The following is a 56,144-nucleotide window of genomic DNA, read 5'->3' as shown; positions in this document are numbered from 1 at the left end:
TGAATAGACATTTGAATATTTCATAGGAGGCCACGGTGAAGATCGAACTCGTCACTCTGCGACAGATCGAGCGCGAGAAGGAAATTCCCTTCGGCGAGCTGGTCGAGATCATCGAACAGGCAATCCAGCAGGCATACCTGCGTCACGCTGAGAACCAGAAGCTCCCCGTACCGGACGAGCGCGACGTTCGCGTCATCCTCGACCGCAAGAGCGGCGAGATCTCGGTGAAGGTTCCCGAGCTCGACGCCGACGGCAACGTCATCGGTGAAGCTTTCGTGACCGCAGACGAATTTGGCCGCGTCGCTTCGAGCGCGGCAAAGCAGGTCATTAACCAGCGACTGCGCGACCTTTCTGACGATGCAGTGCTCGGTCAGTTCAAGGACAAGGAAGGCCAGATCCTTTCGGGCGTCATTCAGCAGGGCCCCAACCCCCGCATGATCCACGTTGACCTTGGCGACGTCGAGGCAATCATCCCTCCCGAAGAGCAGATTGCAGGCGAAGAGTACACGCACGGTTCGCGTATCCGCGTCTACGTGACCGCAGTCGCAAAGGGCCAGAAGGGCCCGCAGGTTACCGTATCGCGTACCCACCCGGGTCTCGTTCGTCGCCTCTTCGAGCGCGAGGTTCCCGAGATCGGTGAGGGTCTTGTGGAGATCGTTTCGCTCGCACGCGAGGCAGGCCACCGTTCGAAGGTTGCTGTCCGCGCAAAGCAGGCAGGCATCAACGCAAAGGGCACCTGCATCGGCGAAATGGGCAGCCGCGTACGCGCTGTCATGAGCGAGCTTGGCGAAGAGAAGATCGACATCGTCGACTACTCGCCTGAGCTTCCCCGCTTCGTTGCAAACGCACTTTCGCCCGCAAAGGTGACCGACGTGTTCATGCTCAACGAGTCGCTCAAGCAAGTCCGTGCACTCGTGCCCGACTTCCAGCTCTCGCTGGCAATCGGCAAGGAGGGTCAGAACGCCCGCCTCGCTGCAAAGCTCACCGGCGCGAAGATCGACATCCAGCCGGATTCGATCATGAACGACTAAAACCACGCCCCTTTTCGGAACCGCCACGCGTAAGCGCGAAGTCCCGAAAAATAGCGGGTTCAAGGGCTGGCCTGGGATTCAACGTCCCAGACCAGCCCTAGCCCCCGAGCCTGAATGCACGCACTACGGAAGCTGGTAAGATGGACGCGGTTCGAACATGCGTCGGATGTCGTGCTCGTGCGGAGCGCGGCGAACTTCTGCGGGTGGCAGTACACGACAATCAGCTCATCGTTGATGATCGTGCGGTGCTTCCCGGTCGCGGATCATGGGTACACCCCACCGCGAAGTGTTTGAGCCAGGCAGTGCAGCGTCGTGCTTTTGCACGTGCGCTGAAAGTGTCTGGGCAACTGGACACAACACCCCTAGAGAACAGGCTGAAAACGCTGATGGATAAGTAATGAACGGCTCACGATGAGGCCCGTCCGTTAATAATGGTTCTCGCCTGTCTGGCGTGAACCCAGACAGGAGAAAAGTGGCAAACCCACGCGTAAGCGAGATCGCCAAGAAGCTCGGCATCGAAAGCAAGACTGCTGTTGATGTTCTGAACAACGTACTGAATGAATACGTTAAGAGCCCGTCTTCGACGATCATGCCCCCCACCGAACGTAAGCTCAGTGCGTACGTCGACGAGCACCCCGAGCTCGTAAAGGCACCTTCGGCAGACGCTGCCGATGAGAAGCCCGCTGCCCCCAAGGGTGCAGCAAAGCCCGGCGCTCCCAAGCCCGGCCCCAAGCCTGCAGCGAAGCCCGCTGCAGCGAAGCCTGCTGCCGAAAAGGCAGAGAAGGCTGAGAAGCCTGCCGCTAAGGCAGCAGCGCCCAAGGCGGCTCCGAAGGCTGCGGGTCCCAAGCCTGCAGCTGACAAGCCCGCTCCCAAGGCTGCTGCTCCCAAGGCGCCTTCGGCAAAGCCCGGCGCACCTGCGCCCAAGGCTCCCGAAGCAAAGGCTGCTGCTGGCAAGCCCGCAGCAGCAAAGGCTGGCGCACCGAAGCCCGGTGCTCCGAAGCCCGCAGCTCCCAAGCCCGCTGGCCCCCGTCCGGGTAACAACCCGTTCGCGTCGAGCCAGGGCATGGGCATCCCGCGTCCTCCCCGTCCCGGTAACAACGCCTTCTCGGGCAACCAGGGTGGCGGCGCACGTGGTGGCAACCGTCCCAACCCGGGCAACATCCCCCGTCCCGCTCAGCGCCCCCAGGGTGGCGCTGGTGGTGGCCAGGGTCGTCCCGGCGGTCCCGGTCGTCCCGGTGGCGCAGGTCGTCCCGGTGGTGGCGGCGGATTCAACCGTCCCGGTGGTGGCACCGGCGGCGCTCCCGGTGCAGGTGGCGGCTTCGCTGGCCCCCGTCCCGGTGGTGGATTCGCAGGTCGCGGCCGTGGTGGCCGTGGCGCTGGCACCGCAGGTGCATTCGGTCGTGGCGGCTCCAAGAGCAAGGCACGTAAGTCGAAGCGGGCAAAGCGCGCAGAATTCGAGATGCGTCAGGCGCCGTCGATTGGCGGCGTTCAGGTACCTCGCGGCGACGGAACCACTCCGATCCGCCTGCGTCGTGGCGCTTCGCTCTCGGACTTCGCAGACAAGATCAACACCAGTGCTTCGAACCTGGTGACGATTCTCTTCCACCTCGGTGAGATGGCTACGGCAACGGAGTCGCTCGACGAGGCAACGTTCGAGATCCTTGGCGACGAGCTGGGCTACAAGATCCAGGTCGTTTCGCCCGAGGACGAGGATCGCGAGATCCTCGAAGGCTTCGATATCGATATCGATGCCGAGCTCGAAGAAGAGGGCGATGACGTCCTCGAGAAGCGTCCCCCGGTTATCACCGTCATGGGCCACGTCGATCACGGTAAGACCCGTCTGCTTGACGCGATCCGCCGTGCAGACGTTGGTGGCGGCGAGGCTGGCGGTATTACCCAGCACATCGGTGCATACCAGGTTCGTACCACGCACGACGGCAACGACCGTGCACTTACCTTCATCGATACCCCGGGTCACGAGGCGTTCACCGCTATGCGTGCCCGTGGTGCTCAGGTCACCGACGTTGCAATCCTCGTGGTTGCAGCAGACGACGGCATCATGCCCCAGACCATCGAGGCGCTCAACCACGCGCAGTCGGCAGGCGTTCCCATCGTGGTCGCTGTCAACAAGATCGATAAGGAAAGCGCGAAGCCTGACCAGGTTCGCCAGCAGCTCACCGAGTTCGGTCTCGTTCCTGAGGAATGGGGCGGCAACGCAATGTTCGTTGACGTTTCGGCGCGCAACAACATCGGCATCAACGAGCTCCTCGACGCTGTGCTGCTCACCGCAGACGCAGGTCTCGACCTCCGTGCAAACCCGAACAAGGCAGCACGTGGCGTCGCGATCGAGGCGAAGCTCGACAAGGGTCGCGGTGCAGTTGCTACCGTTCTGATCCAGTCCGGTACGCTCCGCGTCGGCGATGCAATCGTTGCGGGTACCGCATACGGTCGCGTTCGTGCGATGGCAGACGAGAACGGCGATGCTGTTATCGAAGCAACCCCGTCGCGTCCCGTCCAGGTGCAGGGTCTCTCGAGCGTTCCCCGCGCAGGCGACAACTTCATCGTTACCGCTGAAGACCGCACCGCACGTCAGATCGCTGAGAAGCGTGAAGCTGCAGAGCGCAACGCAATGCTCGCTAAGGCACGTAAGCGCCTCAGCCTCGAGGACTTCACCAAGGCACTCGAGGACGGCAAGGTTGACTCGCTCAACCTCATCATCAAGGGTGACGTTTCGGGTGCTGTTGAGGCACTTGAAGAGTCGCTCATGAAGATCGAGGTCGACGATTCGGTTCAGCTCCGTATCCTCCACCGCGGTGTGGGTGCGATCACCGAGTCGGACATCGACCTCGCAACGATCGACAACGCAATTGTCATCGGCTTCAACGTTCGTCCCGACGTCAAGGCACGCGAGCGTGCACAGCGCGAAGGCATCGACGTTCGCTTCTACAACGTCATCTACAACGCGCTTGATGACATCGAAGCGTCGCTCACTGGCATGCTCAAGCCTGAGTACGAAGAGGTCCAGTCGGGTGTTGCTGAGATCCGCGAGGTCTTCCGTTCCTCGAAGTTCGGCAACATCGCAGGTGTTATCGTTCGCAGCGGTGTCATCACCCGTAACGCGAAGGCACGCGTCATCCGCGAGGGTGTCGTAGTCGCAGATGGTCTCGCTATCGAGTCGCTGCGTCGCTTCAAGGACGACGTCACCGAGGTGAAGGTTGACTTCGAGTGCGGTATCGGACTCGGCAAGTTCAACGACATCCAGGAAGGCGATGAGATCGAGACCACTGAGATGGTTGAGAAGCCACGCGCCTAACTCGCGCGAGCTCCCGGTGAGGGGCGCGGATCATCACTGGTCCAACCCCCGCAACCGGCTCGATTGATACAGCAGAGGGCTTGGTCCGGCATTTCGCCGGGCCAAGCCCTTTGCTGTTGGTATTTGGTGGTGGCACCGGTACGTCGCCTCGAGGTTCCCAACCCGGCCGGGTGATCAACCGCACCGGGAATACGCCAGGGAACGAGTGCACAGCGCCAGGGGGGCGGCACTTGGCACTGTTTCGCTGATCCGCCGAACCCAACAGCACGGACGAGAAACAGCAAGAGGGGCTGGCCGCAGAACCAACAGGTTCCGTAGCCAGCCCCTCAGTGCTGCGCGAAAAGACTACTTCGTGGAAACGAAGCGGCGGCCCTCAGGCTTCGACGGCAGGATCGTGAGCACGAGGTAACCGATGCTTGCAATCCAGCCGACGTAGTTCAGGAACGGAATCATCGAAGCGATGTTCAGCAGCCACAGCGTGCCAGGCATGTTTGCGTCGTGGAGACGGCGCCAGCCGATAGCGATGCTCGGGATGAGAGTTGCGAGACCCACGATGCCCATGAGGATGCCACCGAGTACTGCGAGCACGATCGTGCCGCTGCCGGCAGCCACTGCAGCACCGCTGTTCATCTCAGCGCCAAATGCCGCAGCCGCGACACCCATGAAGCCGATGAAGAACAGAATGCCTGGGATCAGGCCGATGAGGAACAGGAAGAGCTGTGCGTACCAGTACTCGCTGCGCGATGCGCGACCACTGAAGTTTGCGTAGTTCTTGAAGAAGCGGCGCACAGCATCGCCGAAGGAAGCGCCGTAGAGCGGACGAGTGAGATCGTCTGCGCTGATAGCGCCATCGAAGGGTTCGCCGGGGCCGGGGATGGGAAGCTGACCGGGCGCTGCGTACTGCGGCGCAGCGAAGGGCTGCTGCGGCTGCTGCGGAGCGCCGTAGGGCTGCTGCGGCGCACCGTACTGCGGCGGCACGGGTGCTTCGGGAGGCGCGGGAGCAGCGGGCGGCACAGGTGCTGCGGGCGGCACTGCGCCAGCAGGCGGAACCTGCTGGTTGTTTGGCTGCTCGTTGGGATCGACCGGGGGATCGGGGAAGCTCATTGGTTCTGTCACTTTCGGTAGCTGGGGCTGCCCATGGGAAGCCCATGTAATTTCAGGGTATGACATCAGTGAGGATGTGGCGAGGAAAAAGGCGTATCGTCGCCATTTTGGGACCTGGAATGAGTGACGACCTAGGAGTGCCAAGAGCCAAGTCTTGCAAGATCATCTAAAGTGGTGAGTATGAGTAATCCACGTGCCGGAAAAGTTGCCGAGCGCATTCACCAGATCATTGCGCGTCGTCTGGAGAAGGGCCTGCGCGATCCGCGCCTCGGCTTTGTGACCATCACTGATGTCCGCGTCACGGGTGATCTGCAGCACGCGAGCATTTTCTACACCGTGTTCGGTGATGATTCGGCTCAGGCCGACACCGCTGCTGCGCTGAAGGCTGCCACGGGCATGCTGCGCAAGGAAGTTGGCAAGCAGCTGGGTACGCGCCTGACCCCGTCGCTCGAGTTTATTCACGATGAGCTTCCCGACACCGCGCAGCACATGAACGAGCTGCTCGCTGAGGCCAAGCGTCGCGACGAGGCAGCTGCCGCACTTGCGCAGGGTGCTTCGTACGCTGGCGACGCTGATCCCTACGAGAAGCCCCGCGATGCTGACGACGACGCTGAGGGTGGCTTCGATGAGGACGCCTTCTTCGCAGCATCTGACGACGATGATGAAGACGACGAGGACGACGCACGCTAGGCACCTGGCTCGCGAGGCTCGCCCTCACCCTCTGATGCGCTCCGACCGTTCTGGCCGGGGCGCATCAGTGTTTTCTGCGTTCACGGGCGCGGATCAGCCGCAGCGCCTAAGGCAACCGCACGGAGCCTTCGTGCTCGACGATGAGGCCATCTGCGATGAGGGAATCGTAGGCGCGCACGGCCTGCTCCGCGCCCGTCTGAGCACCGCCAACACCTGCACGAACACCAGCACCGGCCGCCACCGCGTCCTCCCGCGAGACGGGTCCGGTTGCGGCACGCATCGCGGCCATGATGAGCCCGCGCACCTGTCGATCGCTGCCTGCGAACTTGGCCTGCTTGGGGCGTTTTGTCGGGGCGTTGTCGGGGAATCCCGATCCGCGCCACTCACAGAATTCTGCGATCGGGCAGGTCAGGCAGGCGGGCTTGCGGGCGGTGCAGACGACGGCACCCAGCTCCATGGCGGCCGCGTTGAACACGGCTGCCTCGGCGGGATCGGCCGGAAGGAGCGCGGCCATGTCGTCGAGGTCCCGTGCGGCGGGCATGCCTGCGGCCGCGCGGCCATGCACCGCGCGTGCAATGACGCGCCGAGTGTTCGTGTCGACGACGGGCTCGGGTGATCCGAATGCGAATGCCGCGACTGCGCGGGCGGTGTACGGGCCGATGCCGGTGAGCGACAGCAAGACCTCTACGTCGCTCGGCACCTCGTCACCGTGTTCTGCGGCGATCTGGCAGGCAGCCTGGTGCAGCCAGAGTGCGCGGCGCGGGTAGCCGAGGCGCTTCCACGCGCGCACCGCTTCACCCGGCGCATCCGCGGCGAGGTCAGAGGGATTTGGCCACCGCGCCATCCACTCTTCCCAGTGGGGGATCACGCGATCGACCTGCGTCTGCTGCGACATGAACTCTGAGACGAGGATTCCCCATGCCGACGTTTCTGGGTCGCGCCACGGGAGGTCGCGGGCGTTCGCCCTGAACCAGTCGTTCAACACCGCTGAAATTTCGTTCGCAACCATCGCTCCCAGTGTAATGATCATGAACGCACACACCGCCGGAGAAAGCCCCGGCCACAGCGGGGTAGGCTATTCGGGTGAGTATTGCAGCGGAATATCCCCAGGGCGGCATCCTGCTGGTTGACAAAGCCGGGGAATGGACAAGCCACGATGTCGTCGCCAAGTCGCGTCGCGCGCTCGGCACCCGCAAGGTCGGCCACGCTGGCACCCTTGACCCGATGGCGACCGGCCTCCTCGTGCTTGGCTTCGGCCCCGCGACCCGCCTGCTGACTCACCTCGTCGGCCTCGACAAGACGTATGAGACCACGATCCGCCTGGGAGCGAACACCGTCACCGACGATCGCGAGGGCGAAGTTCTAGACATCTCAGATGCAGACGCAGTGCGCGCGGTTGCAGCTGACAGTGCGCGGATCGCGACTGGCATCACCGCCCTCACGGGCGCCATCGAGCAGGCCCCGAGCGCCGTCAGCGCCATTAAGGTCGATGGCGTGCGAGCATACGACCGTGTGCGAGCTGGCGAGCAGGTTGAGCTGAAGAAGCGCCCGGTGACGATCCACCGATTTACTGCTGGCGACCCGCAGCTCACGGAGGCAGCCGTTGGCCCGGTCGTATCCGGTGACGACGTGACGAGCGATATCGCGACCGAAACCGCGGTCGCACATACGGTCATCGACATCGATGCGGTCGTGGACTGCTCCTCCGGCACCTACATTCGTGCGCTCGCGCGTGATCTCGGTGCAGATCTCGGTATTGGCGGTCACCTTACGGCGCTCCGTCGCACGGCAGTTGGCCCGTTCCGGGTTACAGACGCGAACCCGCTCGCCGAACTTGCTGCGGGCCGCATCGGCAAGATCCTCGGTCCGGCAGAGGTCGCAGCGACCCTGTTCCCGACCATTGAGCTTGATGCGCAGCAGACGCTTGACCTCGGCAATGGCAAGCGCGTGGAGCTCGGCACGACCGATCACGACGCGCCACTCGTCGCCGCGATCGGTCCTGCGATTATCCCTGCCGCAGGCCCCACTGATCCCGCTGGTGCCCCGCGCCTCGTTGGCCTCATCGAGATCAAGCGCGGTCGCGCTCGCGTCATCACTAACTTCCCGGTTCCCGAAGGAAACGCAGCATGATTCTCTGGTTCACGGTCGTCACGATCGCCGTTTCGCTCATCGCCGCGGTGGTGTGTGCGCTTTACGCTGCAAAGAAGTCGGGTCCGAACGACTACACGCTGGGTGCGATGCTCCTGGTCGCCGTGCTGTTGCTCGCCCAAATCGTCATTTCGATTGTTGCGCCAATGACGGGAAACCACGCACTTGGCGATCCGCTTGAGTTCTGGATGTACCTCATTGTCGCGTTCATCATGCCGATCGGCGCCGGATTCTGGGCGCTCATCGACCGCACCCGCTGGGCAAACCTGGTGCTTGCGGTGATCGGCCTCGCTGTCGCTGTGATGACCTACCGCATGTGGGTCATCTGGGCGCTCGGCGCCTAACCAGCCACGCGCACTCAGCTTTACGCGCGCACCTCAGCTAGACTGCTGGGGTGTCAAACGTCGATCAGGTAACCACCGAATCTGGTGAAGCAGCAAAGTCCACGGAGCGCCTAGGCGGCCTGGGAAAAGTCCTTATCGCGGCCTACATTGTGCTCGCGCTTGCTGCGACGTTCCGTTCGGTCTACCAGATCATTTCGAAGTTCGATGAGGCACCCGTTGCCTACTCGCTGTCAGCACTGTCTGGCGTGGTCTACATCGTTGCGGCGATCGCACTGATGAAGCGTCACGGAGTCTGGCGCAAGATCGCCTGGGGAGCGCTCTCATTTGAGCTCGCAGGCGTCGTTATCGTTGGCGTGCTGAGCTACGCGGTGCCGCAGTACTTCGCGCACGCGTCGGTCTGGTCGCACTTTGGCTCGGGCTACGTGTGGATCCCGGTCGTGCTTCCCGTGCTCGGCCTCATTTGGCTCTGGCGTACGCGCCCAAGCGCAAAGGCGTAACTTATGCTTACGGTTTCATCGGCAGATCAGGTCCAGCCGGCCATGGTGAGCCACGGCTCTGTGGTCGCCGTTGGCAAGTTTGACGGCATTCACCTGGGCCACCGCAGCATTCTCGCGCGTATGCGTGCGGTTGCTGAGGCTGAGGGGCTGACCTCGGCGGTGCTCACCTTCGCGGATCATCCCATGCGGTTCTTGAATCCCGAGGCGTGCCCCGTCGCGCTCACGAGCCCGAACCAGCGACTCGAGCTGCTCGCGGAGATCGGTGTTGAGATCTGCGTCATGGTCGATTTCAACGCTGAGTTTGCTGCGATCCCGGCGGATCAATTCATCTCAGACGTGCTCGTTCGTGAACTCAATGCGAAGCACATCATCCTTGGCGCAGACTTCCGCTTCGGCCACCGCGGCCAGGGCGATGCAGCTATGCTCGTTGCCGCAAGTGAGCAGTACGGTTTCACGGTCGAGGTGGTCGATGGCGTGGCTTGCCCCGGCGTAGGCAACGTGTCATCGTCGATGATTCGTGAGGCGCTGCAGGTCGGCGACATGCGGGCCGCTGCTGAGATGCTCGGTCGCACCTACGCGATCCGCGCCACTGTCGTGCACGGTGATGCGCGCGGTCGTGAGATCGGGTTCCCCACGGCAAACCTCGGCGGCGAGGTCGAGGGCAAGGTGCCAGCAGACGGCGTTTACGCTGGCTGGGTGGTGCTTGACGGTCAGCGGCACGAGGCCGCAATCTCGGTGGGAAACAACCCGACGTTCACGCCGAATGCAGAGTCCCGTGTTGAGGCGTTCATTCTCGATTTCACCGGCGATCTGTATGGCAAGCCGATCGAGGTGCAGTTCTTGCAGCGCTTGCGCGGCATGGAGAAGTACGACTCGCTCGACGCGCTCCTTGAACAGATGGCAGAAGACGTCGCGCAGACGCGTAGGGTGCTAGAATCTGCGTAGACCGAGGTTTCGGTCGCTCAGGTGTTGCGCCTCCGTGTTATTCACGTTGCTAGGCGCGCAACAGCACACCCCGCCGATCAGGAGATCCATTGGCAAGCAACGCTGGTACGCGCAAGTCTGCTTCGAAGAATTCGTCGCGCTCGAATGGCCGTCGCAAGCACACGCATAACGAGGGCATCATCCCGCTGCTCGCTCGTGCGGTGCGCGAGGTAGAAGCTTCGGCGCAGCGTGGCAAGGCCACTCCGCAGAACCGTGCGAAGTTCCAAGCGATTGCGCTCCTCATGCGTGAAGAGCGTGCCCGTGTGAAGTCTGACGAGCAGGTCAGTGCTGCAGAGCGTGCAGAGACGCTCAAGCGTCTGGACGGCGTCGCATCGATTCTCGCGAAGACCGCCGCACGCGATACGAGCCTCATTACCTTGCTCGAGCCGGCAGCGAACGTACCTGAGGCGACCCGCGCGCTGAAGCGAAAGATGCTCGTCCAGGCAGGCATCGACGTTCCTGAGGAAGCTCCCGCGCCGGTCGAGACCGCGGTCGCAAAGGTCGTTCCCGCAGAGCTTGCCGAACGCCAGGTTGAGCCCGCTGGCATCGAAGCCCGCATGCTGTCGAATCCGTTCCTCGCACCCGGCCTGGACGCCCAGCGTGGCCCGACCCCCGTCGTTCGCCTGGCGAACTGGGAGCTGCTGAGCCCGCTGCTGAAGTCGTTTGAACAGGGTGGCCAGGGTGCAGCGTGCATGGCGCTGCCCGATCCGCCCGTCCCCGATCGCCTCGCGCCACAGGGTCGCGAGCTGATGAAGCACCAGGCGAAGTTCCTCGCGAGTGTGCGTGACGGCCACCGCAGCTTCCTGCTCGCAGATGAGCCAGGCCTTGGCAAAACCGCGCAGTCGGTGCTTGCGGCATCGGTCGCAGACGCCTATCCGCTGCTCGTTGTTGTCCCAAACGTCGTGAAGATGAACTGGGCACGTGAGGTTGAGCGCTGGACGCCGCAGCGCAGTGTCACCGTCATCCACGGTGATGGCCGCGATATGGACGCGTTCGCAGACGTGTTTGTCGTGAACTACGACATTCTTGACCGTCACCTCAGCTGGATTTCACGCTTCGGCTTCAAGGGCATGGTCGTCGATGAGGCGCACATGATCAAGAACGTGCAGTCGCAGCGGTCAAAGGCGGTGCTCTCGATTGCAGAGAGCATTCGTGAGCGCACTCCCGGTGTGCAGCCGCTGACAATCGCGTTGAGTGGTACCCCGCTCATCAATGAGGTCGATGACTTCCGCGCGATCTGGCGCTTCCTCGGCTGGACCGACGCTGAAAAGCCCGGCCCCGAGCTCATGGCCAAGCTGGAGAACAACGGCTGGACCCCGGCCGATCCTGCGTTCTACCCTGCGGCGCGCGAGAGCGTGGTCTCGATGGGTATCGTGCGTCGTCGCAAGATTGACGTTGCAGCCGATCTTCCCGCGAAGCGCGTGGTCGACCTTCCCGTTGAGCTTGATGACGATCTCGGTCGCGGCATTCGTGATGCCGAGACGAAGCTCGCTCGCAAGCTGCTCGATCGCTTCACCACCATCAAGGGCGGCAAGCTCGGCGCGAAGCTGTCCGACGAAGCGATCATCCGCATGGTCTGCATGCAGGAGCTCGAAGAGGCGAACGCTTCGGCAGACGGCCTCAACGTCTTCTCGATGGTTCGCACGATTGGCGAGGCCAAGGCGTCGCTCGCTGTCGACTACACCGCGCAGCTCGCGCGCTCGGTCGGCAAGGTCGTATTCTTTGCGAAGCATATTCACGTGATGGACCGCGCAGAGGCGCAGTTGGCCGAGATGGGTCTCAAGACGGTGTCGATTCGTGGCGATCAGACCGCGACGTTCCGCCAGGAGCAGATCGACGCGTTCAACAAGGATCCCGAGGTTGCGGTCGCAGTCTGCTCGCTCACCGCGGCAGGTGTTGGCGTCAACCTGCAGGCATCGTCGAACGTTGTGCTCGCAGAGCTCAGCTGGACCGACGCCGAGCAGACTCAGGCGATCGACCGCGTGCACCGCATTGGCCAGGTCGAGCCGGTGACCGCTTGGCGCATTATCGCGGCGCAGACCATTGATGCGCGGATCGCCGAACTCATCGACGGCAAGGCCGGTCTCGCGGCGCGTGCACTCGACGGAGCTCCTGCGCAGGAGGAGAACGCTGACCCGGTTCAGCTGCTCGCGCTCATCAGCGTGCTCGAGCGCGCGATCGCGGAGGCGTAACCCGCACCGTCTTCGGGGGAGACACTCCCTATCGAGGCTGTGGAATCGCTAGGCTGGCGCCATGCGAATTGGTGTCTTGTGCTCGGGCGGCGACAGCCCCGGAATGAACGCTGCGATCCGCGGAGCCGTCTTGCGCGGCACCGAGGTACACGGCTGTGAGATGGTCGGCTTTATCGACGGCTGGCGCGGCTTCCACGAGAACGAGCTCGTCACGCTCGACCGCGCCGCGGTGCGTGGGCTTTCACCGCGCGGTGGCGTGTTTATTGGCACGAGTCGCTGGTCACCGTTCCCGTCGAAGGACGGCACCGAGGAAGAATTCGCGGATCTGCGCAGCAAGATGGCTGAATATGACCTCGACGGCATGATTCTCATCGGTGGCGACGGCACCCAGCGCGTAGCTGGACTGCTCGACCGTGTCGGATTCAATGTGATCGGCCTGCCGAAGACGATTGACAACGATCTCGCAGGGACGGACTACACCTTCGGGTTCGACACCGCAGTTGGCATTGCCACTGAAGCAATCGACCGGCTGCGGACGACGGGCGAATCACACAACCGCTGCATGGTGCTTGAAGTGATGGGCCGGGACGCGGGCTGGATCGCGCTGCACGCGGGCATCGCAGGCGGCGCTCACGTCATGCTCATCCCAGAGCAGCCGGAGACACTCGACCAGGTGTGCGCGTGGGTGAAGCACGTCACTGATCGCGACCGCTCTGCGCTCGTGGTCGTTGCCGAGGGCTTCGACTTTGCGGGTGAGCAGCCTGCTGAACTGCGAGGTGGCGCGCACGGCATTGGCGATCATCTCGCTCAGCGCATCGAGGAATGCACCGGCATCGAGACACGTGCGACCGTGCTTGGTCACCTGCAGCGGGGCGGATCGCCTTCGGCCTTTGACCGCGTACTGGCAACCCGCACAGGAATTGCCGGTGCGGACGCGATCGCCGAGGGGGAGTGGGGCAACCTCATGGCCCTGCGCGGCGACGAGATCGTCGCGGTGCCCATCATGGAGATTGCCGGCAAGCTCAAGCGGGTACCCGAGGCGCGGTACGCGGCCGTGCGCGCAAACTTCGGGTAGTCCGGATATGCGTGTGGGGCGGATCCGAGCTGTCGGATCCGCCCCACACGTGGAGGCGTCGCGAGACGCCGAGAAAACTAGGCGCCGAGGCGTGCCTGGACGTCCTGCAACGAGGGGTTCGTTGCGGTCGTTCCGTCGGGGAAGACAACGGTCGGCACAACAGCGTTGCCACCATTGACCGACTTCACGAGTTCTTCCGTGCCTTCGGTGTTTTCAATATCGACGATCTCGTAGGGGATGCCGGTCTTGTCAAGCATGGTCTTCAGACGCTTGCAGTAGCTGCACCAGCTCGTCGAGAACATCGTGATTGCGCCGCTTTCTGGGGTGAAATCGGCAATTTCAGCTGCACTCATGGCGTGCTCCTTTCAGGGCGTTTCAAGCCAATTCTCAGTTTATGATTCTCTGCCTGTGAACGCTTGGATTTTTTGGATCTTCGGACGTGCGCGCTCAGCTTGACCTCTGGTTACTGAGGTGGAAACATTAAGTGACGAGCGTATGACGGGATGGCTACATCGGCTGGCTTTCGCGCGCGTCGACATTTCGCATTACATGCAAACGAAAAGAGACCGGTGGAACTCACGATCGTCGTCTTGCTAGTCATCGTGCTAGCGCTTTTCTTCGACTTCACGAACGGCTTCCATGACACCGCAAACGCGATGGCTACGCCCATCGCAACCGGTGCACTGAAGCCGAAGACCGCAGTCGCTTTGGCTGCAATCTTGAATCTTGTCGGCGCGTTCCTCTCAACTGAGGTCGCAAAGACAATTTCAAACGGTCTCATCAATGAGGGCGATGGTGGCGTACTTATTACGCCAGAAATGATCTTTGCGGGCCTCATTGGCGCCGTTGTCTGGAACCTAGTGACCTGGCTCTACGGCCTGCCCTCGAGCTCGTCACACGCACTCTTCGGTGGTCTCATTGGTGCCGCAGTTGTCGGCGCCGGTTTTGGCGCGATTAACGGTGGCGGTCTCGTTTCGAAGATCCTGCTGCCCGCGCTTGCTGCACCGCTCACCGCTGGCATCGTGGCATTCGCCGCGACTAAGACTGCGTATGCAATTACCCGTCGTCACGACGGTAAGAAGGACGGCCGCGGCCGCTTCCGTTACGCACAGATCGTGTCGTCGTCGCTGATTGCACTTGCGCACGGCACGAACGACGCGCAGAAGACCATGGGCGTGATTACCCTCACGCTCGTTGCCGCGAACATGCAGGATCCCGACACTGGCCCCCATCTCTGGGTCATCATCGCGTGTGCACTCGCGATTGCAATTGGTACCTACTCCGGTGGCTGGCGAATCATCCGCACGATGGGCTCGGGCCTCACCGATGTCAAGCCCGCGCAGGGCTTCGCCGCTGAGGTTTCGACCGCTGCAACGATTCTCGCTTCGAGCCACCTCGGCTTCGCACTCTCGACGACTCAGGTTGCTTCGGGCTCGGTCATCGGCTCCGGCCTCGGCCGCCGTGGTTCGACCGTGCGTTGGCGTACCGTCGGCCGCATTGCTTCCGGCTGGCTCTTCACCCTCCCCGCAGCCGGCCTCGTCGGCGCGCTTGCGGCGGTCATCGCTCACCTCGGCATGGTTGGCATCATCATCGACGCGGTCGTTGGCGCGCTCGTGATCGGATTCATCTTCTTCCGCTCGCGCCGCAATGCGGTTACGGCTTCGAACGCAATTGCAGACGTCGCTGAGGCAGGCCACGCGGTCCGTATTCGTAAGAGCAAGGTCAAGCGTGTTCGCACCAAGACCGGCACCCTCCCGCCCCTCACTCCCGTTGCACAGAGCGCCGTGCGTTCTGACAAGGCTGCGCGTGAAGCAGAAAAGGCAGCACGTGCTGCAGAAAAGCAGCAGAAGAAGGACGGCGACAAATGACCATCGACTGGATCGCATTCGTTCAGGTCTTCGGAGCAGCGCTCTTCGCGTCGGTCTTCGTAGTTGCCCTGTACTCGCTCGGTATCCGCTTCCTCGCAACACCGAAGCCTGCGCCGCGTCTTGCTGACGGCTCGAAGGCGCCCAACGGTCCTTCGCGCGATGCTGAAGACGATGACCTTGAAGAAGACGGCCGCCCCGGTTGGGCAACCGCAGGCGCATACGTATGCTTCGCGCTCTCGGCTGTGGTCGTGCTTGTGGGCATCTACCTGATTGTCCCTGCGCTGCACGGCTAATCACAGGAATTTTGGGGCGGATCGGCGAAAGCCGGTCCGCCCCTTTTCGTTTGGCCGATCCGCGCCCGATTGCTGTGAATTACATGCGCCACATGGAGTAGCACGTCAGTAGACTGACCAGTGTGGAAGAACAACGTGGTGGATCCTCGGGTGAACCGGTGGACGAGCGCAACGCAACATACGAGCTACCGCTCGGTATTCGCGTTGCCGCGGCTTGGTCATGGCGACTGATTATTATCGCCCTGGCCTCTGCAGCTCTGCTCTGGGGCATCGTGCAGGTACGCATTATTGTCGTGCCCGTCCTGATCGCAATTCTGCTGACGGCGCTGTTGATGCCGATCGTGAGCTGGTTTGAACGACGCGGACTGCCGCGTTGGTCGGGTGTGCTCTCTTCGCTCATCCTGCTGTTTGCGACGCTGTGGGTGTTGATTACCCTCATCGTCTCGCAGTTGCGGAATGGGCTCGACGACCTCGTAACCCGATCTGAACAGGTCTGGCAAGAGTCTTTGCTCTGGATTTCGCACAACAGCTGGGGACTCCCGGTTGATGAGATGAAGAACTGGTTGCAAGATCTCCTGTCTAGCCTGTCGCAGTACCAGGGTGAGATCTGGAGCGGCGCCATGGGCGTCGCAGTCTCAGCTGGCCAGGTCATCACCGGTGCATTGCTCACATTCTTCACGCTCATTTTCTTGCTGATCGACGGCCGTCGAATCTGGATCTGGGTGATTGGCTTCCTGCCTGCCAAGGCGCATTCGCCCGTCGATGCGGCTGGCCGCGCTGGCTGGCTGTCGGTCGGTCAGTACGTCCGCGTACAGATCTTCGTAGCATTCGTTGACGCGTTTGGCATCGGCGTTGGCGCTGCGATCCTTGGAGTGCCGCTGCCAATTCCGATTGCGATTCTTGTGTTCCTTGGCTCGTTCATTCCGTTCCTCGGTGCAATTACGACCGGTATGCTTGCCGCGTTCATCGCGCTCGTCTACAACGGTCCGATTAACGCGCTGCTGATGCTCGGCGTCGTTATCCTCGTTAACCAGATCGAGGGCCACGTGCTGCAGCCGCTCGTCATGGGTAACGCAGTTCGAGTTCACCCGCTCGGTGTTGTCCTCGCGGTGTCGGCCGGTGCGCTTCTTGCGGGTATTCCCGGCGCGCTGTTCGCGGTTCCGCTCGCAGCTTCTGCGAACGCTATTGTGAACACACTCGTGCAGAAGAAGTGGGACCCAAACATAGACCCGGCAGCGGAGTTTCATCGAAGAGACCACGTGAAGCACGAAGCTAAATCCCGGGCGAAATACATTGCGCGTCTGACGCGTGGAGGAGGAAACGCATGACCTGGCAGAACGGCACCCCCGAGCTCGCCGACTTCGAACGGACGCTCGGTGTGGTGCACCAGGTAACCCGCAAGACGCCGCTCGAATCATCGCGCTACCTCGCCGACATTCTCGAGGTGCCGAATGTGTTCCTCAAGTGTGAAAACCTGCAGCGCACCGGCGCATACAAGCTTCGCGGTGCGTACAACCGGCTGTCACAGCTGACGGCAGAAGAGCGTGCACGCGGCGTCGTCGCCGCGTCGGCTGGTAACCATGCGCAGGGCGTGGCGTATGCGGCGCGCGAGCTCGGCATCAAGGCGACCATTTTCATGCCGCTTGGTGTTGCACTGCCGAAGCTGCAGGCAACCCGTGGCTACGGCGCAAACGTTGAGCTTGTCGGCCAGACCTTTGACGCGACCAATGCGGCAGCGCAGGCGTTCGTCAAGGAGCAGGGTGCGATCTTCATCCCGCCGTTCGATGACCCCGCTGTCGTCGAGGGCCAGGGCACGATTGCACTCGAGATGCTCGAGGTCGAGCCCGACATCGAGAACTTTGTCGTGCCGATCGGTGGCGGTGGCCTCATCGCGGGCATTGCAGTCGCTGCAAAGAAGTGGGCTGCCGAGCACGGCCGCACGATCCGGGTCATTGGTGTGCAGGCTGAAAACGCTGCGCCCTACCCGGTTTCGCTCGAGGCAGGCGAACCCGTGACGATCCAGACACGTCCCACCATCGCTGACGGCATCGCTGTCGCGCGCCCTGGCACGCTGAACTTTGATCTGATCCGCGACTTCGTTGATGAAGTGGTGACCGTGAGCGATGATGACATCGCACGCGCCATTGTCATGCTCATCGAGCGCACCAAGCTCGTGGTTGAACCCGCGGGTGCGGCTGGCGTTGCTGCGATGCTCGCAGGCAAGATCAAGGTTGCAGGCAAGACTGCGACCATCCTCTCGGGTGGCAACATTGATCCGCTGCTGCTGCAGCGTGTGATCGGTCACGGCCTGGCTGCGTCGAAGCGTTACCTCAAGCTCCGCATCCTGCTCCCTGATGTACCTGGCCAGCTCGTGCGCACCGCGTCGATCGTGGCTGAGCACAACGCAAACGTTGTCGAGGTGCTGCACACTCGTCACGCGACCGAGCTCCCCATCAGTGAGGTTGAGCTCGAGCTGCACATTGAGACCCGTGGCTCAGAGCACGGCGTCGAGGTAGTTGAGGCGCTTCGCGCCGAAGGCTACGAGGTGCGTGTAGGCGAGCGTTACTAGCTGACAAACTCGCCCGCACGGCGAGCTAGCGCCCTCCCCACAACTTTGTGGGGAGGGCGCTAGTGTTTCCTCAGACAAGCTCATTTCGGTGTGTGAAGGATCACAAGTCGTGCGTGACAGCTTTCGACGTGCTCTGTTCCCCTCTAAAGTGATGGGTCAAGGGGGCACAACAGAGAGGTGTACTTCCGGTGGAAATTCTGGTTGTCGAAGATGACGAACGGGTGTCTGACGCGCTGAGCGCCTTCATCGGGAAGGCTGGCTACAGCACGGTGCAAGCTGCAGACGGTGCGTCTGCGATTGACGCAGTTTCGCCAGAAACAGCAGCGGTGATCCTTGATCTGGGGCTGCCCGATATCGACGGCCTTGATGTATGTCGGCGGATCCGCGCATTCTCCGGCGTCCCCATCATCATCGCGACCGCACGAAGCCAGGTTGAGGAACGCATCCGAGGGTTGCATGCTGGTGCGGATGATTTCGTAGTGAAGCCGTACGACGTGCGTGAGCTCGTTGCGCGCATCGAAGCGGTGACACGACGGTCTCGTATGGTGCCGGTCGCGGGTGAACTCGGCTTGGTGATCGACGTGCACGACGTCTATATCGACATCACCAACAGGCTCGCCACGGTGGCTGCGGTATCGGTTGAACTCACGCCGAAAGAGTTTGAGATATTGGAGGTTCTCGCGCGGTATCCGGGGGTTGCGGTTCCGAGAGATCGCATCATCCGGGAGGTGTGGGGCACCGACTGGACGGGGTTCAACCGATCGCTTGAGGTGCACGTCGGGGCGATCCGCCGCAAACTCGACCGCGAATCACTCATCGATACCGTGCGGGGGCTTGGGTATCGGCTTGCGGTGAGTTGATCAATGCGAAAGCGATTTGTTGTCGCCTTTCTCACGCCGCTGATCGTCGTGTTGATGGCCCTCGGTGGCGCATACGGGTGGAGCCTTGCCCGCACGGCAGAACAACAGCTTTCCAACCAGCAGCTTGGCGATGCGCACTACTTTCTGTCCGTAGCTCGGCAGGCGCTCGCAGACCAGAACCCAGCTGCGCTCGAAGCAGATATGCGGCGGTACGGTGACCTGTACGACGCCGAGATTACGGTGTTCGATCAGGCTGGCGAAGCCTGGGCAACGACGACTGAACGCCGTGCGGAGATTTCCGCCGAGTTGCAGGCCGCCGTCGGCCTCGCGCTGTCTGGCAGACGCGGTGAGGTCGCCGTCGGCCCGCTGCCCTGGTCCCGTCAACCGGCGACGATTGTAGAACCCATCGTGAACGATGGGTTCGTGGTCGGCGCCATCTCCATAGGGGCAAGCGTGGATCAGACGAACCGCGGTATTTGGGGGCAGTGGCTGCTGCTTGGGGCTATTTCGCTCGTGACTGTCGGTCTCGCAACCCTGGTCATTTTTCAGCTTTCTCGGTGGGTGCTTGCTCCGTTGCGGCGAGTGGACGAGGCGATGCAGGCCTTTGCCAGGGGCGAGACGGAGGCCCGTATCGCGGACACCACAGGGCCGCCGGAACTCCAGTCGCAAATCAAGCTCTTTAACACGATGGCTGCCGAGATCGACCAGGTGGTCACCCGGCAGCAGGAGTTCGTGTTGAACGCATCGCACGAGCTACGAAATCCGCTCGGTGCGCTCCTGATGCGGGTGGAAGTCTTGGCCACGGGTCTCGGTGGAGAATGGGCATCCGACATCGAAAATACCCGTGAAGACGGCAAACGAATGACACAAATCTTGGACACGCTGCTGCGGCTGGCCCGCACTGCGCAGTCTGAACCAACGTGCTTGCTGGTCGATCTCGGCGAGCTCGCCCACAGCCGCGCCCATGCCTGGCGCGCTGTCGCAAGCCAGCGGCTCATCAAAGTCTCGGCGTTTGCAGAGCCTGGGCTCATGCTTATTGCCGACCGTACGGTGATCGAAAGCGCGCTCGACGCAGTGCTCGACAATGCGGTGAAGTTCTCGCCGCGCGGCGGTCGCATCGACGTGCGGGCAGAACGTACCGATGATGGGGCGCGGATCAGCGTCCGCGATTCCGGCCCCGGGCTCGAACCCGCTGACCTTGAGCGGGCAAAGACCCGCTTCTGGCGGAACACCCGTGATCAGAACATCGCTGGCTCAGGACTCGGCCTGTCAATCGCGAATCAGCTGCTGGAAAGCGCGAGCGGCACGCTGTGTTTGAGCTCGCCGGAGGGCGGAGGGTTGCACGTGGAACTGCGGTTCACTTCGGAAGGTGACGGCGAATGATCACACACTGGGTACGCAGACTGACCACGGCCGCGGTGCTGTGCGTGGGGCTATTGTTGTTCACCGCGTGCGCCGCTCCGCATGCCCCCGGCGTCATTGCTGGCGGCAATCCCGGCGGTGTCTACCACGCGTATGGCACGGCGTTGGCGAACGAGCTCTCGGCGCGCACCGATCGTGAGATGACGCTGGTTGAGACTGATGGCTCGGTCGACAACCTGCAGCGCATCGGTCGGGGAGAGGCACTCCTTGGTTTCGCGCAGGGGGATACCGTTGCAGATGCGTTGGCTGGCGAGGGTGATTTTGCTGAGCCGCTCGAACTCGCCGCGGTCGCGCGGCTGTATGACGAGTACGTGCACATCGTGGTGGCCAAAGACTCGAGTTTTGTGACGCTCGCCGACCTCGCAGATGCTCGTATTTCCCTCGGTTCACCTGGCTCAGGCGTGCAGGTGATCGCGCATCGCATCCTCGAAGCCGCCGGCATGAGCGAGCGTGACATCGGAGCCGAGGCCGAGACAGAGGCCGACACCGACATCGACACCGACACCGCACCGCGCTGGGTCACCCTGGGCACGCAGCCCGCTGCGGAGGCACTGCGAGCCGGCGAGATCGATGCGTTCTTCTGGGTCGGCGCTATTCCGACCCCGGGTGTCGCTGACCTCGCAGCCGAGTTTCCGATCCGCATTTTGCCAGTGACGCCCGAGATTCTTGACCAGTTGAACGCGGATCACGCAGACGTCTACGGGCTATCTGAGCTCCCACGAGGCACCTACGGAATCGAAGATCAGACACGCACCATGACGATTCCGAACTACCTGGTTACGGCGGCTGATGCAGACCGCGGCGAGATTCGAGAGGTGACTGAGACCCTGTTCGCGGAACGGGCTGCGATCGCGCGCAAGGCACCCGTCGCAGCACTGCTCGATACCCGTGAGGCTATCTTCACCGACCCCATGCCGTTGCACCCGGGAGCCGCAGACTACTTCAGATCGCAGCGCCGTTAACCTCTGCGAACCCGTCAAATTGATCATCAATCTCACCCCTCAGCGAGCCAACCTCAAGTAATGCTCAAGGCCTTCCTCAAGATCAGCTCAAAGCACTGAATCGGAGGAGTAACCACCCCTAACGTGAGGGTCTGACCGGTTCAACGAAGAAGCGATCGACCCCCTGAGAGCGCGAGACCCAGAGTGTCTCGCGGTGCCTCTGCGTTGAACCGTCGAATGACCAACGTCTCCAGCGTGACCCGCTGCGGACGAACGAATCCAACGGTGGAGGCAAGATGAGCGCGGAAGAACCGCTTGTCGTCGTAGTAAACGTGCAGAAGCACTATGGCGAGTTTCAGGCACTGACTGATGTGAACTTGTCGGTGCACGCCGGCGAGGTTGTCGTGATCGTTGGGCCGTCTGGCTCCGGCAAGTCGACCCTGTGCCGCACGATTAATCGGCTGGAGACGATCACGAGCGGATCGATCCGCATCGACGGCACAGAACTCCCGGCAGAGGGGCGTGGGCTTGCCCAGCTGCGCGCCGATGTTGGCATGGTGTTTCAGTCGTTCAACCTGTTCGCCCACCTCACGATTCTGGAGAATGTGACGCTGGGGCCGATCCGCGTCCGAGGCATGAAGCAAGCAGACGCCGAGCGCGAGGCGATGGAACTCCTTGCCCGCGTTGGCGTTGATAAGCAGGCGGCGAAGCTCCCTGCACAGCTCTCCGGCGGGCAGCAGCAGCGCGTGGCAATTGCTCGAGCGCTTGCGATGCAGCCAAAGGTCATGCTCTTCGATGAGCCGACGTCTGCGCTTGATCCGGAGATGATCACCGAGGTGCTCGATGTCATGGTGCAGCTCGCGCAGCAGGGCATGACGATGATCGTGGTCACACACGAGATGGGCTTCGCGCGCAAGGCAGCCGATCGCGTGGTGTTCATGGCAGACGGCCGCATTATCGAGCAGGCGACGCCAGACGAGTTCTTCCTGAACCCGCAGAGCGACCGAGCCAAAGACTTTCTCTCCAAACTCATCACCCACTAAGCCCCGTGTGCTGGCCACCCCACGGCCTGCGCACACCACGAAAGGAAGACACCATGCGACGTACACGTCTCATTGCAGGGCTCGGCATTGTCGCCGCGCTCGCGCTCACCGGCTGCGCAAGCGGCAGCCCGACCGATGGTGCGAAGGAGCCAGCGACCGACGGCTCGAGCACCAGCAGTACACCGTGGGAGGTCGCGACTGACGTGTCACTCACGGGCAGTCCGACCTATGACGCGATGGTCAAGCGCGGTGGCGTCATTGTCGGCGTGAAGGAAGATCAGCCTGGTCTCGGCTACCTCGACGTGACTACGCAGGAGCGCACGGGATTTGACGTCGATACTGCGCGTTGGATCGCTGCGTCGCTCGGTTTCGACGAGGACCAGATCGAGTTCAAAGCGATCGCCTCGGTGAACCGTGAGCAGTCGATCAAGAACGGCGATATTGACTACTACGTCGGCACGTACTCGATCAACGACAAGCGAAAGCAAGACATCGACTTTGCTGGCCCGTACTTCGAGACTGGCCAGGGGCTCCTCGTAGCACAGGACGCCGACGAGGTCACCAAGATCGAGGAACTCGAGGGCAAGACCGTGTGTTCGGCGACCGGGTCGACTCCGATTCAGAACATCAAGGCGAACTTCCCCGGGATTAAGACCCAGGAGTACGACCTGTACTCGGCGTGTGTGGAAGACCTCATCAATGGCCAGGTTGACGCGGTCACCACTGACCAGGCCATCCTCATTGGGTATGCAGCACAGTACCCAGATGACATCAAGGTTACGGGCGGTCTCTTCACCCAGGAGCTCTACGGCGTTGGCCTCCCGAAGGGCGATGACGCACTTCGCTCGTGGATCAACACCGTACTGACCGACGGCGGCGACGTCTGGAAAGCAATCTTCGACAACAACCTTGGCTCCTCCGGCATTGTCGTCGACCAGCCCAAGGTTGACGCCTACTAGTCAGCACCGGCTTCTTACTGTCCCTGAGTGTGGGGCGGGCCTCGCCCCACACTCGACCTGTTTGAGAGAGGACGACCCATGGACGTCATCTTCGGCAACCTCGATCTCTGGGGTACCGCAACGAAGAACACCCTCATTGTGTTCTTTGGTGGTGGCATCATCGCGCTCATCCTCGGAAGCGTCATCGGAGCCATGCGGGTATCGCCGGTACCGATTGCCCGTGGGGTCGGCGCTGCGTACGTCAACATCATTCGAAATACGCCGCTGACCCTGGTGTTTTTCTTCTTCGTGCTCGGGTATCCCGCGCTCGGACTTCCCAAGCTCAGCACGATCGTGTTGTGCGTCATCGCGATCGGCATGTACACGGCCACCTACGTCGCAGAGGTGCTGCGCGCGGGCATCTCGACGGTGCCGGTGGGGCAGGCCGAAGCCGCACGCGCCATTGGCCTCCCGTTCGGTCAGGTCATGACGCTCGTGGTTCTTCCGCAAGCGTTCCGCTCGGTTGTGCCGCCAATGATGAGCGTGTTTATCGCGCTGCTGAAGAACACGACGATCGCGGCCGGATTCTCGGTCGCAGAACTTGCCGCGTTGCGCGCAACGATCAACGATGCGGCGGATCGCCCGGGCAGCCCCATGGAAGTCCTCCTGTGGGTTGCCGCCGTGTTCGTGGTGCTCGTGTTCATCTTGAGCTTCATGCAAAACCGACTTGAGAAGAAGTGGAGGATCGCGCGATGACCGCAATCTTGTACGACGTCCCTGGCCCGAAAGCGGTGCGCCGCAACCGCGTGCTCGCGGTGGTCACGGTCGTGGTGGTCGTGGCGATCATCGGCGCCATCGTCTATCGCTTCGCACTGTCCGGTCAGTTCTCTGCCGCGAAATGGCAGGTCTTCACGTACACCACGGTGTGGGTGCAGATCGCGCAGGCGCTCGGGAAGACGCTTGCCGCGTTCGCCGCAGCAGCTGTGCTGAGTATGGTCTTCGGGTTTGTGCTCGCGATCGGCAGGCTCTCAGACCACGCCTGGGTGCGGCGGCCAGTGCTCGTCATCACTGAGGTCTGCCGAGCCGTGCCCGTGCTTGTCATGATGATGCTGCTCTACTACGGCCTGCCGAGCGTCGGCATCCGTATGGACCCGTACTGGGCGGTCGTGCTCGCACTCATGGTCTACAACGGATCGGTGATTGCAGAGACCATCCGTGCTGGTGTTGAAGCGCTTCCAAAGGGGCAAGCCGAGGCTGGGTATTCAATTGGTCTGCGCAAGAACGGCGTGATGCGGTTGATTCTCCTGCCGCAGGCGATCCGCGCCATGCTCCCGGTGCTTGTTGCGCAGCTGGTCGTCACGATGAAAGACACCGCGCTCGGCTTCATCATCACGTATCCCGAGCTGCTGTACTTGGCGAAACTCATGAGTAGCTCGCCTGGACGTCCGTTGCTGCAGTCGGCATTCGTGATCGGCGGCATCTACATCGTGCTCTGCATCATCCTGTCTGCGTGCGCGAGCCTCGTGGAACGTCGCATGCGGCAGTCTCACGCGCGCGTGACAGCCGGTGGCGCTGATGAACCCGATCCGCGTCAGCATGATCGCCCCGTGACTGAGGTGCTTGCGGTGCAGTACCTCGAGGACGAGCGCGATCGCGACCGTTCGTAGGGCGCGGATCACCCCGCACCAAACACGAGAGACGCCCCGGTGGCTGCCAGTTGGCAACTCCCGAGGCGTCTCTGCGTGTGCGGGGGATTAGCCCTGGTAAGTCTCGACTGCGAGCACCTTCACGGGAATCTGGTTGCCGTTGGGTGCAGCGTAGCTGACCTCGTCGCCAACCTTCAGGCCAAGGATGGCCTTGCCGAGGGGGCTCTCAGCGCTGTACACGTCGAGGTCAGAACCATCAGCGAGCTCGCGGCTGCCAAGCAGGAAGCGAGTCTCGTCGCCGAAGATCTCAGCGGTGATGATGGTGCCGATCTCAACGATGCCCTGCGCCTTGGGCGCCTCGCCGACGACGACGGTCTTGAGGAGTGCTTCGATGTCGCGGATGCGCGCTTCCATCTTGCCCTGCTCGTCTTTCGCAGCGTGGTAGCCGCCGTTCTCCTTGAGGTCGCCCTCTTCGCGCGCAGCTTCGATGCGTGCTGCGATATCCTTGCGGCCGGGGCCCGACAGTTCGTCGAGCTCTGCCTGCAGTCGGTCAAATGCCTCCTGGGTCAGCCAGGTCTGCGTGGGGTCTGCCATGTGATGGGCTCCATTTTCGTGGGGAGTTGTGCCCGCTAAATGCGGGAGCGCGCCCGGTCTGCGAATTTCGCAGTGGACGCGCGGCATGCTCGGGGATGGTTACCCGGGCTCCAACCAGGGTATCAGCGAGCGCCGATAAGGTGGGAAGTAATGTCCATGAAGCTTGCGATTGCCGATCACGCCACCCGAGATGACCTTCGAATTTTCCTCGAACGTCTCCAAAAAGCAGGGGAGAGCGAAGTGCGGATCACCACACGTGATGCCGTGCTCGCTGTCTACGGGTGCACCCAAGCGCCGTCGACCCTGCTCGATTCGTCGCCCGTTGTGCTCGTCATGCGGGCCTTCGCGCTGAAAGAAGCGCCGGAGGCTCCCGTTGACGTCGTCGTGCAAGGCCGTGCGTTGCTCGACAGAATCGCGCACATGGGCATGCTCGGCTTGAGCCTCGATGTGCCCGACGTGACCGCAATGGCCGCGTGGACCGGCGTGCTGCCGCCCACCGCGGGCTGGGAACCGGTGTGCGCAATCGACGCGCAGTCGCTCGCGACAGTCGCGGAGCAGGGCATCGAGCGCGTCAATGCTGCATTGCCAGAGTCACCGGGTGAAGCGGTCGTGCAGCAGGTGCGCCGCTCGGTGTGGGGCGCGGAGATCGCGCCTGGTCTGCCGGCAGCCGCAGCGTTCGCCGCAGAAACCATGGGCTTCCTGCGCGACGAAGAGACGCTTCGCGTCGTGAAGTCGCGCACGTGGACCCGCATGTCAGGCTCTCGCGGGCACGTGTTGATTCGTACCTCTGCGCTGTAGCGCGCCGCGCTACTTCGCGTCGAAGACCCAGCACTCGTGCGCGGCAGCGGAGACGGCGGGCCCGGTCGTCTTGATCGTTGCCGTGACCTTGTGGTTAGTTGCCTGACCAGTGGGGACCTCAATGATCTGCCAACCGACGGTTGCCTTGGCTCGGTTGAGCGCCTCAACCGAGCAAGCGACCTTGGCGTCGGCAGGTGCGGTAACCGAGAAACGCGCTGAAGCGGTCTGGTCATCGATGATGTCCATGCCGATGTTCTGCATGTTCACCTGGTTGTTCTGCTGCCAACCGCCGAAGAGCACCACGGCGAGACCCGCGAGAATTGCAATGACTGCGATGGTCCAACCGACTCGGCGATCGATCCGCTTATTGCGGCCGGTGCCATAACGATCGGCGAGGGCGTCATGCGACGTCACGGGAACCTCCAGCTTGATAGATTTTGGTTGACTACAATGAGTCCAGTTGCCAGCGTAGCGGTCTCTCCCGGGAGAGACATGGAAGGGATGCGGATGACGCTCAGGCTTATCGCGGTGCATGCGCACCCTGACGACGAGTCAAGCAAGGGTGCAGCGACGTACGCGCACTACCTCGAACAGGGTGTAGAAGTGCTCATCGTGAGCTGTACTGGTGGTGAGCGCGGCGACGTGCTCAACGAGCTGGTTGCTCGCGATCCGCGCAGCCGTCGTGACCTCGCTGGCTTGCGCCGCGCCGAGATGGAGCGCGCGCAGGAAATCATCGGCTTCGAGCACAAGTGGCTCGGCTACGAAGATTCGGGCCTGCCCGAGTCGGGCGATCCGCTGCCCGAAAACTGCTTCGCAAAGGTCCCCACCGAGATTTCGGCGGAGGTACTGGTGAGCATCGTGCGTGACTTCAAGCCGCACGTCATGATCACCTACAACGAGCAGGGTGGCTACCCGCACCCCGATCACATTCGCTGCCACGAGATCAGCAAGATTGCGTGGGATCTCTCCGGTGACGCAGAGTCGTTCCCCGAGGCAGGCGAGCCGTGGACGATCAAGAAGATGTACTACGAAGAGATCTTCAACTCAGAGCGCGTCAACGCCGTGTACGACTGGCTTGAGGCGCACGATCCTGAGTCGGAGCTGCTGCCGCAGTTCCGCGAGCTGCGTGAGTGGATGAGCAAGCGCGGCTACTCCGGTACCGCGAAGGTCGACGTGAGCCGCTTCTTCGAGAAGCGCGATGAGGCGCTCCGCGCACACGCGAGCCAGGTCGCCCCCGACAGCAACTTCTTCTTCTGGCCGAACGACCTGCAGCGTCAGGCGTGGCCGTTCGAGGACTACCGCCTCGCTGCATCACGCGTGATGACGAGCGAATTTGAGACTGATCTGTTCCAAGGAATTGAGGAGAACGCGTGAGCATCTACGCACTGACCACCTGGGCGCTTGAGAGCGAGCCGGAGTTCGACGCGAACGCGGTTTCGCCCGGCGTTGAGGGCTTTATCTTCACGGCGGTCTTCGCGGCTGCGGTCATCGTGCTCGGCTTCCTGCTGGTGCGTCGCATTCGCCGCAGCCAGTACCGCCACGAGGTGCGCGAGGAAATCGCGAACGAGCTGGCTGAGGCTCAGCGCAACGATGAGGGCACCGCTCAGGCTGAGCCCGACGCGAAGCCGACCGCGTAACCCAACCCATGACTGACCTCGGGGTGCCCACCGGGCATGTTTCGGCGAGCCCCGAGGCAATGGCTCTGCAGTCGGTGACCCCGCAGTCGGTGCTGCGTGACGTCTTCGGCTACGAGGCGTTCCGTGGCGAGCAAGCGGAGATCATCGATCACGTCGTCGCTGGAGGCGATGCGGTCGTGCTCATGCCGACCGGCGGCGGTAAGTCGCTCTGCTACCAGATCCCTGCGCTCGTGCGTGAGGGCACCGGCGTCGTGCTCTCGCCGCTCGTTGCGCTTATGCACGATCAAGTGATGGCACTGCGCCTCGCTGGCGTGAACGCTGGCGCACTGAACTCTGCGATGTCGCCAGAGGAGCGTGCCGACGTCGAACGACAGTTCCTCGCGGGCACGCTTGAGGTGCTGTACATCGCGCCAGAGCGGCTTGCTGTGCCAGCGACCGTCGAGTTCTTGCAGCGCGGCAATATCTCGCTGTTCGCGATCGATGAGGCGCACTGTGTGTCGCAGTGGGGTCACGACTTCCGTCCTGACTACCTTCGTCTCGGCATGCTGGCCGAGGTCTGGCCAGATGTCCCGCGGATCGCCCTCACTGCAACAGCTACCCCCGCAACGCACCAGGAGCTCACTGAGCGCCTCCACCTGGGCAACGCTCGGCATTTCGTCTCGAGCTTCGACCGCCCGAACATCAAGTACCAGATCGCGTCAAAGCAGAACGCGCGTGCGCAGCTCATCTCGTTCGTGCGTGATAACCACTCCGGTGATGCCGGCATCGTCTATGCGCTGAGCCGGAAGAAGGTCGAGCAGACCGCGACGGCCCTGCGCCAGGCCGGTATTGATGCAATGCCGTACCACGCTGGTCTACCGGCCGAGCAGCGCTTGAATACGCAGCGCCGCTTCCTCAGCGAAGACGGCGTCGTAGTCGTTGCAACGATCGCGTTTGGCATGGGCATTGATAAGCCCGATGTACGCTTCGTTGCACACATTGACCTTCCCAAGTCCATCGAAGGCTACTACCAGGAGACGGGTCGTGCAGGCCGCGACGGCGCCCCTTCGGAAGCCTGGATGGCCTACGGCCTGCAGGACGTCGTCCAGCAACGCCAGATGATTGAGAACAACGACGGCGACCTTGCCACGAAGCTCAACCAGACCCAGCACCTCGGCCACATGCTCGCGCTCTGCGAGACGGTGACCTGCCGCCGCGGCTTCCTGCTGCGCTACTTTGGCGACACCTCGCGCCCGATCGACGAGAACTGTGGCAATTGTGACGTGTGTCTTGATCCGCCAAAGCTCTGGGACGCGACCATTCCCGCGCAGAAACTGCTGTCGACCGTGATCCGCATACAGCGCGAGCGTGGTCGCACGTTCGCGGCCGGTCAGCACATCGATGTACTGCGCGGTACCGCTTCTGAGCGCGTGACCCAGCTGAAGCTCGACGAGATTTCGACGTGGGGGATCGGCAAAGACCTCTCCGTCGCGCAGTGGCGCGGGGTCGTGCGACACCTCATTGCGGCCGGCATCGTCGAGTCCCGCGGTGAGTGGGGCGTGCTGTACCCCACGGAAGACGCCATCGCCGTTCAGCGCGGTGAACGCACCGTCATGATGCGCGAGGAAGTGCTTGCGCGTGCGGCCTCGTCAGGCTCGTCACGTGGTGGATCCGGCGGCACCGCGAAACGATCCGCCGCGGCCGCCGAACTCGATCCCGAGCAGACCGAGGTCTTCGAACGCCTGCGCATCTGGCGGGCTGGCGAGGCGAAGGAGCAGGGCGTGCCAGGCTACGTGGTCTTCGGCGACGCGACCCTTGCTGCGCTCGCGAAGCACCAGCCGCAGGACGACGTCGGACTGCTCGCGATCTCTGGCATCGGCGAGGTCAAGCTTGAACGCTACGGCGCAGCCGTGCTGCAGGTGATCGGCGGGCGCTAGGCCGGCTGTCCGCTACCGCAGATAGAACGGATCGAGCGCGAGCAACAGCGCCGAGGTCCAGTGGCACATGAACGCAAGCACCGTCAGCGTGTGGAAGATCTCGTGGAAGCCGAAGACGCCTGGCACCGGGTTCGGGCGCTTGAGGGCGTAGACGACCGATCCTGCTGAGTAGAGCAGGCCACCGGCGACGACAAGAATCATTGCGGCAGGGCTCGCGCGGTAGATGTCGCCGAGGTACATGACAGCGACCCAGCCGAGCGCGAGATAGAGCGGCACGTAGAGCCAGCGCGGGGCGTTGATCCAGAAGACGCGGAAGCCGATGCCGAGCAAGGCCCCAGCCCAGATGACGCACAGCAGAATCACGCCGGTGTCCAGCGGGAGCGCGAGGAGCGCGATTGGCGTGTACGTGCCCGCGATGAGGAGGAAGATGTTCGCGTGGTCGAGGCGGCGGAAGAGCTGCTTCGTCGAATCCTTCCAGTTGATGCGGTGATAGAGCGCGGAGACACCGAAGAGCAGCGCGCTCGACAGCAGGTAGACAGCCGCAGCCCACTTGGCGACGGGGCCGTGCGCGAGCGCGATCAGCACGATGCCCGCCGCGACCGCGATGGGGAACGTCCCGGCGTGGATCCAGCCGCGCCACGCTGGCTTCGGCTGGCCGTGCACGTCGAGGGCGACTGGCTTGTGCGCGGAATGCTCGAGCGCTTCGGTCAGGAGCGGGAGCGAGAGCTTGTCAGGCTCTGGGAACCGGCGCTCTTCGTGATCAGGCACGCCAGAATCGTCGTCGGGCTGCTGGTTCGAGGCGCCTGAAGTGGTCATGTGATGAGTGTAAGTTCTCTACAGTTTTCAACGGGCATATATGTTGACGATCACCAGCCAATCCTCAGCTCAGCCGGGCTTGTCCAGGAAGCAGACAGATAGACTTTGCCTGTGACGAAAACTCCATCTGAGCCGCGTACCGGGCTGCTGTACCGCATTTATCAGCGGCGGCTCCGGCGCGAGATTGACGTGGCGCGTGTGCCAAAGCACGTCGCGGTCATCGTCGACGGCAATCGTCGCTGGGCAAAGCTGCGCCTGCAAGAGCGCGCGGCGTTCGGCCACCGCGCTGGCGCGCGCAAGATTCCTGAGTTCCTTGGCTGGTGCGAAGAGTCAGGTATTGAGGTCGTCACCCTGTACTTACTGTCGGCTGACAACCTGAAGGGGCGCGACAACGTCGAGCTCGATGACCTTTTCGGTATCATCGCAGAGCTCGCGACACTGCTCTCCGAGCATCCCGGCTGGAAGGTGCAGCACGTCGGCGCGAGCGAGGGGCTCGCGCCCGAGCTCGCCGAAGCGCTCGTTGCGGCCGAAAAGCGCACAAAGGACCGCACCGGCCTGCACATCAACCTCGCGGTCGGCTACGGCGGCCGCAGCGAGATCGCTGCGGCAATGCGCAGTGTGATCGCTGAGCACGAGGCCGCTGGCGGCTCAATCGATACGCTCGGCGAACGCCTCACCCCAGAGCTCATTGGAGAGCACCTGTGGACGAGTGGCCAGCCCGACCCCGACCTCGTGATTCGTACGTCGGGCGAACAGCGTCTCTCTGACTTCATGATTTGGCAGGCCGCGCACTCGGAGTTCTACTTCGTCGACGCACTGTATCCCGACCTGCGTGAGGTCGACTTCCTCCGTGCGCTCCGAGATTACTCGGCCCGTAACCGTCGCATGGGTGCGTAGATCTCCCCACCCCGCTAGCCTGGCGGTATGACTGAGCACACGGTTATTCGCGCCGCCGCAATGTTGACGCCAGCAGGCGTACTCACTGACGCAGAAATCGCGTGGGACGCTGCCGGGCGGATCACCTACGCCGGCCCCGCTCGCACCGAATCGGTGCCCGACCGCGTGCTCGCTGAGCAGCTCCTTATGCCGGGACTCACGAACGGTCACACGCACTCCGCGATGACCCTCATGCGCGGCATCTCGGATGACGACGGCTTCATGCCGTGGCTTGATGCGGTGCAGGCCGCTGAGCAGCAGCTCACGCCGGAGGACATCGCCGCAGGCCTCGACCTCGCCCTCATCGAGATGATTGAGACGGGCACCACCGCGTTTGCCGACCTGTATACCTGGGACGCCGCACTCATCGAACGCGTGCGCACTTCTGGCATGCGGGTGTTCGCCTCGCTCGCGGCAACCGCGTTCGAGCAGGCACCCTTCCCGAACGTGTCGCAGCAGACCGGCCGTGAGATTCTTGCGGCGACCGTCGCCTTGGCCGAGCAATACGGCGCGGATCCGCAGGTGCGCATCGGCTTCGGGCCACACGCGCCGTACTCGTGCACCCCGGAATTTTTGCGCGAGGTGCGCGACCTTGCCGTGCAGCATGGCGTACCCGTGCACACGCACATTGCCGAGTCGGTCGCAGAGGTCGAAACGATTCGAGCGGCGTACGATGCGACGCCCGTGGAATTTCTTGCCGGGCTCGGATTCTTCGATGCAGACGTGCACGCCGCGCACTGCGTGCAGCTCGCGGTGGGGGAGCCCGCAGCGCTCGCGGCCGCCGGCGTCTCTGTGAGTCACAACCCGGTGTCGAACCTCAAGCTTGGCTGCGGCATCGCGCCATTCGCCGACCTGATTGCCGCAGGTGTGCAGCTCGCGCTCGGCACCGACTCGGTGGCGAGCAACAACTCGCTCGACCTGTTTGAGGAGATCAAGCTCGCGGCCTTGCTGCCGCGGCGAGAGCCTGGACAGACGGTGACTGCCGCGCAGGCGTTGCACGCAGCGACGGCTGGGGGATCCGCCGCCATTGGATTCCCCGATGCCGGTGCCCTGGAAGCAGGCAAGTACGCAGATCTCATTGCGATCGATCTCGGAGCCACTGCGGCGGCCCCCATCAGCGCGAGCGATGCGACGGCATTCCTCGGCTACGGAGCCACCGGGGCAGACGTGCGTGAGGTCTGGGTCGCTGGCCGTCACCTCTATACAAACGGAAAGCACCTCACACTGAATAAGCGTGAGGTGCTTGAGCGCGCCAGAGCGGCGCGTGAACGTCTAATCGGTTAAGCGGCGATCGCGAGGTCGCGGCGCGTCAGCGAGATGCGTGCGCCCTCGCCAAGCGGCTCTACGTCGACGTCCCAGCCTGCGCGCGAAATCGTCGCCAGGTCGGTACGTGCCTCATCGAGGTCTGCAGTTTCTACGATGTAGAGGGTGCGGCCCTCGGCGCGATACACCGATCGCTTTTCAGCCCACGCGGGAATCTGGACGACGCCTGCCTTGGTGTCCTGATCAAGCGCGTGGTACGGCGTACGTGCGATTCGCTGCGAAGCAGAAATGTTCTTGAAGGTGTGCATGAGAAGTCCTTTCTTCTTGTGCAATTGGGTTCGTGTAATTACGGAGAGCCGGTGTGCGGATATGCCGCAGGTTGGTTCGCCGAAACCGAGCCGGATGCTCGGTGGAGTCGAAAGTCAGGAGCCTGGAGAACGAGAGCGCGTGGGCCCGGGAGGCGGACCAGTCTCAGTTCGAGAAAATGTGCGAAAGCAGCGATTTCGAGTTGTAGGCGACTTCTGTAAGAGAAGAAGTCTGTGGAAGAATTCGAGCTGCGAAACGCAAACTCCGACTTAGCCTGTAAGAATAGAACAGGTACTCGATGTGTGTCAAGCAAAAACTTTGCACGAAGCGCACTTCGAGGCAGACTTTCAACTTAGAGGAGCTCCCCATGGCAGCACAGAACACCCTGCTCGTCTTCGCCCACAGTGATGAAGCAGCAGCGTTTGAAGACGTCCCGCACCTCGTCACCGGCGTTGGCAAGATCAACGCGGCAGTGGGCCTTGCAGACGTGCTCGCAGAGGGCACCATCGACCGGGTCGTCGTACTCGGTACTGCGGGTGTCGTGGGTGACGGTGACGACCGCCTCGACCTTGACACCATCTACCAGGTGACCGGTTTCGTGCAGCACGACTTCGAGCTTGCGTCGCCCACGATCGAGTCTGACGCTGACGTGCTGGTTCCCGCAGAACACACCACGGTCATGGCAACCGGCGATCAGTTCGTGAGTGACGACACCCAGCGTGCAACGATCTCGGGTCTCGGCGCGAAGCTGTGTGACATGGAGGGCTACGCCTACGCCGCAATGTGCGAGCGTTTCAACGTGCCGCTGCAGGTATTCAAGGTGCCTTCAGACTTCGCAGACAGCTCGACGACGCAGGACGAGTGGGACCAGATCGTCTTCCACAAGAGCGAGCAGCTGCGGGCATTCTGGAACGAGCACTTCGCAGCGTAAACACTGAGCCGCGGCGGCGGGTGGGCGCGTCGACACATCGATGCGGAGTCGCGCTCCCCGCACCGGCTATTCGGCTATCCGACTATTCGGCGGCTGCGAACGGCGGCACGAGCCCGAGCTCTGCGATGCGCCGCTCGACGAACTCTGGAATGCCCTTCTGCACCGTCTCGACGTCTTCGGGGGTACCGAAAATCTCGAAGCGATAGAGCAGCGGAATCTGCAGCTTGTTCGAGATGATGTCACCTGCGATGCCAAAGGCCTCGCCAAAGTTGGTGTTGCCCGCACCGATGACGCCGATGACGAGGTCACGATTTTCCTTGATGTTCAGGAACTCGATGACTTGCTTTGGCACGGCCTTCGTTGCTGGGCCGGCACCGTACGTTGGCACGATGAGTACCGACGGCTCGGTGATGTGCAGCATCCCCTCAACGCGGGGGCGGATCGGGATACGACGCGCAGAAATGCCAAGCTTTTCAACGAACCGGTGGGTGTATCCGCTCACCGACGAAAAGTAGACAATCATGCTGCTCCTGACCTCGTGTGTCCCATCAGCCTAGCCCCGGAACTTGGAAGCCCCGGGTGCGTCAGCGGCTTGCCGCACTATCTTCGTCATGCACCCGAATCTGACGTTGTAGTTCGTCGACAAGTGCCGCGAAACGACCGTTGCTTTCCGCGATCGCTGCGCGGAGCTGTGCAGTGTTTTCTGCGGTCGGACTCGTCTCCTGTGAGATTGCGCAGTCGCGCACAAGGTCGAGCTGAATCGCAATTTGCGCGACGTGCAACAGCACCGGATCGTCGTCGCTATTGGTGGCAAGAAACTCTGCCCACGAGCTCAGTGCTCGCGAGAGATCCTGGCGGTCACGCAATGCCTGGGTGCGTAGAGCTTCAAGCTCTTCGTGGGTGGGCTGATCCGCCCCATCTCGCGTGGCGAGGGTGAGTGAGCGCGCGACCACGATGCCGCGCGAAAGCTCACTGCGCTGCTCATCTGCGATGGCGTGCAGAAACTCCGTGAGCGCAAGTCGATTCACCGGAGCCCACCGGCGTGCGTTGGCGCGCGCGAGGGTGCTGCGCAAGACGAACGCCGTCAGCAGGAACGTGATGAGACCACCGACGATGCCCGAGAGCACGACGACCTCGCTCCAGAGCCCGGTGCGGACGTCGATCCACAGCACCACGAGGCACGCGATGACCGCGAGCGCCGAGAATATGTTTTGGCGGATCACCTGACGTCGTGCCGTCTGTCGCGTCATCAGTCACTCCCTTGAAAAGACGAACCCCTCGCAGGCCACCATATACGGGGCGTGCGAGGGGACGACGGAAGCTGGAGCGGCGGGGTGTTACGCGCCGATGAGTTCAGCCGGCAGCTGCGAGGCTGCCGCGGTATCGAGGCACCAGATCACGTTCGGGTGACGCTGCAGGATGCTCGCGGGCATGTCGGTCGTGACCTCGCCGGTGATTGCCGCGGCAACGGCCGCAGCCTTCGACTCACCGGTGGCGATGACGAGCGCGATGCGCGAATCGAGAATCGTGCCGAGGCCTTGAGTGATCGCCTCAGTCGGTACCTCTTCAACGGAATCGAAGAAGCGAGCGTTGTCTTCGATGGTCTCAGGGGTGAGGCTGATGCGGTGCGTGCGCGAGTCGAACGCGGTGCCTGGCTCGTTGAAGCCGAGGTGACCGTTGCGGCCGATGCCGAGGATCTGCAGGTCAATGCCACCCGCTGCCTTGATCGCGTTGTCGTATTCAGCCGCGTCTGCGTCAGTGGCTGACGACGGGGGAACCCGCACGAACTCTGGCGTGAGGCCGACGGGAATGACGACCTCGTTGGTGATCACCGAGCGGTAGCTCTCGGGGTGTTCAGGTGAGATGCCTGCGTACTCGTCGAGGGCGAAGCCACGAACCTGGGAGACGTCGAGCTTCGACTCTGCGACCGATGCAGCCCACGCGCGGTACAGCGGGAGGGGAGTGGAACCGGTGGCAAGGCCGATGACCGCCTGCGAGTTGCGTTCGATCGCTGCGACGACGTGCGACGCTGCGAGCGCACCAAGCTCCTGCGGATCTGCGATGACGTGAATCTCCATATGGAAACGAGGTCCTCTCCTGTGTGAACTTCACACGAATTGCTGCGTAAAGCTTATGGGAAATGATGGGGTTGCAAGCCGTATGCGCGCTGATAACCCGAGATAAAACGCAAGAACCCGGAGGCGGGAAGCCTCCGGGTTCTTGGCTGGCTGGACTTAGTGGCCCTCTGCCTGCAGGCGCTCCTGCGCCTCGATGATGAGCTTCTCAGCGTCTGCTGCCGAGCCCCACGCGTCAACCTTGACCCACTTGTTGGGCTCAAGATCCTTGTAGTGCTCGAAGAAGTGCTCGATCTCCTTGCGGGTGTACTCAGGGATGTCAGCGACGTCCTGAATGTGTGCCCAGCGGGGATCCTTGACCTGAACTGCGATGACCTTGTCGTCGCCGCCAGCCTCGTCGCTCATCTTGAGGACGCCAACGGGGCGAACCTTGATGCCAACGCCGGGAAAGACCGGGTAGTCGAGCAGCACGAGAACGTCGAGCGGATCGCCGTCTTCGCCAAGGGTCTCCTCGAAGAAACCGTAGTCGGTGGGGTAGACGAAGCCGGTGTAGAGCACGCGGTCGAGGTATACCCGGCCAGTCTCGTGATCTACCTCGTACTTGTTACGGCTTCCCTTGGGAATCTCGATGACTGCGTCGAATCCGGCGGCCATGGGCGCTCCTTCAGACTGGTCTGGGCGGTAACCCGCCGTGATGTGCAAATGTGCAAAAGCGTTCCAATCGTACCCGACGTCACGTGCGAGTACCGTAGGAATCATGCTTCGACTTGTGCGTTCTGCCGCTGGGATGCGGATCCGTGCCGCGATCCGCCCCGTCCTGCGCGCGCACGCAGACGCGACATTCATCGTCGCGCTGTCGGGCGGAGCAGACTCACTTGCGCTCCTGGTTGCGTGCGCAGAGGAGGCCGCCTCGGCGGCATTCCGGGGGAGTGGGGTGCGGATCCGCGCCGCCGTCATCGACCACGGTCTGCAGGCGGGATCCGCCGAAATCGCCGAGCGCGCAGCCGCGCACGCCCGTGACTACGGCATCCCGGTCGACGTGCGCCGGATCGAGGTGCCCACCGCACCAGGATCGGGCGGCACTGAGGCGGCCGCGCGATCCGCCCGGTATGACGCGCTTGCTGCGATCGCCACGGAGCGCTCCGCGACTGTCGTACTCACCGCGCACACCCGCGATGACCAGGCCGAGCAGGTGTTGCTCGCGCTGGCTCGCGGTTCTGGGACGCGCTCGCTCGCGGGTATCCCTGCCGAACGCGAGCTCGCGCCCGGGGTACGGATCGTTCGTCCGCTGCTCACCGAGGCAGCGGGGATCACGCGCGCCGACACCGTTGCATCGTGCGCGGATCACGAGCTCGAGCCGTGGCAGGATCCGCACAACAGTGACACCGTGTTTACCCGCGTGCGTGCGCGCCGGGTCGCGCTTCCCGTGCTTGAGCGCGAGCTTGGTCCTGGCGTTGCCGCTGCGTTCGCGCGCACGGCCGACATCGCCCGCGAGGACGCCGATGCGCTCGACGCGCTCGCGACTGCATCGCTTGCTTCGATCGTGGCTGGCCGCGCTGCCGACATGCCCGCTGACGAACTGCCGATCTCGGCATTGGCGGATCTCCTTCCCGCCGTGCGTAACCGCGTCATTCGCGGATTTGCCGCGGCGCTGTGTGGTGCGCAACTCACGCGGGAGCACACGCAGCACATCGTTTCGCTCGTCACTGACTGGCGCGGACAGAGCGGCGTCAACGCTACGGGTGTCACGGTGCAGCGCGTAGCGGGCAGCCTCGTTTTCATGCCCCACGCCTGACCGTGCAAATGTCCAGCTCGGGCGAGTAATATATCCGCATGGATTCAAAGCAACTGGGTGACGATCTCACAACCGTTCTCCACACGGAAGCGGAGCTCCACCAGCGCCTCGCTGAAATGGCACGCGAAATTGAAGCAGACTACGGCGATGAGCCGCCGCTGCTCGTCGGCGTTCTCAAGGGAGCTGTCATGGTGATGGCAGACCTCGCACGCGAACTGCGCTTCCACGCGCAGATGGACTGGATGGCAGTCTCGTCATACGGCAAGAGCACGAAGTCGAGCGGTGTTGTGAAGATTCTCAAGGATCTTGACGCTGACATCACCGGTCGTGACGTCCTGATCGTTGAGGACATCATCGATTCTGGCCTCACCCTCGCATGGCTGAAGGAGAACCTCGAGAGCCGTGGTGCAAAGTCGGTGCGCATCTGCACCATGCTGCGCAAGCCCGAGGCACTCAAGGTCGAGGTCGACGTTGCGTACGTTGGGTACGACATTCCCGTCGAATTCGTCGTAGGCTACGGCCTCGACTACGCGGAGGACTACCGCAACCTGCGCGACGTCGCGATCCTCGCGCCGCACGTATACGAGGACTAAGTCCTTCCCTCACGCGAGGGCTCAGAACTCAGTAAGAGCGAGCGGGTAGTGGCCATTTGGTTGCTGCCCGCTCTGTTTTTCTCACATCCCGCACCCAGACTTGATCCGCCCTGAGCGGAAACGGCAACGAGATGGAGCCGACTGTCAGTGGTTCGGGATACGCTAAACGACGTGCCGAGACCCGCCGGCACAACGATCCCGGAAAGGCCCGGACTTGGCTAACGACGCAAACCAGGCACCCGCAAAGCGGAAGAACATCTTCCGCGGCCCGCTCGTCTATTTGATCCTTGCACCGCTCATCGTGCTGTTGGGCTGGTCGCTGCTCTCTGGCAGTGACACTCGCGAGGTGACGACCGATCGCGGTCTTGCGATGATCGCAGACGGCGCAGTGAAGAAGGCCGAGATCGTTGACGGCGATCAGCGCGTGAACTTGGAACTCACGAAGGCTGACAAGAAGACCGGCACCGAGAAGGTGTACTTCTACTACGTTGAGCCGCGCGGCGACGCAATTGTCAGCGCGATTGATGATGCCGCGCCGAAGGACGGCTTCACCGATAAAGTACCGAAGCCGAACCCGCTGTGGTCGTTGCTCGGCTTCTTGCTCCCGATGCTGCTGATTGGCCTGCTGCTGTGGTGGATGTTGTCGTCCATGCAGGGTGGCGGCCGCGGGGTCATGCAGTTCGGTAAGAACAAGGCAAAGCTCGTCTCAAAGGACACCCCGAAGGTCACCTTCGCTGATGTTGCTGGTGCAGACGAGGCCGTCGAAGAGCTCGACGAAATTAAAGACTTCCTCCAGGACGCAACTCGCTTCCAGGCTGTTGGTGCCAAGATTCCGAAGGGCGTGCTGCTCTACGGCCCTCCTGGCACCGGTAAGACGCTGCTTGCTCGCGCTGTCGCGGGTGAGGCTGGCGTTCCGTTCTACTCGATCTCGGGTTCTGACTTTGTTGAGATGTTCGTCGGCGTTGGCGCAAGCCGCGTGCGCGACCTCTTCAAGGAAGCAAAGGCGAACGCCCCCGCGATCATCTTCATCGATGAGATCGATGCGGTTGGTCAGCGCCGTGGCCAGGGAATGGGCGGCGGTCACGACGAGCGTGAGCAGACCCTGAACCAGCTGCTCGTTGAGATGGATGGCTTCGACCCCAAGGCGAACGTCATCATGATCGCGGCGACGAACCGTCCCGACATGCTCGACCCCGCGCTGCTCCGTCCCGGTCGTTTCGATCGCCAGGTCGGCGTAGATGCGCCCGACATGAAGGGCCGTCTGCAGATTCTGCAGGTGCACGCGAAGGGCAAGCCGCTCTCGAAGAACGTCGACCTCGACGTTGTTGCACGTAAAACACCTGGCTTCTCGGGCGCAGATCTTGCCAACGTGCTGAACGAGGCTGCGCTGCTCACCGCACGCTCGAACGCGCAGCTCATTGACGACCGTGCGCTTGACGAAGCGATCGACCGTGTGATTGCTGGTCCGCAGCGACGTACCCGCGTCATGAAAGATCAGGAAAAGCTCGTTACGGCGTACCACGAGGGCGGTCACGCGCTCGTTGCAGCCGCGATGAACCACACTGATCCGGTGACAAAGATCACCATCCTGCCCCGTGGTCGCGCGCTCGGCTACACGATGGTGATCCCGCTCGAAGACAAGTACTCGGTCTCGCGCAACGAATTGCAGGATCAGATTGCGTACGCGCTGGGCGGCCGTGTCGCGGAGGAGATCGTGTTCCACGATCCCACGACCGGTGCGGGCAACGACATTGAGAAGGCGACCTCGACCGCACGCAAGATGGTGACCGACTACGGCATGTCTGCAACGCTCGGCCCCATCAAGCTGGGGCAAGCGCAGCAGGGAGCGTTCCTCGGTGACTTCGGTCAGACCCGCGACTACTCCGAAGGTATCGCGGTCAAGATCGACAATGAGGTGCGCGACATTCTCGAACAGGCGCACAACGAGGCGTACGAGGTACTGAACCTCAACCGAGACATTCTCGACAACCTTGCGCGCGAGCTGCTCGAGAAGGAAACGCTCGACCACAACCAGATCGCAGAGATTTTCAAGGACGTCAAGAAGCTCCCCGAGCGTCCGGTGTGGCTGTCGCACGAGAACCGCCCGGTCTCTGAGCGTCCGCCAATCGAGGTGCCTGCCGCGCTCCGCACGGATGGCCCGCTTGCATCGGTTGAAGCGCAGGCAGCCACTGATGCTGATGCGGAAGCACCCGCAACAGACGGTACTGTCGTAGACGACACTTCAGCTGAGGTCAACGACAAGGACTAACTCCGGTGACTGCACCAATCGACAGAGCACGGATCGCGGCAGCAGTTCGAGAACTGCTCGCCGCGATCGGTGCTGACCCCGAAAGCCAAGAACTCGCAGCGACGCCGACCCGTGTGGCCGAGTCGTACGCCGAGTTCTTTTCGGGCGTCGGCGAAGACCCAGAACAATTTTTGACCGATGCCATCCCTGTCGAGGGTGGCATCGGTGAGATTGTCATCATGCGCGACATTGAGTTGCGCTCGATGTGTGAGCACCACCTGCTCCCGTTCCGCGGGCGAGCGCACGTGGCGTATCGGCCAGGCGCCAAGATCGTCGGTTTGAGCGCTCTGCCCAAGGTCGTTGGCTCGCTCGCGTCGCGCCCGCAGGTGCAGGAGCGGCTTGGCGAACAGATCGCGCAGGCTCTCGAGAACGGGCTCTCCCCAGAGGGCGTGCTCGTTGTCCTTGAAGCGCACCACGGCTGTGTGGCCGATCGTGGCGTGCGCGAATCAAACGCAGTGGCGATCACCGTTGCTGCACGTGGAACACTCGCGGAGCCTGCGGCCCGCGCAGAAGCAATCGCGCTCATCGCGCCTGGCCGTAAGGACTCGTAACCATGACCGAAGCGCTCATTATGGGGGTGCTGAATGTCACGCCCGATTCCTTTAGCGATGGTGGCTCGTACGTCGACCTCGAGACCGCAGTAGCGCGAGCTGACCTGCTCGTCGCGCAGGGTGCCGACATCATCGACGTTGGGGGCGAGTCCACCCGGCCCGGTTCCACGCGAGTAACGCCAGCCGAAGAACTTGAGCGCGTCATGCCCGTGATCCAGGCGCTCACCGCGCGTGGCTACTCGGTCTCAGTCGACACGCTGAACGCCTCGACCGCAGCAGCGGCTGTCTCCGTTGGCGTTGACTACATCAACGATGTCTCCGGCGGTCTCCATGACCCTGAGATGCTGGCGGTTGCTGCCCGCGCAAGCGAGCAGATGGACGTCACGTTCATCGCGGGGCACTGGCGTGGTATTCCCGACCCGAACCACAGCCGCTCCGACTACGACGACGTCGTGGCAGAGGTGCGGGAGGCGTTAGGCAGGTGCGCCCATAACGCGATCAATGCGGGTGTCGACCCTGAACACATCGTGCTCGACCCCGGGTTCGGGTTCGATAAGACGGGCGCACAGGCATGGGAGCTGCTCGCAAACCTGTCTGCGCTCACTGACCTCGGTTTCCCCGTACTCATCGGGACATCGCGTAAGCGAATGCTCGGCGAGGTGCTCGCTGAGGTGCCCGAGGCAGCTCATGACCTCGGACTCGCTCACGAACGTGACCTGACGACCGCTGTTTCCTCGGTGTTCGCTGCGCAAGCTGGGGCCTGGGGTGTGCGTGTGCACGACGTTGCTAGCTCAGCGCAGGCTCTCGCAGTGCTGCGGGCGTTTGCGGCGGCGCCGATCCGCCAAGCGGAGCCCGCAATGACGGCGGCCGAAGCGCAGCAGGCGGCCGTGGCGGCCAAGCCACTCGACCGCGTGACGCTCACCGGCCTTGAGGTGTTCGCACACCACGGTGTATTCGACTTTGAGCGTGAGCAGGGGCAGCGGTTCTTGATCGACGCTGACGTTGCGGTCGACCTGCGCGCTGCGGCGTCGGGTGATGACCTCGCGGCTACCGTGCACTACGGCGAGCTCGCCGAGGCGATTGTGGCGGCTGTTGAGAACGACCCGGTCGACCTCATTGAGACGGTCGCCGAGCGCGTCGCAGATGTCACTCTCGGCTTCGCGGGCGTGCACAGCGCTCGCATCACGGTGCACAAGCCGCAGGCTCCCATCGACGCGGTGTTTGCCGATGTCTCGGTGAGCGTGGAACGATTCGCGAAGGGTGTTGCACGTTGAACACTGGTGCCGATGCCGTCGCCCCCGTTGAGGTAGTGCTCGCCTTTGGTGCGAACCTGGGTGATCGCGGTGCGACGATCCGCGCCGCCCAGCGTGAGATTGCCGCGAGTGCAGAAATCTTGTCTTTCGAGGCCTCGCCACTGCGCGAAACGATCGCGATGACGCTGACCGGCCCGGACCCTGAAGCTCCGCGGTACATCAACGGTGTCGCTCGTCTCACGACCACGCTCGCGCCGCTCGCCCTGCTCGACCTCGTCCAGCGCATCGAGACCGCGCACGGTCGCGTGCGTGACGTGCGATGGGGCGATCGCACCCTCGACATTGATGTGATCACGTATGGCGACCAGGTGAGTGCTGATGAACGCTTGGAGGTGCCGCATCCGCGCGCGCACGTGCGCGACTTCGTGCTGTCACCGTGGGCACTGCTCGACGCGTCTGCTGTGATTCCAGGGCGCGGATCAGTCGCCGCCCTGCTCGCGCAGACCGGCGACACGACGTCGCCGCTTGATGAGACGATGACCGAGTCTCTGACTGAGGAGGCGTAAGGTGCGACCCATGCAACGGTTGAGCCAGCTGGCACTCTGGGCAGCGCTGAGTATCGGCGCAGCCATCGGTCTGTTCGTGCAGTTCTTCCTTGCCTCGCGAGGTCTCTCGCCACTGACGCCTCCGCTTTCGATGCCGCTGATGCTGGCATTGCTCGTGGCGCTCCTGCTGATTTTCGGGCTTCGCCTGCGGCAGCAGATCCGCCGGGGGACTGGTGCGGTCAATCCGTTCCAGGCCGTGCGCGTGCTTGCGTTGGCTCGTGCCGGACAGCTTGTCGGGTCAGCGTTTGCTGGCTTCGGTGTTGGCCTGCTGCTTTCGCTCATCGGCCGCACGGTCCCCGCATCCGTGTCTGTCTGGCTACCGATGGTGCTGACGCTCGTGGCCGGCCTCGCACTTGCGATCAGCGGTGTCATCATCGAGCGGATCTGTCAGATCCCGCCGGGCGACGACGCAGATGGCTCCGACGCTGGGTCCCTCGGACACAGTCCTGAGAACCCCGGAAGTGACCAGCCTGCCTTCCGTGACGGTGGTGCTGACTAAGGTAGAAAGCATGACGCACAACGCCATGTCGCCAGAAGTTCAGCCAGATGCCCCGCAAGACGGGTGGCATCGAATCTCGTCACGCTATGTGTGGTCAGATTTGATCTTCAACCTGCTGTGGGTGGTCGTGATCGTTGCGGTCGTCGCCGCGATCGTGCTCTTTTCCGGTGACGAAGAAGCATCGAATGGTGCGCTCATCATTGGTGGCATCCTCGTGGCGTTCAGCATCGTGAGTGCGTTCTTCTCATTCCGCCGGATGCGTTCGATCGGCTACCAGCTGCGCGAGGACGACTTCCTCTTCCGCCGTGGCTTCATGTTTGAGCGAATCGTTGCGGTGCCCTACGGCCGTCTGCAGCTCGTCGACATGAACCGCGGCCCTATCGCGCGCATGCTCGGCCTCGCGACGCTGAAGTTTGTCACGGCATCTGCTGCGACCGGCGTGAACCTCCCCGGCCTCGAGGTAGCTGAAGCTGAGGCGCTGCGTGACAAGCTCGTCGAGCTTGCCGAGACCCGTAGGTCCGGACTGTGAGCGAGCAGCAGCCCGGCGCAGCCACGCTCCCGGGGAAGGCCGACGCTGACGGCTGGCGTCATTTGCACCCGCTGTCACCGCTTTTGCGCGGTGGCCTCGCGCTCATCGTGATCGCGGGCATCATCATCGCGAACCTTCGAGACCGTGTCATCCAGTTCTTCATGAGCGATGCGTTCTCAGAGGGTGAACTGCCACCCGGTGCGATCGACGGCTCGGGCGACCCCATCGACTTCATCGTGGAACGCAAGCTCGTACCGCTCGCGCTCGGGGGCGCGCTCGTGCTCGTGCTGCTCATCGTGTTGTTCTCGTGGATCGTCTGGAAATTCCAGACCTACCGCATTACGGTCGACACGGTCGAGGAACGCAGCGGTGTGATCTCGAAGAAGCACCGCCGTGCTCCGCTCGAGCGTGTGCAGAGTGTGAACCTGCAGCGCAGTTTGTTTGCCCGCATTCTCGGGCTCGCAAAGGTGGAGGTCGTCACGGCTGGCCAGGGCGGCAAAGTCGAGCTGGCCTATCTTTCCTTTGCCGACGCGAAGCTCGTGCGCGGTGAGATCTTGCGACGAGCTGCGGAGATCCGCGCAGGAAAGACCGCGCAACCCGGCACCGGGACTCCGGTCGCGCCAGCATCCGCCGACGCTGCAGCCGCAGCCGTGCACGCAGATCAGGCCCAGGTTGAGCCCAAACTGCTGAGCGCAGCTGGCCTCTCGGGGCACGTTGATTCCATTCTGGATGCTGACATCTCGCCCGAAGCCATCGCTGAGCAGACCCTTGTCAAGGTGCCAGTAGGGCGCCTCATCGCGTCGGTGCTGCTCGGCTGGGAGAGCGTGTTGCTGATCGCGTTCGTGCTCCTTGCTGGCGGCGGATTCGTATTCGGCGCCTTCAAGCTCCTCTTCGCCGGCGATGGTGCTGCAGCTGGTATCGCGGCTGCGGTGCTGTTCACCGCCGTGCCGATGGCAATTGTCTTCGCATCGATTCTGATCGCGCAGTTCAACAAGGGCTACGGCTTCACCCTGTCACGCGGGGCTGACTCCGTGCGTATTGGCTCTGGCCTCACCTCGACCGTCACCGAATCGATTCCCTTCGGCAAGGTGCACGCGGTTGAGGCGCGGCAGCCGCTGTTCTGGCGACCGCTCGGCTGGTGGAAGGTGCGCATCACGCTCGCCGGCCAGACCGTCGCGCAGGGCGGCCAAAACGCGACCACGCAGAACCTCATTCTTCCGGTCGGCAAGCTCGACGACGTGATCCGCGTGATTGCAACGATCATGCCTGGCCTCGGCGGCGAGCAAGCAGCCGCCGGCATCGTCGATGCGCTCGTCGGCACTGGCCAGGGCTACCTGGGTGCTGGGCCGCGATCCGCGCCCGTGCTCTGGTTTGGTCAGCGTCGCGCTGGTGTGCGGATCGAGACTCCCGCGGCCGTCGTCCCGGTCGCTGGCGAGGCGCTTGAAGCCGCGCCAGCTCCGGCCTCGAGCGAGGGAGAGGAAGCGACGCTGCGAATTCGCCGCGGTGCGCTCAACCGCGTGCTGGTGATCATGCCGCTCGTACGTGCGCAGTCGGTGAGCTTCCGGCAGCCGTTCGTGCACCGGTTCCTCGGGCTTGCGTCGGTGCAGGCGCACACCGTGCTGGGTCCCGTGCGGATGGAAATGCGCGGCCTCGCTGATGCCGATGCCCGCAAACTGTTCACAGAGCTTGAACATGCGGTCCTTGACGCACAACTACAAGATTCACAGCAGCGCGCTGCACTTCGGAGGAACCACGCATGAGTTTTGGAGCGAGCCGCCTCGGCGTTGGAATCATCGGCGCAGGTAATGTCGGCCCGGTGCTCGGTCGTGCCCTCGCCGGAGCCGGCCACGCCATTACGGGTGTCAACGCGACCGGCGATGAAGCGCGCGAGCGCGTCGAGGCCATGCTTCCCGGGGTGCCGGTGCTTGAGGTTCCCGAGATTGTTCGGCGATCTGAACTCGTCCTGTTTGCGGTTCCCGGCAGCGAACTCCCCGGAATTATCGCGGGACTCACGAAGCTCGGCGCATGGCAGCCGGGCCAGCTTGCGATCCACACGGCACCCGAATACGGTGCCGGAGTCTTTGCTGCGGCACCGGGAGTCATCCCGATCGCCCTCACTCCTGCGATCGTGTTCACTGGCACGAGCCTTGACCTCGCCCGTTTGTCGGGTGCGGCCGTTGCCGTGACCGCTCCCGCGCCGGTGCTCCCAATCGGCCAGGCACTCGCGGTCGAAATGGGGGCCGAACCCGTGATCGTGGCGGAGGCGGATCGCCCCACCTACGCCCGCGCCCTCGATGCCGCACTGAGCTCGGCACGGGCTGCTGTGGCGACCCCGGCTGCGATTCTCGCGAGCATCGGAATCTCCCGTCCAGACCTGCTGCTCGGCGGTGTCGTGACCTCCGCGATTGATGAAGAACTGCGAAATGTCGCGGGTATTGAGGCTGAACCTCGGGAGCCAGAAGAAACCTGGGGCGAGCGCGGCTAAGATGGTGGGGTGCGTTGACACGAGAGTGTTCGGCGCGCTTCAAAATCGATTTGACGGAGGAACCCGCCCATGAGCGAGCAGACCGCGCCCACCACCCCGGCCGAGACCGAGGAAGATGTCTTCGAACAGAAGCGGGTGCGACTGGAGAAGCGTGACAAGCTCAACGCCTCCGGTGATCTCGCTGGCGGCGCATACCCCGTAGCTGTTCCCGTCACCACCTCGATTCCCGCAGTGCGCGCACAGTGGGGGCACCTTGAGGAGACCCCCGACACCGCATCGGGAGAGATCGTCGGCGTTGCAGGCCGCGTCGTCTTCCAGCGCAACACCGGCAAGCTGTGCTTCGTGTCACTGCAGGCCGGTGACGGTAGCCGCATCCAGGGCATGGTGAGCTTCGCCGAGGTTGGCGAAGAGTCGCTCGCTTCGTACAAGGAGCTTGTTGACCTCGGTGACCACCTGTTCATCAAGGGTGAGGTCATCTCGAGCCGCCGCGGTGAGCTTTCGATCATGGCGACCGAGTGGCAGATCGCGTCGAAGGCGCTCGCTCCGCTCCCTAACATGTACGCAGAGCTGAACGAGGAGACCCGTGTTCGCGCGCGTTACCTCGACCTCATCCAGCGCGAGCAGGCACGCATCAACGTCGTGACCCGTGCACGCACCATGGCGAGCCTACGCAAGACCTTCGCATCGCACGACTTCCTCGAGGTTGAGACCCCGATGCTGCAGACGATGCACGGTGGCGCTTCGGCTCGCCCGTTCATCACCCACTCGAACGCGTTCGACATGGAGCTCTACCTGCGCATCGCGCCCGAGCTCTTCCTCAAGCGCGCAGTGGTTGGTGGCCTCGAGCGCGTCTTCGAGATCAACCGCAACTTCCGCAACGAGGGCGCTGACTCGACCCACAGCCCCGAGTTCGCAATGCTCGAGTCGTACCAGGCGTACACCGACTACAACGGAATTGCTGACCTGACGCAGGAGCTCATCCAGAACGCGGCGCTCGCAGCAAACGCGGGCACCGAGCGCGAAGGATCGCACGTCGTGAAGTGGGCAGACGGCACCCTCTTCGACCTCGGTGGCAACTGGGATCGCATCTCGATGTACGGCACCCTCTCGGAGGCGTGCGGCAAGGAGATCACCCCCAAGACTTCGGTCGAGGAGCTCCAGGCGATTGCAGATGCCGAGGGCGTCGAGGTGAAGCTTCCCAACCACGGCAAGCTTGTCGAGGAACTCTGGGAGCACTTCGTCAAGGACGGCCTCACCGCGCCGACCTTCGTTATGGACTTCCCGGTTGAGACCAGCCCCCTCACCCGTCACCACCGCTCGATCGATGGTGTCGTTGAGAAGTGGGACCTCTACGTGCGTGGCTTCGAACTCGCAACGGGCTACTCGGAGCTCATCGACCCCGTCGTGCAGCGTGACCGTTTCGTTCAGCAGGCAGCAGAAGCGGCCCGCGGCGACGATGAGGCGATGGGCGTTGACGAAGAGTTCCTGCGTGCGCTCGAGCACGCAATGCCGCCGTCGGGTGGCATGGGCATGGGCATGGACCGCCTGCTGATGGCCCTCACCGGCCTCGGCATTCGCGAGACCATTCTCTTCCCGCTCGTGAAGTAAGTTCTTTGCTGGCTGGCGCCGTCGGTTCCCCGTGTGGGAGCCGGCGGCGCTTTGCGTTGTGCGGCGCTTGTGGTCCCGGCCGGGTGGCTCGGCTCGCCCGGCAGGCCTGGCCTCGCCCTCGCTGCGCGCCTGGCCTACCGACTTCTCGTCGCCATCATCACGAGATTGATGGTTTCTGTCGAGAAGGGGTGTTTCTGCGCGTTGCAATGGGTGATCTCGGCAGAAATCGTCTGTTTCGCGCGGTTGAGGGGAAGAACGGGAACGCCTACTGCCGTAGACACGCGGTGTCGCGAGTTCACAGGATTCCCCCGGGGCGGCTGGCTAGGCTTAGACATATGGATAACTGGTGGGTGAACGCAGTCTGGTCGCTGATTCCGACTGTCGTGATCGGTGTCTTCTTCTGGCTGGTCATTCGACTCATCCTCCGCGCAGATCGTACAGAACGACGTATCTATCGCGAGATTGAGACGGAAGAGCGAGCTAAGGCTGGTCTGCCCGCCCGCGAAGAATAGCCGAACCCTGCCCTCCACCGATACAGTTGATAGGAACTGTATCGTCAGGAGGGCATTGTGGTGGCGGATGTGAACTGGGCGTACGTCTGGGCGATTTCGATCCTCTCGATCGAAATCATCATTCGAATCGTTGCCCTGTTTGTGGTTCCCCGAAACCGCCGCCCAACCTCCGGAATGGCCTGGCTGTTGGCCATTTTTCTGCTCCCCATCCCGGGACTGATCCTCTTCCTCATCATTGGCAGCAAGCGTCTTCCGAAGAAGCGTGAGCTGAAGCAAGAGGCAATCAACAAGTTCGTCTCTGGCATTTCTGAAATCGACGGCGGTCGACTCACGACTGACCCAGAGGATCTGCAAATCGGCGTCCTCAACGCTGTTGAACTCGGCAGCTCACTCGGCGCTCAGCCGATGCTTCGCGGGAACCGCGCAAGCATGTGCATCGACTACGAGCGGTCGTTTGCGTGGATGGCTGATGCGATCCGCTCCGCAAAGAAGTACGTGCACATTGAGTTCTACATTCTGGTGCACGACGCGTCGACCGACGTGATCTTCCAAGCCATGCGTGAGGCACGTGCTCGCGGTGTGCAGGTTCGTGTGCTGCTCGATCATATTTCTGCCGTGCGCAACCCAGGCGCAAAGCGCACCCGCGAAACGCTCGATGACATCGGCGCCGAGTGGGCATACCTGCTCCCGGTGCGCCCCTGGCGCGGTGAGTACCAGCGCCCAGATTTGCGCAACCACCGCAAGCTCATCGTGGTCGATGGCCGCGTCGGCTTCATGGGGTCGCAGAACATCGTTGACTCGAGCTACAACAAGAAGTCGAACATTCGCCGCGGTCTGCACTGGCGCGACATCATGGTGCGCGTCGAAGGGCCAATCGTGCTCGGCCTTGAGGCCGTGTTCCAGGGCGACTGGTACCTCGAGACCGGTGAATACCTTGAACACCTGAACCTGCCTGAACTCACGCCTTCGTTCCCCGGCACGCTCGACTGCCAGATCGTGCCGAGTGGCCCCGGCTACGCGGCGGAGAACAACCTCCAGGTCTTCGTTTCGCTGCTCTACACGGCGCAGGATCGCATCAGTATCACGAGCCCCTACTTCGTCCCCGAGGGGTCGATCATGAACGCGCTCCGTGCAGCGACCGCGCGCGGCGTCGAAGTCGAGCTGTTCGTCTCTGAGACCGGCGACCAGGCCATGGTGTACCACGCGCAGCGTTCGTACTACGAGGAGCTGCTGCAGGCCGGGGTGCGGATCTGGATGTTCCGCCCGCCGTACATTCTGCATTCAAAGCACTTCACGGTCGACCGGTCGGTCGCGGTGATCGGCTCTTCCAACATGGATCAGCGTTCGTTCGGCCTGAACATGGAGATCTCCATGGTGGTGTACGGCGAGAGCTTCATCAGTGACCTCGACCAGGTGACCGAGTACTACCGTGACAATTCACGCGAACTCACCATCGAGGAGTGGTCGAAGCAGCCGCTTCGGTCACAGTTGCTTGACGGCCTCGCACGACTGACGAGCGCGCTGCAGTAACCACCGCAGGAGACTCCGCGCGCTAGCTGATGTAGCTGCCGACCTTCGGAATACGTTGTAAGAACCATGCGACGGCGCCACTCGGCACCAGAATCAACAGGGTCAGCACCGGCACCGAGATGATGGTCGGGGCGAAGTCTGCGGTCACACCGAGTTGCTGGTACAGCCACTGGAAGAACGGGTGTACGAGGTAGATGCCGAATGACAGCTTTCCGACAAGTGCGATGAGCGGGTGCGGGGGAGTTCCCTCGATGCTGCTGTGGGTGCTGAACGCACGCACAAGCACGAACACCGCGACGGCTGAAGCGATGACGTTGGGCGCAAGGAAGTCGTAGAAGCGCGCCGAAGGTTCACCGCGCCAGAGCGACAGCAGCGAGGTCAGTCCGAATGTCGCGATGACGCCGGCGACGCCGAGCAGCGCGATCAGCCGGACTCGCTTGCGGGTCAGCCGCATCGTGCTGAGCAGATAGCCGAGCACGAAGAAGAGACTGTAGCCAAGCACCATGTTCAAGCGCATCGTGTCGAGTATCTGAGCCAGCAAGTGACCAACGAACGGAAGCTGGGTGAGGAAGGGCATCAACGACGCGAAGATCACCGCGAGGACGACAAAGTACCAGGCGATTTTGCCATCCACCACCAAGGGGCGTAGGAGCGGGGTCACCAGGTACAGACCTGCGAGCGCGAAGAGGAACCACAGGTGGTAGTGGCCGAGCACGAACTGCGTGGCGAGTGTGTGCAGCGAACCGTCGCCGCCGGGGCCGTATGTGCCGAGAACCGCATAGAACGCAGACCACACGACGAAAGCGGTGAGGATGCGGGGCAGGTACTTCCGGAAGACCGAGCGAATCGTAATGTTGCGCGCGGGCTGCAGGAAGAGTGCGCCGCTCACCATGAAGAACACCGGCACGCAGAACCGCGCGAGGCTGTCGTACGCGTTGAGTACCTGCCAGTCGCTGCCGGTGACGGGCATGCGATACCAATCCCACGCTGCAGCATGGAGTAAGACGACCGCGATGATCGAAAGTGAACGCAGCGTATCGAGATACGGAATGCGTTTTGCTCGGGTGATGCCCGGCGCAAGGATAGTCAGTGGTGCAGTAGACATCGTGCGCGGGCTTTCATCTCAGGACGTTCGAGCAGGAACGTCTAAGATTACTGCGGCAAAGCTGAGTGTTTACGCTGGAGAAAGCTCCGCGGGTGCTCCAGCGCGCTCGACCGAAAAGCCGGCGACCTCACGCCGCAACAACCAGATCTCACCGTTCAAGATGCGGGGGACTTCGGTGTTGGTGATCCGCGCCAAACCAGCTCGCAGCATGGCGCCGTGAGCGACAATGATCGAGCCGGGAGTGGTTGTCAGGACGCGCTCGAACTCGCGGGCGGTGCGATCGGCAAGCACGTCGAGGGATTCTGCTCCGGGAATGACAAGACCCGGCCAGCGGTCCATCGCTTCGGCGACATCCATGCCTTCGGCTGGACCAAAGTCGCGCTCGATGAACGCGTGGTCAATGGTCGGGGGTGTGAGGGTGAGGGACTGCGCGATGATGGCGGCGGTCTCGTGCGCGCGGCCGAGCGGCGACGAGACGACGGAGTGCCACGTGACTGACGGATCAAGCGCGGCAAGCAGCTCGCCCGTCGCCCGCGCCTGGGCGCGGCCGGTCTCATTCAACGGGACCTCGGTGCGGCCCTGAATACGGCGGGCGCTGTTCCAATCGGTCTCACCGTGGCGAACGAGCGCAATGACGGCTGGCGGATCGGCAGGCGAATCAGCGGGCGTGAACTCAGTCATGCCGCAAGGCTAGCTGGTTCGCGCGTCTGCGTCGAAGGTTGGGGCATTGGTGTCGGCTGGGAGTCGGACGGGTACAGCGTGCCGCTGGTGATCTCGATGCGCACGCGATCGCCAACCGCGGCGCGGGTGCCGCTCACTCGGCTGCGCAGCGACAGGCCTGCCCAGTCGAGCATAAGGTCGTCACATTCACGGCCAAAGAGGGAGGACCGGACGATGGCGGGTCCGTCCGGGTCGGCCACTACACGCACGTCCTCTGGGCAGATCGCGAGTTCGACAGCGCCGCACGCGAGTGTGGAGCCGAGCACCTCGGCAGGTACGCGCAGCTCGTGTCCTGCGGCGACGAAGCGGTGACGTGTGAGCGCCCCGGGCACGATCGTCGCGTCGGCGATGAACTTGGCGACGAACGGCGTCGCGGGCCGCGCGAGTAGTTCGGCTGGGGTGGACTGCTGCTGGATACGTCCGCCGTCGAGTACGACGACCCGATCCGCGATCGCGAGCGCCTCGCCGCGGTCGTGCGTGACAAAAATGACCGTGAGGCCGAGCTCCCGTGTGAGCGCACGCAGCTCGAGCCGCAACCGATCGCGCAGCGGCTCATCGAGCGCCGAGAGCGCCTCGTCGAGTAACAGTACGCGAGGCCGCGCGACGATGGCACGGGCGATTGCGACTCGCTGCCGTTGCCCGCCGGAGAGCGTCGCAGGGTTTCGCTTTTCGGTGCCAGCGAGTCCGACGAGGTCGAGCACCTCGGCCACCCGACGATCCCGCTCGGCGCGGCTGACACCAGCGCGCTTGAGCGGGTAGGCGACGTTGCGGCCGACGTTCCAGTGCGGCCAGATCGCGTGCTGCTGGAAGACCATGCCGAGTCCACGGTGCTCTGGCTCAATCGCACGGTCAGCGCTCGCAACGATCTCATCACCGATGCGGATCGTGCCAGCAGTCGGCCGCGCAAACCCTGCGACGGCACGCAGCAGGGTGGTCTTGCCGGAGCCAGACGGCCCGACGAGCGCGATGAACTCGCCGTCACCGATGGTGAGGTCGATATCGGCGAGGCCGAGATGGCCGTCTGGGAATGCGAGACTGACGGATTCAAGGGCGACAGATGACATGCGTAAACCTAACGAGGGGTGCGCGCGGTGAGGCCGAGTCCGGCCAGGCCGACAAGCGCGACGATGAGTGACAGCGCCGAGGACGCGTTGTACGCCCCGGCCTGTTGCAGGTTGAAGATGACGACACCGAGGGTCTGTGACCCCGGCGAGAGCAGCAGTACGGAGAGCGTGAGCTCGCGCACCGCGGTGAGCCCGACGAGGACGGCCCCAGAGATCGCGGCGGGCACGGCCATGCGGCACGAGATGTCCCAGAGGGCGCGGATCCTGGAGGCGCCTGAGATCCGAGCAGCTTCTTCGGCAGTGGTGGGGGTTGCCGAGAGCGGCGCACTCACCGACTGCACCACGAGAGCGAGGAACGAGGTGAGGTAGGCGCACAGGATGATCCACGGGGTATCGCGGAGCCCGATGTACGGCGCGATGACGAGCCAGGCGACGGCGATCACGAGCCCGGGGATTGCCTGCGGCAGGAGCGCGAGCCCGAGCATCGCGGGGTTTGCTCGGGACTGGGTGCGGGTGACGAGTGTGCCGATCGCGAGTCCGAGCACACCGCAGATGAGCGCGGCGGTGATTGCGAGGAACAGCGAGTTCGAGACACCGGTGAGCGTGCCAGACGCGGTGAGTGCGCGGGTGAAGCTGTCGAGCGTGATGTTCTCCGGGGTGAACGGAACACCCGGTGCGGGCAAGAGCGCCTGCATCGCAAGGGTGACGAGCGGCAGCACGGTGAGCGCCGCGATGCACAGCGTCGCAATCACACCGACGAGGCCGCGTGCGCGACCGAGCGGGAGCAACGCGGGGGCAGCGGCCTGCACGTCAAGCTCGACCCTGGTCTGCGCGCGCAACAGATCGACAATTACGCCGAGCAGAGCGATGACGAGCAGGACAAACCCGATGGCGGCAACCACCGCGAGGGGATCTTCGACCGTGCCCGACTGCAGATAGCGATACACGAGCGTTGACAGCGTCGTGTACTTGCCCGGCGAGCCAACGAGCGAGGGGATGCCAAAGTCTGCGAGGTTTGCCACGGCAACGAGGGTGAACGCCGACAACATCGCGGGACGCAGGAGCGGCACGGTAACCTCCCACAGCGAGCGGATCGCTGAGGACCCGGCGATGCGGGCTGCCTGCTCGAGATCCGCCGGGACCCGCTTGAGGGCCGCGGTCACGATCATCATGGCGATGGGGAAGCTGTGCAGGGTGAGCAAGAAGATGACGCCGTCACCGCCATAGAGGTTCCACAGCGGCTGACCGAACTGCGCTTCCCACCACCGGTTGAGCGTAGAGCTTGGGCCGAGCAGACTCAGCCAGGCGATCGCGCCAACGAACGGCGGGATGAGCATGGGGCTGAGCGCCAGCACACGGAGCGCGCGACGCCCAGGAAGATCGGTGCGCTCAAGCAGGATCGCGAGGAACGTACCGACGACCACCGCGAGCGCCCCAGACAGCGTCGCAGAGACGAGCGAATTCACCGCTGCCTCGAACACCGTCGACGAGAGCAGCTCACGCCACCCGCCGCCCGTCGCCGCAAGTACGACGATCGCGCCGATCGGCACAACGACGAGCGCGGTGAGTGCGAGCCAGAGTACCCCGCGTGTGAGCGTCAGCCCATCAGCGCGACGCACCCCAGCGCGGGGGAGGCCCAGTCGAGCCACCCCCGCAACCGGAAACGTATTACTGGAAGAGGCCATTGAACGTCTGTACTGCGTCAGCCTGGGTCGCGCGGATCATCTCAAGATCGGGCGAGAGGAACGTGATGTCGGAGACCTTCGGTGCACCCTCAGGGCCGGTGACGTCTTCGCGGATCGGCAGGTACGACTGCGTCGCCGCGATCTCCTGGCCCTCCTTGCTGATGAGGAAGTCAACGAAGAGCTTCGCTGCCTCGGGCTCGTCAGTGTTCTCGAAGATACCGACTGGCTGGGTGACGTAGGGGACACCCTCCGACGGATAGACCGCCTCGATGGGGGAACCGGCAGCCGCAAGGTCACGGACGAGCGAATCGACCACGATGCCTACCGGGTTGCTGCCGTCAGCGACGGCCTGCGAGACAGGGCCGTTGCTGTCAGCGATGAGCGGCTCGTTCTTGGCGAGCGCCTCAAGCCAGGTCTTGCCCAGCTTGTCGTTGTCGAGCCAGACCGCAGCGTTGTACGCTGCCGCACCCGAAACATCGGGGTTCGGCATCGCAATCTTGCCCGCGTACTGTGCGTCGGTGAGATCCTGCCACGAGGTCGGTGCGTCAGTGATGATGTTCGTGTTCACCGCGATGACGGTCGGCAACAGGCGGGTGCCAACGTAGAAGCCCTCGGGATCCACCATCTCAGGCATGATGTCTGCGGCCTCAGCCGACTCGTACTGCAGCAGCAGGTCACGCGCCGCGTAATCCTCGAACGTGGCAGCATCAGCAGCGAGCAGCATATCCGCGCCAATGTCGCCCGACTTCTCCTCAGCCGCGATACGAGCGGTGAGGTCACCGGTACCCGCGCGGAACACCTCAACCTCAATCTCGGGGTGCACGGTGCCGAACGCTGAGACGAGCTCGTCAATCTTCTCCTGCGGCTCCGAGGTGTACAGGGTGAGCGAAGCTGGCTCAGCGTCCTTCGCCGGCTCGGCCTCAGCAGCTGGCGACGAACAACCCGTCAGCGCGATCGTGCCAAGAGTGAGCGCGGCAATCGCACCGAAAGCGTGCTTGCGAATCATGTGGTTCTCCTAAATAACAAGAAATGAGATGTACGGGAAAGACAGAAAGAACAAACCGTCAACGCT

General features: G+C 63.0%; 58 protein-coding genes (1 of these 58 running past the window's edge). 41 read left to right on the top strand and 17 right to left on the bottom strand.

What is annotated here, in order from left to right:
• Positions 1-35 precede the first annotated feature (35 nt).
• The 3 genes from nusA to infB all read left to right on the top strand — a co-directional run bounded on the left by nusA (position 36) and on the right by infB (position 4,344).
• Positions 36-1,031 carry a transcription termination factor NusA gene (gene nusA / locus ICM05_RS02285; protein ID WP_188022920.1) on the top strand — a complete coding sequence of 332 codons (996 nt, stop codon included), beginning with the start codon at positions 36-38 and terminating at the stop codon, positions 1,029-1,031.
• A gap of 140 nt (positions 1,032-1,171) precedes the next feature.
• Entirely contained in the window at positions 1,172-1,429 is a 258-nt protein-coding gene (locus ICM05_RS02280) for a YlxR family protein (RefSeq protein WP_188022919.1), read from the top strand.
• Positions 1,430-1,503: 74 nt separating this feature from the next.
• Positions 1,504-4,344, top strand: coding sequence for a translation initiation factor IF-2 (gene infB, locus ICM05_RS02275; protein WP_188022918.1), 2,841 nt, complete (start codon positions 1,504-1,506; stop codon positions 4,342-4,344).
• A 345-nt stretch (positions 4,345-4,689) separates the two neighbouring features.
• Here infB and ICM05_RS02270 read toward each other — a convergent pair whose 3' ends face one another.
• Positions 4,690-5,460: a DUF805 domain-containing protein gene (locus ICM05_RS02270; RefSeq protein ID WP_353055793.1), complete on the bottom strand. Its 771-nt coding sequence runs from the start codon at positions 5,458-5,460 to the stop codon at positions 4,690-4,692.
• A gap of 168 nt (positions 5,461-5,628) precedes the next feature.
• Here ICM05_RS02270 and rbfA point away from each other — a divergent pair, with 168 nt between their 5' ends.
• On the top strand, positions 5,629-6,138 hold the full coding sequence (gene rbfA / locus ICM05_RS02265; RefSeq protein WP_188022917.1) for a 30S ribosome-binding factor RbfA: 510 nt from the start codon (positions 5,629-5,631) through the stop codon (positions 6,136-6,138).
• A 106-nt stretch (positions 6,139-6,244) separates the two neighbouring features.
• On the opposite strand, the gene ICM05_RS02260 is transcribed toward rbfA, so the two are convergent.
• Positions 6,245-7,147: an A/G-specific adenine glycosylase gene (locus ICM05_RS02260; RefSeq protein WP_188022916.1), complete on the bottom strand. Its 903-nt coding sequence runs from the start codon at positions 7,145-7,147 to the stop codon at positions 6,245-6,247.
• 74 nt (positions 7,148-7,221) lie between these two features.
• Here ICM05_RS02260 and truB point away from each other — a divergent pair, with 74 nt between their 5' ends.
• From truB to ICM05_RS02230, 6 genes are all read left to right on the top strand, one after another.
• Positions 7,222-8,268, top strand: coding sequence for a tRNA pseudouridine(55) synthase TruB (gene truB / locus ICM05_RS02255; RefSeq protein WP_353055792.1), 1,047 nt, complete (start codon positions 7,222-7,224; stop codon positions 8,266-8,268).
• A complete protein-coding gene (locus ICM05_RS02250; protein WP_188022915.1) occupies positions 8,265-8,630 on the top strand; it encodes a hypothetical protein in 366 nt (121 codons plus the stop codon). Before truB ends, ICM05_RS02250 begins: the two co-directional genes overlap by 4 nt.
• Before the next feature lie 50 nt (positions 8,631-8,680).
• Positions 8,681-9,127 carry a hypothetical protein gene (locus ICM05_RS02245; RefSeq protein ID WP_188022914.1) on the top strand — a complete coding sequence of 149 codons (447 nt, stop codon included), beginning with the start codon at positions 8,681-8,683 and terminating at the stop codon, positions 9,125-9,127.
• A 3-nt stretch (positions 9,128-9,130) separates the two neighbouring features.
• The gene (locus ICM05_RS02240) at positions 9,131-10,072 is read left to right on the top strand and encodes a bifunctional riboflavin kinase/FAD synthetase (RefSeq protein ID WP_188022913.1); all 942 of its coding nucleotides are present in this window, start codon (positions 9,131-9,133) and stop codon (positions 10,070-10,072) included.
• Between the two features lie 89 nt (positions 10,073-10,161).
• Positions 10,162-12,303: a DEAD/DEAH box helicase gene (locus tag ICM05_RS02235; protein WP_188022912.1), complete on the top strand. Its 2,142-nt coding sequence runs from the start codon at positions 10,162-10,164 to the stop codon at positions 12,301-12,303.
• A gap of 61 nt (positions 12,304-12,364) precedes the next feature.
• Positions 12,365-13,378 carry a 6-phosphofructokinase gene (locus ICM05_RS02230; RefSeq protein WP_188022911.1) on the top strand — a complete coding sequence of 338 codons (1,014 nt, stop codon included), beginning with the start codon at positions 12,365-12,367 and terminating at the stop codon, positions 13,376-13,378.
• Between the two features lie 77 nt (positions 13,379-13,455).
• Here the strand turns inward: ICM05_RS02230 and ICM05_RS02225 are convergent, their stop codons facing one another.
• Positions 13,456-13,731 carry a mycoredoxin gene (locus ICM05_RS02225; RefSeq protein ID WP_188022910.1) on the bottom strand — a complete coding sequence of 92 codons (276 nt, stop codon included), beginning with the start codon at positions 13,729-13,731 and terminating at the stop codon, positions 13,456-13,458.
• Positions 13,732-13,947: 216 nt separating this feature from the next.
• Between ICM05_RS02225 and ICM05_RS02220 the strand changes: the two genes are divergently transcribed.
• The 11 genes from ICM05_RS02220 (at position 13,948) to ICM05_RS02170 (ending at position 24,979) form a co-directional block, all read left to right on the top strand.
• Complete coding sequence (locus tag ICM05_RS02220; protein ID WP_188022909.1) at positions 13,948-15,246, top strand: inorganic phosphate transporter; 1,299 nt, start codon at positions 13,948-13,950, stop codon at positions 15,244-15,246.
• Entirely contained in the window at positions 15,243-15,539 is a 297-nt protein-coding gene (locus tag ICM05_RS02215) for a hypothetical protein (protein ID WP_188022908.1), read from the top strand. The genes ICM05_RS02220 and ICM05_RS02215 overlap by 4 nt, the downstream gene beginning before the upstream one ends.
• A 122-nt stretch (positions 15,540-15,661) precedes the next feature.
• Positions 15,662-16,867 (top strand): AI-2E family transporter, encoded by a 1,206-nt coding sequence (locus tag ICM05_RS02210; RefSeq protein WP_188022907.1) that lies wholly within the window; start codon positions 15,662-15,664, stop codon positions 16,865-16,867.
• A complete protein-coding gene (ilvA, locus tag ICM05_RS02205; RefSeq protein WP_188022906.1) occupies positions 16,864-18,108 on the top strand; it encodes a threonine ammonia-lyase in 1,245 nt (414 codons plus the stop codon). Before ICM05_RS02210 ends, ilvA begins: the two co-directional genes overlap by 4 nt.
• A 188-nt stretch (positions 18,109-18,296) precedes the next feature.
• Positions 18,297-18,968 (top strand): response regulator transcription factor, encoded by a 672-nt coding sequence (locus tag ICM05_RS02200; protein WP_188022905.1) that lies wholly within the window; start codon positions 18,297-18,299, stop codon positions 18,966-18,968.
• Positions 18,969-18,971: 3 nt separating this feature from the next.
• A complete protein-coding gene (locus ICM05_RS02195) occupies positions 18,972-20,351 on the top strand; it encodes a HAMP domain-containing sensor histidine kinase (protein WP_188022904.1) in 1,380 nt (459 codons plus the stop codon).
• A complete protein-coding gene (locus tag ICM05_RS02190; protein ID WP_188022903.1) occupies positions 20,348-21,352 on the top strand; it encodes a TAXI family TRAP transporter solute-binding subunit in 1,005 nt (334 codons plus the stop codon). The genes ICM05_RS02195 and ICM05_RS02190 overlap by 4 nt, the downstream gene beginning before the upstream one ends.
• 275 nt (positions 21,353-21,627) lie before the next feature.
• Positions 21,628-22,374 (top strand): amino acid ABC transporter ATP-binding protein, encoded by a 747-nt coding sequence (locus tag ICM05_RS02185; protein WP_188022902.1) that lies wholly within the window; start codon positions 21,628-21,630, stop codon positions 22,372-22,374.
• A gap of 53 nt (positions 22,375-22,427) precedes the next feature.
• Positions 22,428-23,333 (top strand): glutamate ABC transporter substrate-binding protein, encoded by a 906-nt coding sequence (locus tag ICM05_RS02180; RefSeq protein WP_188022901.1) that lies wholly within the window; start codon positions 22,428-22,430, stop codon positions 23,331-23,333.
• Between the two features lie 78 nt (positions 23,334-23,411).
• Positions 23,412-24,068, top strand: a complete 657-nt coding sequence (locus ICM05_RS02175) for an amino acid ABC transporter permease (protein WP_188022900.1) — start codon at positions 23,412-23,414, stop codon at positions 24,066-24,068.
• Positions 24,065-24,979: an amino acid ABC transporter permease gene (locus ICM05_RS02170; RefSeq protein WP_188022899.1), complete on the top strand. Its 915-nt coding sequence runs from the start codon at positions 24,065-24,067 to the stop codon at positions 24,977-24,979. The genes ICM05_RS02175 and ICM05_RS02170 overlap by 4 nt, the downstream gene beginning before the upstream one ends.
• 87 nt (positions 24,980-25,066) lie before the next feature.
• Here ICM05_RS02170 and greA read toward each other — a convergent pair whose 3' ends face one another.
• A complete protein-coding gene (gene greA / locus ICM05_RS02165; RefSeq protein WP_188022898.1) occupies positions 25,067-25,552 on the bottom strand; it encodes a transcription elongation factor GreA in 486 nt (161 codons plus the stop codon).
• 150 nt (positions 25,553-25,702) lie between these two features.
• On the opposite strand from greA, the gene ICM05_RS02160 reads away from it, so the two are divergent.
• The gene (locus ICM05_RS02160) at positions 25,703-26,350 is read left to right on the top strand and encodes a hypothetical protein (RefSeq protein ID WP_188022897.1); all 648 of its coding nucleotides are present in this window, start codon (positions 25,703-25,705) and stop codon (positions 26,348-26,350) included.
• Between the two features lie 9 nt (positions 26,351-26,359).
• Here ICM05_RS02160 and ICM05_RS02155 read toward each other — a convergent pair whose 3' ends face one another.
• Positions 26,360-26,764: a DUF4307 domain-containing protein gene (locus ICM05_RS02155; RefSeq protein ID WP_188022896.1), complete on the bottom strand. Its 405-nt coding sequence runs from the start codon at positions 26,762-26,764 to the stop codon at positions 26,360-26,362.
• A 93-nt stretch (positions 26,765-26,857) separates the two neighbouring features.
• Between ICM05_RS02155 and mca the strand changes: the two genes are divergently transcribed.
• Genes mca through recQ form a run of 3 tightly spaced genes read left to right on the top strand, consistent with a single transcriptional unit; the run spans position 26,858 to position 29,903 of the window.
• The gene (mca, locus tag ICM05_RS02150; protein WP_188022895.1) at positions 26,858-27,724 is read left to right on the top strand and encodes a mycothiol conjugate amidase Mca; all 867 of its coding nucleotides are present in this window, start codon (positions 26,858-26,860) and stop codon (positions 27,722-27,724) included.
• Positions 27,721-27,987: a hypothetical protein gene (locus ICM05_RS02145; protein ID WP_188022894.1), complete on the top strand. Its 267-nt coding sequence runs from the start codon at positions 27,721-27,723 to the stop codon at positions 27,985-27,987. The genes mca and ICM05_RS02145 overlap by 4 nt, the downstream gene beginning before the upstream one ends.
• 8 nt (positions 27,988-27,995) lie before the next feature.
• Positions 27,996-29,903: a DNA helicase RecQ gene (recQ, locus tag ICM05_RS02140; protein ID WP_188022893.1), complete on the top strand. Its 1,908-nt coding sequence runs from the start codon at positions 27,996-27,998 to the stop codon at positions 29,901-29,903.
• Positions 29,904-29,915: 12 nt separating this feature from the next.
• Here the strand turns inward: recQ and ICM05_RS02135 are convergent, their stop codons facing one another.
• A complete protein-coding gene (locus ICM05_RS02135; protein WP_188022892.1) occupies positions 29,916-30,719 on the bottom strand; it encodes a hemolysin III family protein in 804 nt (267 codons plus the stop codon).
• 111 nt (positions 30,720-30,830) lie between these two features.
• On the opposite strand from ICM05_RS02135, the gene ICM05_RS02130 reads away from it, so the two are divergent.
• Together ICM05_RS02130 and ICM05_RS02125 are read left to right on the top strand one after the other, a co-directional pair.
• The gene (locus ICM05_RS02130; RefSeq protein ID WP_188022891.1) at positions 30,831-31,616 is read left to right on the top strand and encodes an isoprenyl transferase; all 786 of its coding nucleotides are present in this window, start codon (positions 30,831-30,833) and stop codon (positions 31,614-31,616) included.
• 27 nt (positions 31,617-31,643) lie between these two features.
• On the top strand, positions 31,644-32,939 hold the full coding sequence (locus ICM05_RS02125) for an amidohydrolase family protein (RefSeq protein WP_188022890.1): 1,296 nt from the start codon (positions 31,644-31,646) through the stop codon (positions 32,937-32,939).
• On the opposite strand, the gene ICM05_RS02120 is transcribed toward ICM05_RS02125, so the two are convergent.
• Positions 32,936-33,226, bottom strand: a complete 291-nt coding sequence (locus ICM05_RS02120; RefSeq protein ID WP_188022889.1) for a hypothetical protein — start codon at positions 33,224-33,226, stop codon at positions 32,936-32,938. The genes ICM05_RS02125 and ICM05_RS02120 overlap by 4 nt on opposite strands.
• Before the next feature lie 365 nt (positions 33,227-33,591).
• Between ICM05_RS02120 and ICM05_RS02115 the strand changes: the two genes are divergently transcribed.
• Complete coding sequence (locus tag ICM05_RS02115; RefSeq protein WP_188022888.1) at positions 33,592-34,155, top strand: purine-nucleoside phosphorylase; 564 nt, start codon at positions 33,592-33,594, stop codon at positions 34,153-34,155.
• An 82-nt stretch (positions 34,156-34,237) separates the two neighbouring features.
• Here the strand turns inward: ICM05_RS02115 and nrdI are convergent, their stop codons facing one another.
• From nrdI to ppa, 4 genes are all read right to left on the bottom strand, one after another.
• Positions 34,238-34,678 carry a class Ib ribonucleoside-diphosphate reductase assembly flavoprotein NrdI gene (gene nrdI, locus ICM05_RS02110; protein WP_188022887.1) on the bottom strand — a complete coding sequence of 147 codons (441 nt, stop codon included), beginning with the start codon at positions 34,676-34,678 and terminating at the stop codon, positions 34,238-34,240.
• Positions 34,679-34,739: 61 nt separating this feature from the next.
• Complete coding sequence (locus ICM05_RS02105) at positions 34,740-35,405, bottom strand: hypothetical protein (protein WP_188022886.1); 666 nt, start codon at positions 35,403-35,405, stop codon at positions 34,740-34,742.
• 87 nt (positions 35,406-35,492) lie between these two features.
• On the bottom strand, positions 35,493-36,233 hold the full coding sequence (locus tag ICM05_RS02100; RefSeq protein ID WP_188022885.1) for a glucosamine-6-phosphate deaminase: 741 nt from the start codon (positions 36,231-36,233) through the stop codon (positions 35,493-35,495).
• 156 nt (positions 36,234-36,389) lie between these two features.
• Complete coding sequence (gene ppa / locus ICM05_RS02095; protein WP_188022884.1) at positions 36,390-36,884, bottom strand: inorganic diphosphatase; 495 nt, start codon at positions 36,882-36,884, stop codon at positions 36,390-36,392.
• A gap of 103 nt (positions 36,885-36,987) precedes the next feature.
• On the opposite strand from ppa, the gene tilS reads away from it, so the two are divergent.
• The 13 genes from tilS to cls all read left to right on the top strand — a co-directional run bounded on the left by tilS (position 36,988) and on the right by cls (position 50,498).
• Positions 36,988-38,025 (top strand): tRNA lysidine(34) synthetase TilS, encoded by a 1,038-nt coding sequence (tilS, locus tag ICM05_RS02090; protein ID WP_188022883.1) that lies wholly within the window; start codon positions 36,988-36,990, stop codon positions 38,023-38,025.
• 38 nt (positions 38,026-38,063) lie between these two features.
• Positions 38,064-38,618, top strand: coding sequence for a hypoxanthine phosphoribosyltransferase (hpt, locus tag ICM05_RS02085; RefSeq protein WP_188022882.1), 555 nt, complete (start codon positions 38,064-38,066; stop codon positions 38,616-38,618).
• A 214-nt stretch (positions 38,619-38,832) separates the two neighbouring features.
• Positions 38,833-40,887: an ATP-dependent zinc metalloprotease FtsH gene (ftsH, locus tag ICM05_RS02080; RefSeq protein ID WP_188022881.1), complete on the top strand. Its 2,055-nt coding sequence runs from the start codon at positions 38,833-38,835 to the stop codon at positions 40,885-40,887.
• Between the two features lie 5 nt (positions 40,888-40,892).
• The gene (gene folE / locus ICM05_RS02075; RefSeq protein WP_353055791.1) at positions 40,893-41,477 is read left to right on the top strand and encodes a GTP cyclohydrolase I FolE; all 585 of its coding nucleotides are present in this window, start codon (positions 40,893-40,895) and stop codon (positions 41,475-41,477) included.
• Between the two features lie 2 nt (positions 41,478-41,479).
• A complete protein-coding gene (gene folP / locus ICM05_RS02070; protein ID WP_251364431.1) occupies positions 41,480-42,751 on the top strand; it encodes a dihydropteroate synthase in 1,272 nt (423 codons plus the stop codon).
• The gene (folK, locus tag ICM05_RS02065; RefSeq protein ID WP_188022880.1) at positions 42,748-43,296 is read left to right on the top strand and encodes a 2-amino-4-hydroxy-6-hydroxymethyldihydropteridine diphosphokinase; all 549 of its coding nucleotides are present in this window, start codon (positions 42,748-42,750) and stop codon (positions 43,294-43,296) included. Before folP ends, folK begins: the two co-directional genes overlap by 4 nt.
• A 10-nt stretch (positions 43,297-43,306) precedes the next feature.
• Entirely contained in the window at positions 43,307-43,834 is a 528-nt protein-coding gene (locus tag ICM05_RS02060; RefSeq protein WP_188022879.1) for a DUF3180 domain-containing protein, read from the top strand.
• A gap of 10 nt (positions 43,835-43,844) precedes the next feature.
• Positions 43,845-44,363, top strand: coding sequence for a PH domain-containing protein (locus tag ICM05_RS02055; protein ID WP_188022878.1), 519 nt, complete (start codon positions 43,845-43,847; stop codon positions 44,361-44,363).
• Positions 44,360-46,123: a PH domain-containing protein gene (locus ICM05_RS02050; protein WP_188022877.1), complete on the top strand. Its 1,764-nt coding sequence runs from the start codon at positions 44,360-44,362 to the stop codon at positions 46,121-46,123. Before ICM05_RS02055 ends, ICM05_RS02050 begins: the two co-directional genes overlap by 4 nt.
• Complete coding sequence (locus ICM05_RS02045) at positions 46,120-46,848, top strand: NAD(P)-binding domain-containing protein (RefSeq protein WP_188022876.1); 729 nt, start codon at positions 46,120-46,122, stop codon at positions 46,846-46,848. The genes ICM05_RS02050 and ICM05_RS02045 overlap by 4 nt, the downstream gene beginning before the upstream one ends.
• 69 nt (positions 46,849-46,917) lie before the next feature.
• On the top strand, positions 46,918-48,456 hold the full coding sequence (gene lysS / locus ICM05_RS02040; protein WP_188022875.1) for a lysine--tRNA ligase: 1,539 nt from the start codon (positions 46,918-46,920) through the stop codon (positions 48,454-48,456).
• A 335-nt stretch (positions 48,457-48,791) separates the two neighbouring features.
• A complete protein-coding gene (locus ICM05_RS02035; RefSeq protein ID WP_188022874.1) occupies positions 48,792-48,968 on the top strand; it encodes a hypothetical protein in 177 nt (58 codons plus the stop codon).
• 60 nt (positions 48,969-49,028) lie between these two features.
• Entirely contained in the window at positions 49,029-50,498 is a 1,470-nt protein-coding gene (cls, locus tag ICM05_RS02030) for a cardiolipin synthase (protein WP_188023028.1), read from the top strand.
• Between the two features lie 22 nt (positions 50,499-50,520).
• Here the strand turns inward: cls and ICM05_RS02025 are convergent, their stop codons facing one another.
• The 6 genes from ICM05_RS02025 to ICM05_RS02000 all read right to left on the bottom strand — a co-directional run.
• Positions 50,521-51,603, bottom strand: coding sequence for an acyltransferase (locus ICM05_RS02025; protein WP_188022872.1), 1,083 nt, complete (start codon positions 51,601-51,603; stop codon positions 50,521-50,523).
• A gap of 69 nt (positions 51,604-51,672) precedes the next feature.
• Positions 51,673-52,284 (bottom strand): histidine phosphatase family protein, encoded by a 612-nt coding sequence (locus ICM05_RS02020; protein ID WP_188022870.1) that lies wholly within the window; start codon positions 52,282-52,284, stop codon positions 51,673-51,675.
• Positions 52,281-53,387: an ABC transporter ATP-binding protein gene (locus ICM05_RS02015; protein WP_188022869.1), complete on the bottom strand. Its 1,107-nt coding sequence runs from the start codon at positions 53,385-53,387 to the stop codon at positions 52,281-52,283. The genes ICM05_RS02020 and ICM05_RS02015 overlap by 4 nt, the downstream gene beginning before the upstream one ends.
• Before the next feature lie 8 nt (positions 53,388-53,395).
• Entirely contained in the window at positions 53,396-55,072 is a 1,677-nt protein-coding gene (locus ICM05_RS02010; protein WP_188022868.1) for an iron ABC transporter permease, read from the bottom strand.
• Positions 55,056-56,078 (bottom strand): ABC transporter substrate-binding protein, encoded by a 1,023-nt coding sequence (locus ICM05_RS02005; RefSeq protein ID WP_188022867.1) that lies wholly within the window; start codon positions 56,076-56,078, stop codon positions 55,056-55,058. Before ICM05_RS02005 ends, ICM05_RS02010 begins: the two co-directional genes overlap by 17 nt.
• 58 nt (positions 56,079-56,136) lie before the next feature.
• On the bottom strand, positions 56,137-56,144 hold the end of the coding sequence (locus ICM05_RS02000; protein ID WP_188022866.1) for a metallophosphoesterase. 820 nt of this gene lie beyond the right edge of the window; only the last 8 of its 828 coding nucleotides appear in the window; the start codon falls outside the window, past its right edge; it ends in the stop codon at positions 56,137-56,139.

This window comes from Leucobacter sp. cx-42, from assembly GCF_014529985.1.
Taxonomy (GTDB): domain Bacteria; phylum Actinomycetota; class Actinomycetes; order Actinomycetales; family Microbacteriaceae; genus Leucobacter.
Note: the sequence above shows the minus strand (reverse complement) of the source record. Positions and strands in the feature narration are given on the sequence as shown.

Excerpts from the sequence above, each read along its gene's own strand:
- ICM05_RS02280 (WP_188022919.1), top strand. The coding sequence starts at position 1,172 with ATGGACGCGGTTCGAACATGCGTCGGATGTCGTGCTCGTGCGGAGCGC.
- rbfA (WP_188022917.1), top strand. The coding sequence starts at position 5,629 with ATGAGTAATCCACGTGCCGGAAAAGTTGCCGAGCGCATTCACCAGATC.
- ICM05_RS02260 (WP_188022916.1), bottom strand. The coding sequence starts at position 7,147 with ATGGTTGCGAACGAAATTTCAGCGGTGTTGAACGACTGGTTCAGGGCG.
- ICM05_RS02250 (WP_188022915.1), top strand. The coding sequence starts at position 8,265 with ATGATTCTCTGGTTCACGGTCGTCACGATCGCCGTTTCGCTCATCGCC.
- ICM05_RS02240 (WP_188022913.1), top strand. The coding sequence starts at position 9,131 with ATGCTTACGGTTTCATCGGCAGATCAGGTCCAGCCGGCCATGGTGAGC.
- ICM05_RS02230 (WP_188022911.1), top strand. The coding sequence starts at position 12,365 with ATGCGAATTGGTGTCTTGTGCTCGGGCGGCGACAGCCCCGGAATGAAC.
- ICM05_RS02225 (WP_188022910.1), bottom strand. The coding sequence starts at position 13,731 with ATGAGTGCAGCTGAAATTGCCGATTTCACCCCAGAAAGCGGCGCAATC.
- ICM05_RS02215 (WP_188022908.1), top strand. The coding sequence starts at position 15,243 with ATGACCATCGACTGGATCGCATTCGTTCAGGTCTTCGGAGCAGCGCTC.
- ilvA (WP_188022906.1), top strand. The coding sequence starts at position 16,864 with ATGACCTGGCAGAACGGCACCCCCGAGCTCGCCGACTTCGAACGGACG.
- ICM05_RS02195 (WP_188022904.1), top strand. The coding sequence starts at position 18,972 with ATGCGAAAGCGATTTGTTGTCGCCTTTCTCACGCCGCTGATCGTCGTG.
- ICM05_RS02190 (WP_188022903.1), top strand. The coding sequence starts at position 20,348 with ATGATCACACACTGGGTACGCAGACTGACCACGGCCGCGGTGCTGTGC.
- ICM05_RS02185 (WP_188022902.1), top strand. The coding sequence starts at position 21,628 with ATGAGCGCGGAAGAACCGCTTGTCGTCGTAGTAAACGTGCAGAAGCAC.
- ICM05_RS02180 (WP_188022901.1), top strand. The coding sequence starts at position 22,428 with ATGCGACGTACACGTCTCATTGCAGGGCTCGGCATTGTCGCCGCGCTC.
- ICM05_RS02175 (WP_188022900.1), top strand. The coding sequence starts at position 23,412 with ATGGACGTCATCTTCGGCAACCTCGATCTCTGGGGTACCGCAACGAAG.
- ICM05_RS02170 (WP_188022899.1), top strand. The coding sequence starts at position 24,065 with ATGACCGCAATCTTGTACGACGTCCCTGGCCCGAAAGCGGTGCGCCGC.
- greA (WP_188022898.1), bottom strand. The coding sequence starts at position 25,552 with ATGGCAGACCCCACGCAGACCTGGCTGACCCAGGAGGCATTTGACCGA.
- ICM05_RS02160 (WP_188022897.1), top strand. The coding sequence starts at position 25,703 with ATGTCCATGAAGCTTGCGATTGCCGATCACGCCACCCGAGATGACCTT.
- mca (WP_188022895.1), top strand. The coding sequence starts at position 26,858 with ATGACGCTCAGGCTTATCGCGGTGCATGCGCACCCTGACGACGAGTCA.
- recQ (WP_188022893.1), top strand. The coding sequence starts at position 27,996 with ATGACTGACCTCGGGGTGCCCACCGGGCATGTTTCGGCGAGCCCCGAG.
- ICM05_RS02135 (WP_188022892.1), bottom strand. The coding sequence starts at position 30,719 with ATGACCACTTCAGGCGCCTCGAACCAGCAGCCCGACGACGATTCTGGC.
- ICM05_RS02125 (WP_188022890.1), top strand. The coding sequence starts at position 31,644 with ATGACTGAGCACACGGTTATTCGCGCCGCCGCAATGTTGACGCCAGCA.
- ICM05_RS02120 (WP_188022889.1), bottom strand. The coding sequence starts at position 33,226 with ATGCACACCTTCAAGAACATTTCTGCTTCGCAGCGAATCGCACGTACG.
- ICM05_RS02115 (WP_188022888.1), top strand. The coding sequence starts at position 33,592 with ATGGCAGCACAGAACACCCTGCTCGTCTTCGCCCACAGTGATGAAGCA.
- nrdI (WP_188022887.1), bottom strand. The coding sequence starts at position 34,678 with ATGATTGTCTACTTTTCGTCGGTGAGCGGATACACCCACCGGTTCGTT.
- ICM05_RS02105 (WP_188022886.1), bottom strand. The coding sequence starts at position 35,405 with ATGACGCGACAGACGGCACGACGTCAGGTGATCCGCCAAAACATATTC.
- ICM05_RS02100 (WP_188022885.1), bottom strand. The coding sequence starts at position 36,233 with ATGGAGATTCACGTCATCGCAGATCCGCAGGAGCTTGGTGCGCTCGCA.
- ppa (WP_188022884.1), bottom strand. The coding sequence starts at position 36,884 with ATGGCCGCCGGATTCGACGCAGTCATCGAGATTCCCAAGGGAAGCCGT.
- tilS (WP_188022883.1), top strand. The coding sequence starts at position 36,988 with ATGCTTCGACTTGTGCGTTCTGCCGCTGGGATGCGGATCCGTGCCGCG.
- hpt (WP_188022882.1), top strand. The coding sequence starts at position 38,064 with ATGGATTCAAAGCAACTGGGTGACGATCTCACAACCGTTCTCCACACG.
- folP (WP_251364431.1), top strand. The coding sequence starts at position 41,480 with ATGACCGAAGCGCTCATTATGGGGGTGCTGAATGTCACGCCCGATTCC.
- ICM05_RS02060 (WP_188022879.1), top strand. The coding sequence starts at position 43,307 with ATGCAACGGTTGAGCCAGCTGGCACTCTGGGCAGCGCTGAGTATCGGC.
- ICM05_RS02055 (WP_188022878.1), top strand. The coding sequence starts at position 43,845 with ATGACGCACAACGCCATGTCGCCAGAAGTTCAGCCAGATGCCCCGCAA.
- ICM05_RS02045 (WP_188022876.1), top strand. The coding sequence starts at position 46,120 with ATGAGTTTTGGAGCGAGCCGCCTCGGCGTTGGAATCATCGGCGCAGGT.
- lysS (WP_188022875.1), top strand. The coding sequence starts at position 46,918 with ATGAGCGAGCAGACCGCGCCCACCACCCCGGCCGAGACCGAGGAAGAT.
- ICM05_RS02035 (WP_188022874.1), top strand. The coding sequence starts at position 48,792 with ATGGATAACTGGTGGGTGAACGCAGTCTGGTCGCTGATTCCGACTGTC.
- ICM05_RS02025 (WP_188022872.1), bottom strand. The coding sequence starts at position 51,603 with ATGTCTACTGCACCACTGACTATCCTTGCGCCGGGCATCACCCGAGCA.
- ICM05_RS02020 (WP_188022870.1), bottom strand. The coding sequence starts at position 52,284 with ATGACTGAGTTCACGCCCGCTGATTCGCCTGCCGATCCGCCAGCCGTC.
- ICM05_RS02015 (WP_188022869.1), bottom strand. The coding sequence starts at position 53,387 with ATGTCATCTGTCGCCCTTGAATCCGTCAGTCTCGCATTCCCAGACGGC.
- ICM05_RS02010 (WP_188022868.1), bottom strand. The coding sequence starts at position 55,072 with ATGGCCTCTTCCAGTAATACGTTTCCGGTTGCGGGGGTGGCTCGACTG.
- ICM05_RS02005 (WP_188022867.1), bottom strand. The coding sequence starts at position 56,078 with ATGATTCGCAAGCACGCTTTCGGTGCGATTGCCGCGCTCACTCTTGGC.